This is a genomic window from Thalassobacillus devorans (assembly GCF_011761345.1).
GTDB classification, from domain to species: domain Bacteria; phylum Bacillota; class Bacilli; order Bacillales; family Halobacillaceae; genus Thalassobacillus; species Thalassobacillus devorans.
On the sequence record NZ_JAASRY010000001.1, the window covers coordinates 1 to 56666 of the forward strand.

Annotated in this window: 57 protein-coding genes and 1 pseudogene (1 of these 58 running past the window's edge); 33 read left to right on the top strand and 25 right to left on the bottom strand. The window is 43.0% G+C overall.

The features are described from left to right. Positions 1-108: 108 nt before the first annotated feature. Together FHS45_RS00005 and FHS45_RS00010 are read right to left on the bottom strand one after the other, a co-directional pair. Positions 109-249 (bottom strand): hypothetical protein, encoded by a 141-nt coding sequence (locus FHS45_RS00005; RefSeq protein WP_157620176.1) that lies wholly within the window; start codon positions 247-249, stop codon positions 109-111. Position 250: 1 nt separating this feature from the next. Further along, positions 251-1528 carry a helix-turn-helix domain-containing protein gene (locus FHS45_RS00010; protein ID WP_062444032.1) on the bottom strand — a complete coding sequence of 426 codons (1278 nt, stop codon included), beginning with the start codon at positions 1526-1528 and terminating at the stop codon, positions 251-253. Positions 1529-1994: 466 nt separating this feature from the next. Between FHS45_RS00010 and pyrH the strand changes: the two are divergent. The 3 genes and pseudogenes from pyrH (at position 1995) to FHS45_RS00025 (ending at position 4343) form a co-directional block, all read left to right on the top strand. Beyond that, positions 1995-2735, top strand: a pseudogene (gene pyrH / locus FHS45_RS00015) (UMP kinase). A 75-nt stretch (positions 2736-2810) separates the two neighbouring features. Then, on the top strand, positions 2811-3704 hold the full coding sequence (gene dat / locus FHS45_RS00020) for a D-amino-acid transaminase (RefSeq protein WP_062444034.1): 894 nt from the start codon (positions 2811-2813) through the stop codon (positions 3702-3704). 198 nt (positions 3705-3902) lie between these two features. Continuing rightward, a complete protein-coding gene (locus FHS45_RS00025) occupies positions 3903-4343 on the top strand; it encodes a hypothetical protein (RefSeq protein ID WP_062444036.1) in 441 nt (146 codons plus the stop codon). A 21-nt stretch (positions 4344-4364) separates the two neighbouring features. Here the strand turns inward: FHS45_RS00025 and FHS45_RS00030 are convergent, their stop codons facing one another. The 5 genes from FHS45_RS00030 to FHS45_RS00050 are packed head-to-tail and all read right to left on the bottom strand — an operon-like array spanning position 4365 to position 9614. Then, positions 4365-5465, bottom strand: coding sequence for a GerAB/ArcD/ProY family transporter (locus FHS45_RS00030; protein WP_062444038.1), 1101 nt, complete (start codon positions 5463-5465; stop codon positions 4365-4367). Next, positions 5452-6588, bottom strand: a complete 1137-nt coding sequence (locus FHS45_RS00035; protein ID WP_062444040.1) for a GerAB/ArcD/ProY family transporter — start codon at positions 6586-6588, stop codon at positions 5452-5454. The genes FHS45_RS00030 and FHS45_RS00035 overlap by 14 nt, the downstream gene beginning before the upstream one ends. A gap of 30 nt (positions 6589-6618) precedes the next feature. Further along, complete coding sequence (locus tag FHS45_RS00040; RefSeq protein ID WP_062444047.1) at positions 6619-6852, bottom strand: hypothetical protein; 234 nt, start codon at positions 6850-6852, stop codon at positions 6619-6621. A gap of 6 nt (positions 6853-6858) precedes the next feature. Beyond that, a complete protein-coding gene (locus FHS45_RS00045) occupies positions 6859-8076 on the bottom strand; it encodes a Ger(x)C family spore germination protein (protein ID WP_062444051.1) in 1218 nt (405 codons plus the stop codon). After that, positions 8073-9614, bottom strand: a complete 1542-nt coding sequence (locus tag FHS45_RS00050) for a spore germination protein (RefSeq protein ID WP_062444055.1) — start codon at positions 9612-9614, stop codon at positions 8073-8075. The genes FHS45_RS00045 and FHS45_RS00050 overlap by 4 nt, the downstream gene beginning before the upstream one ends. A 311-nt stretch (positions 9615-9925) precedes the next feature. On the opposite strand from FHS45_RS00050, the gene FHS45_RS00055 reads away from it, so the two are divergent. From FHS45_RS00055 to FHS45_RS00065, 3 genes are all read left to right on the top strand, one after another. Further along, positions 9926-10933 carry a TAXI family TRAP transporter solute-binding subunit gene (locus tag FHS45_RS00055; RefSeq protein WP_062444058.1) on the top strand — a complete coding sequence of 336 codons (1008 nt, stop codon included), beginning with the start codon at positions 9926-9928 and terminating at the stop codon, positions 10931-10933. A gap of 83 nt (positions 10934-11016) precedes the next feature. Further along, on the top strand, positions 11017-11556 hold the full coding sequence (locus FHS45_RS00060; protein ID WP_062444061.1) for a DUF1850 domain-containing protein: 540 nt from the start codon (positions 11017-11019) through the stop codon (positions 11554-11556). Then, complete coding sequence (locus FHS45_RS00065) at positions 11540-13648, top strand: TRAP transporter permease (RefSeq protein ID WP_062444063.1); 2109 nt, start codon at positions 11540-11542, stop codon at positions 13646-13648. The genes FHS45_RS00060 and FHS45_RS00065 overlap by 17 nt, the downstream gene beginning before the upstream one ends. 207 nt (positions 13649-13855) lie before the next feature. On the opposite strand, the gene FHS45_RS00070 is transcribed toward FHS45_RS00065, so the two are convergent. Then, positions 13856-14482 carry a YczE/YyaS/YitT family protein gene (locus FHS45_RS00070; RefSeq protein WP_062444066.1) on the bottom strand — a complete coding sequence of 209 codons (627 nt, stop codon included), beginning with the start codon at positions 14480-14482 and terminating at the stop codon, positions 13856-13858. A gap of 146 nt (positions 14483-14628) precedes the next feature. Here FHS45_RS00070 and FHS45_RS00075 point away from each other — a divergent pair, with 146 nt between their 5' ends. Further along, positions 14629-15393 (top strand): (S)-benzoin forming benzil reductase, encoded by a 765-nt coding sequence (locus FHS45_RS00075; RefSeq protein ID WP_062444068.1) that lies wholly within the window; start codon positions 14629-14631, stop codon positions 15391-15393. A 391-nt stretch (positions 15394-15784) separates the two neighbouring features. Here FHS45_RS00075 and FHS45_RS00080 read toward each other — a convergent pair whose 3' ends face one another. Continuing rightward, on the bottom strand, positions 15785-17257 hold the full coding sequence (locus FHS45_RS00080; protein ID WP_062444071.1) for a SulP family inorganic anion transporter: 1473 nt from the start codon (positions 17255-17257) through the stop codon (positions 15785-15787). A 282-nt stretch (positions 17258-17539) separates the two neighbouring features. Between FHS45_RS00080 and FHS45_RS00085 the strand changes: the two genes are divergently transcribed. After that, complete coding sequence (locus FHS45_RS00085) at positions 17540-17959, top strand: universal stress protein (RefSeq protein WP_062444074.1); 420 nt, start codon at positions 17540-17542, stop codon at positions 17957-17959. 49 nt (positions 17960-18008) lie between these two features. Here FHS45_RS00085 and FHS45_RS00090 read toward each other — a convergent pair whose 3' ends face one another. The 3 genes from FHS45_RS00090 to FHS45_RS00100 all read right to left on the bottom strand — a co-directional run bounded on the left by FHS45_RS00090 (position 18009) and on the right by FHS45_RS00100 (position 20972). Further along, a complete protein-coding gene (locus FHS45_RS00090) occupies positions 18009-19661 on the bottom strand; it encodes a putative ABC transporter permease subunit (RefSeq protein ID WP_062444077.1) in 1653 nt (550 codons plus the stop codon). Continuing rightward, positions 19654-20376 (bottom strand): ABC transporter ATP-binding protein, encoded by a 723-nt coding sequence (locus FHS45_RS00095; protein WP_062444081.1) that lies wholly within the window; start codon positions 20374-20376, stop codon positions 19654-19656. The genes FHS45_RS00090 and FHS45_RS00095 overlap by 8 nt, the downstream gene beginning before the upstream one ends. Positions 20377-20468: 92 nt before the next feature. Continuing rightward, positions 20469-20972 (bottom strand): GNAT family N-acetyltransferase, encoded by a 504-nt coding sequence (locus tag FHS45_RS00100; protein ID WP_062444084.1) that lies wholly within the window; start codon positions 20970-20972, stop codon positions 20469-20471. 237 nt (positions 20973-21209) lie between these two features. Between FHS45_RS00100 and map the strand changes: the two genes are divergently transcribed. Beyond that, positions 21210-21962 carry a type I methionyl aminopeptidase gene (map, locus tag FHS45_RS00105; RefSeq protein ID WP_062444088.1) on the top strand — a complete coding sequence of 251 codons (753 nt, stop codon included), beginning with the start codon at positions 21210-21212 and terminating at the stop codon, positions 21960-21962. 52 nt (positions 21963-22014) lie between these two features. Here the strand turns inward: map and FHS45_RS00110 are convergent, their stop codons facing one another. Next, a complete protein-coding gene (locus FHS45_RS00110) occupies positions 22015-22881 on the bottom strand; it encodes an alpha/beta fold hydrolase (RefSeq protein ID WP_062444092.1) in 867 nt (288 codons plus the stop codon). A 96-nt stretch (positions 22882-22977) separates the two neighbouring features. Between FHS45_RS00110 and FHS45_RS00115 the strand changes: the two genes are divergently transcribed. Then, positions 22978-23760, top strand: a complete 783-nt coding sequence (locus FHS45_RS00115) for a cobalamin-binding protein (RefSeq protein ID WP_062444095.1) — start codon at positions 22978-22980, stop codon at positions 23758-23760. Here FHS45_RS00115 and FHS45_RS00120 read toward each other — a convergent pair. Continuing rightward, positions 23757-24584, bottom strand: a complete 828-nt coding sequence (locus FHS45_RS00120; protein ID WP_062444099.1) for an MBL fold metallo-hydrolase — start codon at positions 24582-24584, stop codon at positions 23757-23759. The genes FHS45_RS00115 and FHS45_RS00120 overlap by 4 nt on opposite strands. A 216-nt stretch (positions 24585-24800) precedes the next feature. After that, entirely contained in the window at positions 24801-26177 is a 1377-nt protein-coding gene (nhaC, locus tag FHS45_RS00125; protein ID WP_062444102.1) for a Na+/H+ antiporter NhaC, read from the bottom strand. A 613-nt stretch (positions 26178-26790) separates the two neighbouring features. On the opposite strand from nhaC, the gene FHS45_RS00130 reads away from it, so the two are divergent. From FHS45_RS00130 to FHS45_RS00145, 4 genes are all read left to right on the top strand, one after another. Next, positions 26791-27477: an AzlC family ABC transporter permease gene (locus FHS45_RS00130; RefSeq protein WP_062447676.1), complete on the top strand. Its 687-nt coding sequence runs from the start codon at positions 26791-26793 to the stop codon at positions 27475-27477. Further along, positions 27474-27764: an AzlD domain-containing protein gene (locus FHS45_RS00135; protein WP_062444105.1), complete on the top strand. Its 291-nt coding sequence runs from the start codon at positions 27474-27476 to the stop codon at positions 27762-27764. The genes FHS45_RS00130 and FHS45_RS00135 overlap by 4 nt, the downstream gene beginning before the upstream one ends. Before the next feature lie 63 nt (positions 27765-27827). Continuing rightward, positions 27828-28304, top strand: a complete 477-nt coding sequence (locus tag FHS45_RS00140) for a hypothetical protein (RefSeq protein ID WP_062444107.1) — start codon at positions 27828-27830, stop codon at positions 28302-28304. A 70-nt stretch (positions 28305-28374) separates the two neighbouring features. Then, the gene (locus tag FHS45_RS00145) at positions 28375-28929 is read left to right on the top strand and encodes a GNAT family N-acetyltransferase (protein ID WP_062444109.1); all 555 of its coding nucleotides are present in this window, start codon (positions 28375-28377) and stop codon (positions 28927-28929) included. Between the two features lie 92 nt (positions 28930-29021). Here FHS45_RS00145 and FHS45_RS00150 read toward each other — a convergent pair whose 3' ends face one another. Further along, complete coding sequence (locus FHS45_RS00150) at positions 29022-29894, bottom strand: cation diffusion facilitator family transporter (RefSeq protein WP_062444112.1); 873 nt, start codon at positions 29892-29894, stop codon at positions 29022-29024. 240 nt (positions 29895-30134) lie between these two features. Here FHS45_RS00150 and FHS45_RS00155 point away from each other — a divergent pair, with 240 nt between their 5' ends. The 4 genes from FHS45_RS00155 (at position 30135) to FHS45_RS00170 (ending at position 32725) form a co-directional block, all read left to right on the top strand. Continuing rightward, positions 30135-30353, top strand: a complete 219-nt coding sequence (locus FHS45_RS00155; RefSeq protein ID WP_062444115.1) for a hypothetical protein — start codon at positions 30135-30137, stop codon at positions 30351-30353. A 203-nt stretch (positions 30354-30556) separates the two neighbouring features. Continuing rightward, the gene (gene wrbA, locus FHS45_RS00160; protein ID WP_062444118.1) at positions 30557-31168 is read left to right on the top strand and encodes an NAD(P)H:quinone oxidoreductase; all 612 of its coding nucleotides are present in this window, start codon (positions 30557-30559) and stop codon (positions 31166-31168) included. Positions 31169-31464: 296 nt separating this feature from the next. Beyond that, the gene (locus FHS45_RS00165) at positions 31465-31707 is read left to right on the top strand and encodes an IDEAL domain-containing protein (protein WP_062444120.1); all 243 of its coding nucleotides are present in this window, start codon (positions 31465-31467) and stop codon (positions 31705-31707) included. A gap of 151 nt (positions 31708-31858) precedes the next feature. Further along, entirely contained in the window at positions 31859-32725 is an 867-nt protein-coding gene (locus FHS45_RS00170) for a M15 family metallopeptidase (RefSeq protein WP_062444121.1), read from the top strand. Positions 32726-32961: 236 nt separating this feature from the next. On the opposite strand, the gene FHS45_RS00175 is transcribed toward FHS45_RS00170, so the two are convergent. After that, the gene (locus FHS45_RS00175; protein ID WP_062444122.1) at positions 32962-33582 is read right to left on the bottom strand and encodes an NAD(P)-dependent oxidoreductase; all 621 of its coding nucleotides are present in this window, start codon (positions 33580-33582) and stop codon (positions 32962-32964) included. A 100-nt stretch (positions 33583-33682) separates the two neighbouring features. On the opposite strand from FHS45_RS00175, the gene FHS45_RS00180 reads away from it, so the two are divergent. Further along, positions 33683-34978 (top strand): MFS transporter, encoded by a 1296-nt coding sequence (locus FHS45_RS00180; RefSeq protein WP_062444125.1) that lies wholly within the window; start codon positions 33683-33685, stop codon positions 34976-34978. Between the two features lie 40 nt (positions 34979-35018). Here the strand turns inward: FHS45_RS00180 and FHS45_RS00185 are convergent, their stop codons facing one another. Continuing rightward, positions 35019-35936, bottom strand: coding sequence for a zinc dependent phospholipase C family protein (locus FHS45_RS00185; protein ID WP_062444129.1), 918 nt, complete (start codon positions 35934-35936; stop codon positions 35019-35021). A 492-nt stretch (positions 35937-36428) separates the two neighbouring features. On the opposite strand from FHS45_RS00185, the gene fumC reads away from it, so the two are divergent. The 3 genes from fumC (at position 36429) to FHS45_RS00200 (ending at position 39097) form a co-directional block, all read left to right on the top strand. Continuing rightward, the gene (fumC, locus tag FHS45_RS00190; protein ID WP_062444139.1) at positions 36429-37820 is read left to right on the top strand and encodes a class II fumarate hydratase; all 1392 of its coding nucleotides are present in this window, start codon (positions 36429-36431) and stop codon (positions 37818-37820) included. Between the two features lie 87 nt (positions 37821-37907). Then, entirely contained in the window at positions 37908-38111 is a 204-nt protein-coding gene (locus FHS45_RS00195; RefSeq protein ID WP_062444142.1) for an alpha/beta-type small acid-soluble spore protein, read from the top strand. A gap of 728 nt (positions 38112-38839) precedes the next feature. Beyond that, positions 38840-39097, top strand: a complete 258-nt coding sequence (locus FHS45_RS00200) for a hypothetical protein (RefSeq protein ID WP_166761334.1) — start codon at positions 38840-38842, stop codon at positions 39095-39097. Between the two features lie 47 nt (positions 39098-39144). On the opposite strand, the gene FHS45_RS00205 is transcribed toward FHS45_RS00200, so the two are convergent. Both FHS45_RS00205 and FHS45_RS00210 read right to left on the bottom strand, forming a co-directional pair. Further along, the gene (locus tag FHS45_RS00205; RefSeq protein WP_062444146.1) at positions 39145-40242 is read right to left on the bottom strand and encodes an ABC transporter ATP-binding protein; all 1098 of its coding nucleotides are present in this window, start codon (positions 40240-40242) and stop codon (positions 39145-39147) included. Between the two features lie 143 nt (positions 40243-40385). Beyond that, positions 40386-41303, bottom strand: a complete 918-nt coding sequence (locus FHS45_RS00210; protein ID WP_062444148.1) for a PucR family transcriptional regulator — start codon at positions 41301-41303, stop codon at positions 40386-40388. 170 nt (positions 41304-41473) lie between these two features. On the opposite strand from FHS45_RS00210, the gene FHS45_RS00215 reads away from it, so the two are divergent. Further along, the gene (locus FHS45_RS00215) at positions 41474-41752 is read left to right on the top strand and encodes a metal-sensitive transcriptional regulator (RefSeq protein WP_062444151.1); all 279 of its coding nucleotides are present in this window, start codon (positions 41474-41476) and stop codon (positions 41750-41752) included. Positions 41753-41822: 70 nt separating this feature from the next. Here the strand turns inward: FHS45_RS00215 and FHS45_RS00220 are convergent, their stop codons facing one another. Both FHS45_RS00220 and FHS45_RS00225 read right to left on the bottom strand, forming a co-directional pair. Further along, complete coding sequence (locus FHS45_RS00220; protein WP_166761335.1) at positions 41823-41990, bottom strand: hypothetical protein; 168 nt, start codon at positions 41988-41990, stop codon at positions 41823-41825. 72 nt (positions 41991-42062) lie between these two features. After that, on the bottom strand, positions 42063-43361 hold the full coding sequence (locus FHS45_RS00225) for a YheC/YheD family endospore coat-associated protein (protein WP_062444154.1): 1299 nt from the start codon (positions 43359-43361) through the stop codon (positions 42063-42065). A 117-nt stretch (positions 43362-43478) separates the two neighbouring features. Between FHS45_RS00225 and FHS45_RS00230 the strand changes: the two genes are divergently transcribed. The 3 genes from FHS45_RS00230 (at position 43479) to FHS45_RS00240 (ending at position 46500) form a co-directional block, all read left to right on the top strand. Then, positions 43479-44615 carry a DUF445 domain-containing protein gene (locus FHS45_RS00230; RefSeq protein ID WP_062444157.1) on the top strand — a complete coding sequence of 379 codons (1137 nt, stop codon included), beginning with the start codon at positions 43479-43481 and terminating at the stop codon, positions 44613-44615. Between the two features lie 89 nt (positions 44616-44704). Beyond that, on the top strand, positions 44705-45058 hold the full coding sequence (locus tag FHS45_RS00235) for a YlbF/YmcA family competence regulator (RefSeq protein WP_062444160.1): 354 nt from the start codon (positions 44705-44707) through the stop codon (positions 45056-45058). A gap of 671 nt (positions 45059-45729) precedes the next feature. Beyond that, on the top strand, positions 45730-46500 hold the full coding sequence (locus FHS45_RS00240; RefSeq protein ID WP_062444163.1) for an enoyl-CoA hydratase: 771 nt from the start codon (positions 45730-45732) through the stop codon (positions 46498-46500). Between the two features lie 44 nt (positions 46501-46544). Here the strand turns inward: FHS45_RS00240 and FHS45_RS00245 are convergent, their stop codons facing one another. Then, positions 46545-46730, bottom strand: coding sequence for a YhzD family protein (locus tag FHS45_RS00245; RefSeq protein ID WP_062444166.1), 186 nt, complete (start codon positions 46728-46730; stop codon positions 46545-46547). A gap of 174 nt (positions 46731-46904) precedes the next feature. On the opposite strand from FHS45_RS00245, the gene FHS45_RS00250 reads away from it, so the two are divergent. Both FHS45_RS00250 and FHS45_RS00255 read left to right on the top strand, forming a co-directional pair. Next, positions 46905-47804 carry an ABC transporter ATP-binding protein gene (locus FHS45_RS00250; RefSeq protein ID WP_062444170.1) on the top strand — a complete coding sequence of 300 codons (900 nt, stop codon included), beginning with the start codon at positions 46905-46907 and terminating at the stop codon, positions 47802-47804. Further along, positions 47797-49053, top strand: coding sequence for an ABC transporter permease (locus FHS45_RS00255; protein WP_062444173.1), 1257 nt, complete (start codon positions 47797-47799; stop codon positions 49051-49053). Before FHS45_RS00250 ends, FHS45_RS00255 begins: the two co-directional genes overlap by 8 nt. Before the next feature lie 195 nt (positions 49054-49248). Here the strand turns inward: FHS45_RS00255 and FHS45_RS00260 are convergent, their stop codons facing one another. After that, positions 49249-49401: a YuzL family protein gene (locus tag FHS45_RS00260; protein WP_148350077.1), complete on the bottom strand. Its 153-nt coding sequence runs from the start codon at positions 49399-49401 to the stop codon at positions 49249-49251. A gap of 120 nt (positions 49402-49521) precedes the next feature. Here FHS45_RS00260 and FHS45_RS00265 point away from each other — a divergent pair, with 120 nt between their 5' ends. From FHS45_RS00265 to FHS45_RS00285, 5 genes are all read left to right on the top strand, one after another. Next, the gene (locus FHS45_RS00265; protein ID WP_062444177.1) at positions 49522-50751 is read left to right on the top strand and encodes a metallophosphoesterase family protein; all 1230 of its coding nucleotides are present in this window, start codon (positions 49522-49524) and stop codon (positions 50749-50751) included. A gap of 16 nt (positions 50752-50767) precedes the next feature. Next, the gene (locus FHS45_RS00270) at positions 50768-53695 is read left to right on the top strand and encodes an ATP-binding protein (protein WP_062444180.1); all 2928 of its coding nucleotides are present in this window, start codon (positions 50768-50770) and stop codon (positions 53693-53695) included. Between the two features lie 60 nt (positions 53696-53755). Further along, positions 53756-54319, top strand: coding sequence for a GbsR/MarR family transcriptional regulator (locus FHS45_RS00275; protein ID WP_229717791.1), 564 nt, complete (start codon positions 53756-53758; stop codon positions 54317-54319). Positions 54320-54456: 137 nt separating this feature from the next. After that, positions 54457-55404, top strand: a complete 948-nt coding sequence (gene yhaM, locus FHS45_RS00280; protein WP_062444187.1) for a 3'-5' exoribonuclease YhaM — start codon at positions 54457-54459, stop codon at positions 55402-55404. Between the two features lie 61 nt (positions 55405-55465). Next, entirely contained in the window at positions 55466-55663 is a 198-nt protein-coding gene (locus FHS45_RS00285) for a sporulation YhaL family protein (RefSeq protein WP_062444191.1), read from the top strand. 133 nt (positions 55664-55796) lie between these two features. Here the strand turns inward: FHS45_RS00285 and FHS45_RS00290 are convergent, their stop codons facing one another. Further along, on the bottom strand, positions 55797-56666 hold the 3' portion of the coding sequence (locus FHS45_RS00290) for a peptidylprolyl isomerase (RefSeq protein ID WP_062444195.1). It continues 15 nt past the right edge of the window; the window shows 870 of its 885 coding nt (coding positions 16-885); its start codon lies off the right edge, out of view — the gene reads right to left on this strand; it ends in the stop codon at positions 55797-55799.

Below are 56666 nucleotides of genomic sequence, written 5' to 3' on the forward strand. Positions count from 1 at the left end.
GGGGAGGAAATAAGCTCACAATGAAAAAACCACGAAGAAAAACAATTTCTTCGTGGTTTTTTCATTTTAAAGAGGACTTTTGGGACAGCCTCTTTTTCTTAATTAATATTATTCAGTGACTTCAATCGAGTTAAGTCCACCTACGCGTGGTTTCTCAGCTGCCTGATCTTGTACATTACTTTCAGCCAGACCAAGACCGAAAACTGCAGCCAATCCCAACACTAGAATCAATTTTGTCGCTTTTTTCACGTTAAAAACCTCCTTCAAAATTAATTTTTTTTGTAGCTTGTATCGTCTTTTGATAGTACAAACTTGATTGTTTATAATTACCCTCCTGGAAGTGATGATCTCCAAGAGTTTTGTAAACTTCAATTAATTCATCATGCTGGTTTGAATTCTCATAGATATCAATTGCTGAGAATAATTTATCAATGTATTCTTCATCCTTGTTGAATTGTAAAATAAATTCAACAAAATAAATTATATAATAAGAATCAAATCCATCCTTCTTAGATATCATTGCAAATAAATTTTCAGCGTGAGCATCCTGCTTTGTTGTTAGGTATATTTGCATTAAAGAGTAATAAGTTTCCCATATCGAGGTTCTGCATTCCTCAATATCAATACTGCTAGATTTCTCTAAGTAGAAAACGGCATTATCATAGTCTTCGAGGTATTTATAAATGAGCCCTTTATTATAAAAAATATCCGCAAGAAGGTGATTATATTCATATTTTTGGGCTGTCAATTCAGCTTGTTTCAGGTATTGTAATGCTTCCTCATATTGTTCAACGTATAAATGTTGAGCACCTAGTAAATTATTAGTTTTACAAAGAAGGCTTTCATATTTCTTTGTATATTCGAACATGAACTTAGCTTTTAAGCCGAACTGGATTGCTTTACTATGTAAGTTCAATTCGCCGTATAATAAAGCAATATTATAGATGACTGCAGCTTTCATAGCTCCCTGCTCTACAGAATCAACAAACATTTCCATATAATAAGTGCTTTCCTTGATCATGTTCTCTGAAAATGTCTTGAGTGCCATCATATAATTGAAGCTTTCTCTCACAAGCTTTGGATAAGAGCGCAACTCGGTTTCATCAATATAGTTGATGATGTATTCTTCATACAGGTCAATGGCATTTTTCGTATCATTGATCTTGTAGTAATAAGCACATTTCAAGCAAAGATAAGTGGCTTCGAGACTGATCGGTGACAGGTATTCGAAGTAGTTCTCTTCAATGACTTCAATAACTTCTTTCGCCTTATCCGGGTGAAGCACTATGTTGGAGAGCAGGAGACGCAGAATATATTCCGCATCCTCATCCCGTTGTTCGTAATTTGTAAGAAACCCCGGGTGTACTTCGAATTTTCGTTCTAATGCTTGCAACACATGCGGCCTGGGAGGGTAGTTGCCTTCCTCAATTTTAGCCAGATAGCTGGAAGAAGTAATAGTGTCTGCTGTTTGCTTTAAGGTTAGCTTCCGATTGTTTCTCATGATTTGAATGCGATTACCAATGTGCATAATCAGACCCCATCGTGTTTTTTTATTCAAAAGACTCAGATTAGCGAATCTTAATTATTTTCATATTATACCAAAACAGGAAAAAAGGAAATATTCCTTACTGTTTTTGTGAGAAAACTATCATAAAAAACAGGTGAAAAGACCTACTTGTTAAATCTTTTTTCTTATAACCCGCCAATTATTTACATCTTTTAGAAGGTGTATTTATCTATTAACCGTTAAAAAGAAAGATGGGTAAAAAGTTATCCTTTTCAAAAATTCTGAATATGCTATAATGGTTGAACAAATCTGAAGAAGTAAGGAGCGATCTTGATGAAACAGCCTTGGGGAATACAACATGCAGGTCAACTTAATCATTATCGTTCCTTTATTTACAGGAGAGCATAGGCATACCCAGCCTTGCTCTTTTTTTGTATGTTAGGAAGTCCTGCTGCATGTTTGGCTCAGGGGAATAGGAGGAAATGGTATGAGGTACCAGCGCGTTTTAGTTAAGATCAGTGGCGGTGCGTTAGGTGGAAATAATAATGAAAACTTTGACCATGATCGTTTAAACCATATAGCCAATGAGATATTATCACTTATAGATGCAGGTGTGGAGGTAGCAATAGTAATCGGCGGAGGAAACATTTTCAGAGGTCGGACGGCGGAAACCTAGGGGATCGATCGGGTGGAAGCGGATAATATCGGGACGATGGGAACGGTCATCAACAGTTTGATGCTCCGGGGTGTCTTGAAAAGTAAAACCAATCAGGAAGTCAGGGTAATGACGTCCTTCCCGATTGCTGCAGTGGCTGAACCTTATATACGTCTTAAAGCCATGCATCACCTGGCAAAAGGTTATTTAATCATTTGTGCGGGAGGTAATGGCCAGCCGTTTGTGACGACAGACTATCCAGCTGTCCAGCGTGCTGTTGAACTGAATTGTGATGCCATCCTTGTAGCAAAACAAGGGGTAGACGGAGTCTTTACAGCTGACCCTAATAAAAATTGCAAAGCGAAAATGTATACGAACTTGAATTATGATGATATATTACTTAAAAACATTCAGGTGATGGACCAAACCGCATTGCTGTTAGCAAGGGACCATCAGTTACCCGTGCATATATTCAATTTTGACCACCCGGGTATCATGAAGGAATTATGTTCAGGGAAGGATGTCGGTACCATCGTATCTAATCATCCTTCCACGCTGAAAGAGGATGCATAGGAATTTCTATAAAATCCGTGCGAATTGGGAGACTATAATATAAGATACGCTTTAAATGTAAAGGAGAGAGAGTACATGGCAATCAAGCCTATCATTTTGTCAGGGAAAGAATTTGTGAATCACGATGAACTGAGCTATCCCTTTGAGGAAAGAGGATTGCAGTTTGGCGATGGCGTTTATGAGGTAATCCGCGTTTATAGTGGCAGCTACTACCTGCTGAATGAACACGTTGACCGTTTATTCCGCTCAGCAGCGGCAATTAAAATCGCTCTTCCATTTTCAAAAAACGAACTGAGAGAACTGCTGGATCAACTGTTAGAAAAAAACATGGTAGATATGGATGCGAAAGTGTATCTGCAAGTTACTCGCGGTTCAGCTGCCAGGGACCACGCTTTTCCGGCAGATGTGGCAGCTAACTTTTATGCGTATGCTCAAGAGCTGCCGAGAAACCTAGTAGCAATGAAGAGCGGCGGATCTGTTATCTCACATAAAGATCTTCGCTGGGACTGGTGCTATATCAAGAGTTTGAATCTTCTTCCAAATGTACTTGCCAAACAGGAAGCAAAAGAGAGTGGCTGTGTGGAAGCAATTTTGCATAAGGATGGTTTGGTGACAGAAGGTAGCTCTTCGAATGCCTATCTCGTCCGTGATGGGAAAGTTTTTACCCATCCGGCAAAAGAAAATATTCTCCATGGTTGTGTGCGGATGCGCGTAGAACAATTTTGTCGTGATTTAGATATTCCGTTCGTTGAAGATGCATTCCGTGTGGAAGATATCCAATATGCTGACGAGATGTTCATCTCCAGCAGTACAGCAGAAATCACACCTGTCATTGAGTTTGACGGGAAGAAAATAGGTAACGGCGTACCGGGTGAGGTTACGCAAAAGCTGCAGCATGCCTATGAGCAAGACGCAGGAATTCCCATGGCGAATTCACTATTTGAAAGTATGGAAAGACAAAACGCCTAGTATTAGTATCAAAAGTCATGAATTAAGCAGAAGCGGCCAAACTATCATTGGCTGCTTTTTTTGCATTTTAAGAAAGTTTAATCATGTGAAAGGATTAAAGTATAAGAAACACTTAGGCTTTCGCCGTATGGACTTGGCGACAGGCTATGGTTTCTCATGTACAATGAAAGAGCAAGACATTTAAAGGAGGAAATGATGATGAAGAACCTTCAGTTGGATTTAACTCCATTGCAGTACCAAAAGCTTGTAGAAGCCTTGTTTTTAAGTGGCTGGATGATCAACACTACAAGAGAAGAATTAGATGAAGAATTTGAAGCGCTTCGTGATCATGTGTTCCAGTATTATAAGGAAGCTGGGATGGAAGGATTGATTGAAGAGAATGAGGAAATCGATTGTAAAGACTTGAACGTAGATTATGAATCCAGACTGCTCTCCCGTTACATTGAAAATTATGATGAGCAAGTATTTTGGGAAAAGCTCGCGGAAAAGCTGGCTGACTGCGAACTAGTCAAAACAGAAGGGCCGGTTGCTGTTCCCCTGAATGAAGGGCAGATATTAAAGAAGCTATCATTAGAAGAAGAGATAGAAGAGGATCTGAAAATGAATGGGCTTCAACATGTAAAATGGGAGCGCGAATAAATTTATTAAATAATTGGATGTCTATTTCTTAGACTTCCTTTTTCTTTTTATAAGCGCTCCTGCTAACACCAATAATGGAATAAACAAGCCATGGGTCAAGGCGTATGGAAACCAGGCAGTGCCTACAAAATTTTCGAAGTAAGCGACATCTGGATAGGCGACAATCGCTAAAACGACCATTCCCATCCCTAATGGCAACAATAAGGTGCGATAGTCGTCAATCATAAGAAATTGAGCGATTCCTTTTGTGGAGGCGTAATAAAGGATGAGTAATTTGAAAAAAATAGTCACCATCCATACGATAGCCACAATAATCTCGATCCCTTCCCAAAAACCTGCAATATTAATTTTGCTCGCCAACTCATAACTTGGATAAGCATTCAAGGCTGTAAGATCGCTTCCGAGAACGAGAATACTTATGAGGGTGATCATTGTCAAAAACCCCCCGCCAATCAACAATCCAAAAAACCAGGCGTGTTTTGCTTTATTCTTTTCTTTAACCTCGGGATAGATCATTAATAAAACGACCATCTCAAGAATAGGAGTACCAAGCATGGTGAAAGAGGTACTGATGATCGGTTTCAGGCCACTTCCAAAGATTGGCTGAAAGTTATCTGTTTCTATTTGTGGTGTTACAAACAAGAATAAGAAAAATAGAAGCAGGACGATGAAGGTGATGAACATTTCAGAAGAACGCCCGATTGTCTCTATGCCTAAACGAGCTCCCATAATGACAACTAATAGAAAAAGGATAAGGGTAAATTGCAAAGGTGTTTCAGGCATGATTTGAGTGGTCATGAAATCTCCAATATTCCTTAATACCAGTGCGGCAAGGATATAGATGAATAAAATGTAAAACAAACTGATACCTCTTCCAATCCAGGGACCAAAAATATCGATAGTGACTTCTATAAATGTTTTGTTTTCATACAGGATACCGATTTTATGATATAAGAATATCAATAACATGCCGACAGCTAAGCTAAGCAATGCAGCAATCCATCCGTCTTGCTGTGCTCCAGCTGCTAATGGGCCAGGAACAATAAGGATAGAACTTCCAATAATAAAAAGGGTGACTAAGTACATGAATTGACGCGGGCTGATTGTGTTATTCCTGTACATTTCTTTCTACCTTTCCTTTTGGGGCAGGCTTCCCTTTAGTATTAGTTTTCTTTTTTATTAAGGCTCCAATTAAAAGCAGGAGTGGCAGTAATAACCCATGCATTATTTTATATGGAAAGACATTTCGGACAAATGTTTCAAAATAAGCTACATCCGGATACACAATGATAGACAGGACGACCAGTCCCATGCCCAAAGGTAACAATAATACCCGGTAATCATCTATATTCAAGAATTGAGCTATCCCTAAAGCCGCTCCATAATAAAGTATTATCAGCTTGAAAAATATGGTGAGCATCCATACAATTGCAACGATGATTTCTATTCCCTCTAAAAATCCCGCAATGTTGATTTTGCTTGCCAGTTCATAAACCGGATATTCATTCAACGCCGTCAAATCACTGCCAAGTACAAGGATGCTGAAAAGGGTGATCAGCGACAAAAATCCTCCTCCAATAAGTAACCCTAAAAGCCAAGCCTGCCTTGCCTTTGTTTTTTCCTTTACTTTTGGATAAATCATCAATAAAACTACCATTTCAAGAACTGGGGTATTCATAACCGTAAACGAACCTTGAATCATAGACTTTATCCCACTGCCGAATATAGGCTGTATATTATCCATCTCCAATTGTGGGGTAAGAAATAGAAATAGGAAAAGTAGCAGCAGGGAAATCCAGGTAATGAACATCTCTGCTGATCTTCCAATCACTTCAATTCCTAAACGGGCACCCAGAATCACCACAAGCATGAACAGTATATGGGTGAATTGAAGCGGTGTTTCTTCAAGGATTTGTGTGGTCATGAAATCCCCGATATTTCTCAACACCAGAGATGCCAGGATATAAATGAACGCAAGATGAAAAAAACAGATGACTCTCCCAAACCATTTTCCAAAAACATCAATGGTAGCCTCAATAAAGGTTCTATCTCCAATAGTGACTGCTATTTTATGGTAAAGAAGGATGAATAACACACCCACGCTCATCCCCAGAAAAGAGGCGATCCATCCATCTTGATCTGCATTTTTTGCTAAAGGGGTAGGAACGATGAGGATGGAGCTTCCGATCAGGAACAGACTGACAAGGTACATGAATTGACGTGGGCTAATTACATTATTGTCCATTACTCTCCTTCCTCACTTTCCATTTAAAGATCAAGTGAATATATTTTGCAGCCACGCATTGAAAGGTGCATAGAAAGCCTGGATCAAATCTAGAGGGTTCCACAGGTTTTTACCCATACTTTCCAAAATGCTGATAATTGTGGCTGCTGTTAAAAATATACAAAAATATGCTAAATCTTTCTTTTTATTCTTCTTTCTTAGTTTAGGAACTTCAATGAAAAAAACGGCAGTTGAAACAGATAGAATACCCAAAATCGGCCACATTACACACTATCCTTTCTTTTGAACTGGCTGTACAATTGTTCCTTTTCTTCTGATTTCCAATTTCACTTCCACTTTTACATCCATATCTACGAAATGTTCATCCCAGTCTTTTTCGACTCGTTTCCAATAGACAGGTTCCTTCCTGCTTAGGGCATTGCCGAAGCCGAATATATCGGTTTGGTACTGTTCCTTGGCAGCTGTTATGGCAGCTGTTAATTTTTGTTTGATATCAGTTTCAGCTTTATCAGCAATCTTTTTAAGGGTGTCCGGTTTTGTCAAATCCAAGTCGCATTGGATTTCACCTACGTTCCCTTCTGCTTCCACTGTCACAGTGATACTGGGTTTGCTGCCTGTCTTTGTTGCATCAATAGCGGCGTTAGTCCGTAATATTTCTACCCCTATCTTTCCACTCTCTTTCTCTTCACAGGGAAAATTGATCAAGGTGCTTTTGACATTCCCGACGATATAATTATAGCCTTTGCTTTCATCTTCGTTCAGCCATCCAAGCATCCGGTCACCTTTGAAAACACTGAGGTGGTCGACATGGATACGAGCAGGAGAATCGACGTTCTCAACATTGGAAACATTATTCCCGGCCTCTTCACTTCCCTCTAAAAGTATACCTGTCAGGACCGGACTTTTTCCTGGACTCCTTATATCGGAGACAATTTGGTCGATATAAATCCCATGAGTTGCAGCCCAATGGGATTCTGCTGCTATAATACTATCCATAATTTTATTGGCTGGGATTTTCTCATATGCCGTTATTACACTAAGGAGATCTTCTACCTCTACATCCTTAGCTACAGTCACTAAAAAGCTGGTTCGGAATTCAGGATCCCGGTAAAGCAAGTCCAGTGTAGGTAAGATTCCCTCTTCTGCAAGCCCAGGCCCGATTACTAACAACCGTAATTGTGACATGTAAATTTTTCTTGGTGCATTCAAAGTCATTTTTCGCAATGCTTCAAAAATGGTTTCTCCCTCGGATTGATAAAGAGATACCGGTGGGCGTGTTGAAGGAGCTTCTGTAGCAATTTCAGAAGGATTGATCATTTGTACCACAAGTAAGTAGTTTCCTTCCTCTGTCTTATCAATGCCCAAAGCTACCGCAATACCAAGTTCGTCCAGTTCCCGGCTGTTCCAGCACCCCGTGAGAAATAACAGACAAGCTAGAGTTATGGACAGCCGTTTGCTAATAGGAAGAAAAGAGAAATTATTGGTCATTTTCCTTTCTCCTTTCGACCGCTGGTCCGTTTTTCATTTTGATGAGAGCTGGAGGAAGGTCTTGATAACAATCCCCAATGAGGAAAGCGAACCAGCACATCCTTTTGATCTTTAGGTACCAAAGGAGCAAGCGGAGACATATAAGGAACTCCGAATGACTGTAAACTGCAGAGGTGGAGAACTAGTGCAATTAATCCAAGGATGATACCATACAACCCAAAAGTCGCTGCTAAAATCATTAAAGAAAATCGCAGCATCCGAACAGGGATAGCCATATTATAGGAAGGGAAGACGAAACTGCTTATTGCAGTAATTGCTACTACAATGACCATAGCAGGTGATACAAGACCTGCCTGGACAGCTGACTCTCCCAATACAAGTGCTCCAACAATCGATACGGCGGAACCGACAGCTTTCGGCAACCGGACCCCTGCTTCGCGGAGAATTTCAAACGTAGCTTCCATGAGGACAGCTTCCACAAAAGCAGGAAAAGGAACACCTTCCCGCTGGGCAGCCAAATTGATTAATAGAGGAGCAGGAATCATTTCCTGATGAAACGTCGTGATAGCAATATACAAAGATGGCATGAACAAAGCGATACAAAAAGCGAACAAACGCAACAGACGGATGAATGTACCGATATCGTAGCGCTGATAGTAATCTTCACTTGACTGCATGAAATTGACGAACAAGGCAGGTACGAGCAATACATTAGGTGTGCCATCTGTAATGATTGCTACTTTACCTTCCAAAAGCCCGGCAGCAATCGCATCGGGACGCTCCGTATAATAAACTTTTGGAAAAGGAGAATAGGGAGGGTCCTCAATGAATTCCTCCAGATAGCCACTTTCGAGTACACCATCGATATCGATGTTATCTAATCGGGCATGTACTTCTTTCACAACGCTTTCATCAGCTGTATCTTGTATATAAATGACACTGACATCCGTCACTGTCATTTTTCCTACTTTCTTGGCGTCTATTCGCAGCTTTGGATCTTTGATCTTTCTTCGAACCATGGCGGTATTCGTTCTTAAAGTCTCTGTAAAAGCCTCTTTAGGACCACGGATGACACTTTCTGAGGTGGTTTCCTGTACACCACGGTCTTTCCAGCCTTTTGTGCTTGCTGCAATCGCCCTGGTTTCATTGTCTAGCATTACAATTGTTTCTCCGGAAAGAAGTCGGAGTATCAATTCATCCATTTTTTTCAGCTCATATATTTCCCCAATAGGGAGGGTGGAATCTTTTATTGCTTCATAAATAGGCGAGATAGATAAATCCTCAGGCGGTACTTCTACCATGACAACTTCGAGGATAAAATCTTGTACAGTATTTTTATCCACCAGTCCATCTATGAAAATGACAGCCCCGCTGATTTTGGCTTTTTTGTTTAGAATCATACGTCTTGTAACCAAATCGGAGCCGTTTCCTAAAGTATCTTTTATGAAGGCCAGGTTACCATCAAGATCGCTGCTGATTGCTCTTGTGTCTAGTTGAACATCTTCTTTTGGTGTCTGGTTCTTTTTGCGCCGTTTCATGGAACTTGCTCCTTCTCTCGGTACTTTACCTCTTAGTTTATACATCTATGGTTAATTTATTTATAAGGTGGGAATGCAGGAGCTTTTCGTTAGCTGTAGAAATTTTTGAAGGCGAGGGAAAAAAATTACAAGTAAGCGATTGCTCTGTTTTTGTTTGAATTTCTTGATTTTTATAGTAAAATATATTTGCTGCATAAGTATTACTTTCTATGCAAGAAACCTATATAGAAAGCCGATGAAATGTTTGAATATTTCATCTATTTTTGCTAACATTATTTTACTAAGCAACTATTTGAAAGAGGGGGCTAATTATGAAAAGAAGAAACTGGTTTTTAACTATGGCTATGTTGTTAACGCTTTCCTTGTTCCTTGCTGCCTGCGGCGGTGGGGAAGCTGGCGGCGGTGAAGAAGGCGGAGGAGACGAAGGTGGCGGCGATGAAGGCGGCACATCCTTCATGAACATTTTGACTGGCGGGTCTCAAGGTACATATTACCCGCTTGGAGGAAGCTTTGCTACGATCATCAATTCGAACGTAGATGGAGCAGAGGCTAACGCAGTTTCCACTGGCGCGTCTGTAGAAAATATGAAAAAATTGCGTGATGGCGATGGAGAATTGGCATTTACACAGACAGATATTGCTTCCTATGCAGCAGACGGCGAAGTAATGTTTGAGGAGCCGATCGAAGGAATTCAGGCTATCGGAACCCTATATCCGGAAACAATTCAAATTGTAACCACAAAAGATACTGGCATTGAGACAGTGGAAGACTTGAAAGGAAAAGTCGTCTCTGTCGGTGCACCAGGCTCAGGTACGTACGCGAACGCCGAGAACATTCTGGAAATCCATGATATGACGATGGATGACATCGAAAAGCGCGATTTGGAATTTGGTGATTCAACTTCAGGAATCCAGGACGGATCTATTGATGCTGCATTTATCACTGCTGGTACCCCAACAGGTGCGGTAGAAAGTCTTGCAGCAACAACGGATGTTAACATCGTGAAATTCGGCGATGGAAAGATCCAGGAGTTGATGGATAAGGTACCTTTCTATTCTGAAGACGAAATACCTGAAGGCACTTACGGATTAGATGAAGCGATCCAGACCGTTGCTGTACAAGCAATGCTTGTTACAACTTCTGACATGGATGAAGATACTGTTTATGAAATCACGAAAGCTATTTTTGAAAACACAGATCAGATCACACATAGTAAAGGTGAAGTGATTACAGCTGATTCTGCCCTTCAGGGTGTTGGTATCGATGTACATCCCGGTGCACAAAAATACTTTGATGAAGCGGGCGTTTCTGCCGAATAATAAAAAGCCTTAAAGAAGATTATGGCTTGTGATAGACCGATATGATATCGGTCTATCTTTTCTTGTGAGAAAGGATTTTCGGAATGCGAAGAGCAGATAGGAAGAGGGGAACTGCTGCTGGTTTACTAGTATTATTTGTTTTTGCCGGTCTTGCTGTTTGGTTATTTTATCCTTACCAATATGTCCTTTCCTTCCAGAATAAAGAGACAGAGGAATTTGCGGTTTTTGTTCCCTTAAAGGAAAGTGAGCATTTTCAAATCAAATTTACGCATTCGATTCATCTAAGTGATGTTATAGAGGAATACAAAGTGAAAGACGATAAACTGGTACCCGTCCAGCTGATTTACGAAGATACAGCAGTGGGGATGCCTGGGAATGCATCTGAGGGAGAAGCTTTTGAATCAAAAGATGGAAAGTATTATATAACGGGGTTAAAGGGAGAACACGATTACATCGATCTTTCCGTCGGACAGGTTAAAGCGAACCATAGGATCATCTACAATGACTTGCAGTTTGCACTGAAGGACTATGTAGATGGCGGGACAATCGTTCGTATTCAGCCCCTCTATATCAACAACTGGGAACTTTTGAGAGGAGTGAACGTGCATGAGCAAGAAAGATGAGACACTATCTACAGAAAAACAACAAGAAATCATGCAGAAGTACGATCCAGAGTCTTCCGTGCGTGAATTGACCGGTCTCTTGGCAAAGATCGTATTTTTTATCTTATTAGCATTTTCCATCTATCAATTATATACCACCACGCTCAATCCACTGCCTGCCCAGATTCATCGATCCATACACGTAGGGTTTGGCTTGGTATTAATATTTCTTTTATTTCCTGCAACAAAGAAAAACCGTATCAAAGGGAAAATAGCATGGTATGATTTAGTCCTTGCTATACTTGGCTTTGGGGTAGGTGCTTACTGGCCATTATTTTATGAAGATATTATTACTCGTGCCGGTGATATGACTACACTCGACTTTTATGTAGGGCTTTTAGCAGTCTTGCTCGTTTTGGAAGCGACAAGAAGAGCGGTTGGTTTGCCGATCACAATCATTGCCGCGCTTTTCCTTGTCTATGCCTATTGGGGAAGACAAATGCCAGGCTTTTTAATTCATCGTGGTGTTAACCTGGACAGCCTGGTGCAGTCCATGTTCTTCACGACAGAAGGAATCCTGGGTACACCAATCGCGGTATCATCCACCTTCATATTCCTGTTCTTATTATTCGGTGCTTTTTTAGTGAAGACAGGGGTCGGACAGTACTTCAATGATTTGGCTGTAACACTTGCCGGGAAACGGACAGGGGGTCCTGCAAAGGTCGCCATCTTTTCCAGTGCCTTGCAAGGGACAATCAGTGGTAGTTCTGTTGCCAATGTTGTTACTTCCGGTTCCTTCACAATTCCAATGATGAAACGGCTGGGATACCGTCGTGAATTTGCCGGCGGGGTTGAAGCTGCTGCCTCTACAGGTGGTCAGTTAATGCCTCCAATCATGGGCGCTGCTGCGTTCCTTATGATTGAGTTCATCGGAATGGATTATTGGAGTATCGCTAAAGCTGCTACAATACCGGCTTTGCTATATTTTACTGGTGTCTGGATCATGACCCACTTTGAAGCGAAGCGTACTGGCCTAAGAGGGTTGTCTGATGATCAAATGCCGAATAGAAAAGAAGTTTTTAAGAAAATTTATCTGCTCCTGCCAATTGTGGCAATCGTTTTCTATTTGAGCAGTGGTCTTAGTGTTATGCGTGCCGCTATTTATGGGATTCTTACAACCATTCTGGTCGGTATGATGCGAGAAGAGAAGTTTCGTAAAATTTACCCAATTGTATTTGGAATTGTAGCAGTTGGTATGGGTATTTATGGCTCACTTACAGGGGCATTTTCTGCTACGAGTTCACTGGTTACAGCAACGATCATCACCATCCTGGTCAGTTACCTGTTTGATGGAAACTTTAAGGAATCAATTGAAGCATTGGTTGATGGTGCTCGCACAGCACTTGGCGTAGTGGCTGCTACAGCAGCTGCTGGTATTATTGTCGGCGTCGTTACTAAAACCGGACTTGGCTTGAAGCTTGCAAACAGCTTAGTATCATTAGCCAATGGGGAAATTCTGTTGACGCTATTCTTTACCATGCTTGCGGCTATTATATTAGGGATGGGTTCACCAACGACGGCGAACTACATTATTACATCTACGATTGCCGCACCAGCTCTTATCCTGCTCGGAATAGCTGACCTGCCGGCGCATATGTTTGTTTTCTACTTCGGTATTGTAGCCGATATTACGCCTCCGGTAGCGCTTGCTGCATTCGCTGCATCCGGGGTAGCGAGCTCAGAGCCGATTCGAACCGGGGTGAATGCCGCAAAGCTTGCCATTGCTGCCTTCATTATTCCATACATGTTTGTATTGGAACCGAAACTATTGATGATCGATACAACCACTATGGAATTGTTATGGATCATCTTTACCGCTATTTGTGGAATGCTTGCTATTGGTGCCGGATTAATCGGTTACTGGTTCCGTGAACTGATGTGGTTTGAGCGGATCATATCTTTGGCAGGCGGACTGACATTAATTTATCCTGGCGGTTATTCTGATGTTATTGGTCTATCCGTATTTGCTCTAATCCTTGGCTTGCAGTTCCTGCTTAAACGGGACAAGCTTGGTGTTCCAGTAGAAAGAAGAGGAAGAAAGGCAAGAGCATAAGAAAGCGGCCTGCGCGTGCAGGCCGCTTTTGTGCTTTACTAGGAAATCATAAAATTTTCTTTTAACTTTACGTGGTTGGTCCCATCCAGCTCCAGCGCCTACCCCCTCGAGGTCTTAAGTCAATCCTCTCTGTGACAAAAAACGTCACGGCGAGTCTTGCCTTAAGCTTGTCGGGGGTGAGCAAGGCGCCTGCGCTTTTGTTCTTTCCTATAACATTTTTTCCCGTTCGTGGATGCCCCAGAGTTTGATAAGCGGTCGAAATAGGACGAAAAACATTTGAATCACCGGTCCAGTTGATAAGGCAACGATAAGTGTTCCGATACCAACAGGCGCACCAAGTAAATACCCGACCAGGGCAAGGCCTGATTCGGCAAATATACGAACAGAACTTTTGGATTGGTTTGTTCGTTTGTTGACAATCATCATAAAGTGATCCAATGGAATTCGTGGAAACGGTGTGCGCAGATATAGCGCGATTCCTGCCCCCATTGCCAGCAATCCGAGTGTGAAAACAAGCCATTGAGACCACCAGAGGTCATAACCCTCAGGTAATACGTTGTAAAGAAAAATATCTAATGTCCATCCCCGGACCACGATAGGAAGAATCGATTCATAAACGGGACGTTTTCTTTCAATCCTGGCGTTGATTAATAATAAAATGATAAAGCTTATGATTAATACAGTACCGACCGAGACTGGGAGATGCATGGAGATTCCGACTGCCACACTGTCGCCTGGACCTACGCCTAACCCTGACTTAATAATCATAGCTAAACCAAGGCTGGAAATTACGATTCCTGCCAGGTAAATGATAAAAAGAATCAAGTGTTTCATTGTGCTGGCTCCTTAAGCTAATAACAATAACTGATGCTTTCCTAAGCATATACTTACCCTATTGGGATGTAAAGTTCGACGATAGGTTCTATTTATTTTATGGTAAAAGGGAAGCAATTATTTAACTGAAAAACGGAGGAGATAAGATGCAGTTTGCAATAGTAACCGGTGAATCAAGAGGACTAGGGGAAGCCATCGCTAAAGATTTTATGGAATATGGAATAGATGTCATTGGCGTTTCCCGTTCAGGAAGTGAAGAATTAAAGAAGTTTTCAAAGAATGAGAAAGCGGATTACCACCATTATTCCTGTGATTTGAGTGACAGTGCGCAAGCGAAAGAATGCTTTGAGAAAATAGCTGAGCAGCACTTTAACAAAGAGACCTATCATATTTATCTGATTAATAATGCTGGCATGATTGAGCCGATCGAGACGGTTGGGAATTTGGATACGGAGCAGGTGACGAAGCATGTCCAGGTTAATCTGGTGGCGCCAATTGTATGGACGAACAGTCTCCTATCTTATGCCGAGACTCATGATGTAAAGCTGACAATGGTCAACATAACTTCTGGTGCGGCTGAGAAATCAACACCTGGATGGAGTACGTATAACAGCACTAAAGCGGCAATCAATCAATTTACAGCCACTGTTGCAGCGGAACTTGAAACGAAAGACAGCGATCATCAAATCCTGGCCTACAGTCCAGGGGTGATGGACACAGACATGCAGGATGTCATTCGTTCCGCCCCTAAAGAGGCTTTCCATGATGTCGAGAAATTCAGACAGCTGAAAGAAGAAGGGCAGCTTCGTGACCCGGATACGGTATCTGCTGTGTTAATGGATCTTTTGAATAAACCAAATGACATAGAAAACGGAAAGGTTTATAAACTTTATGATTTAATTAAAGAATAGACCGACTTACAAAAATTATAATTGCGTTAGTATATAGGAAATGTGAGAGAGGATATGCCGAGACTTTTGCGTGAATGGTCAGGCTGGCAAGACCCTATAGAAGACAAGTACGAATAAGCCGCCCATTAAAAGGAAGTGATTTTTCCTGTTAATGGGCGGCTTATGTAGCGAGTATATAGCCGGGAAGTGAGAGTTATTTCCTAACCATTTATTTTTATGAAAAGTAATAGATTTAATCCCAGAAAGGTGGAAGGTTTTCTTTTTGCAAAGTAAATAAGAGGCCGGTAATCGCCAGATAATAATGGGTATACGTCAAAAACTCATAGAAAAAGTGCTGGCACCTGAAGGCCAGCACTTTTATAATAAACAGCTTTTTTAGGCTGATAGTTTTTTAATGATTGGATAAAGATGCATCGGCTTTATGATAAACCCCGAGACGTTTAACAAGTTTTGAACTATCTTCGTTTAATCCGGTGATTTCCACATCTTTATCATGTTCACGAAACTTGAGGACGAGCTTATCAATTGCTGCGACTGCGGAATCATCCCAGATATGGGAGTGGCTGAAGTCGATTTTAACGTAATCAGCATCCGCATTGAAATCGAAATGCTTGATTAAATTATCGACAGAAGCAAAGAATACTTGTCCTTTTACGGTATACGTCAACGTACGTGTTTGTTCTTCGAATTTCTTAGCTACATGGACGGAAGAAATTTTTGCAACGAAGAAGATGGCACTTAAGATGACACCAGCAAGGACACCTTTGGATAAATCATGTGTTTTAACTACTGTTACAACGGTAACAATCATAACGGCGGCATCTGTTTTTGGCATGACATGAAGCTTTGTCAACGAACTCCAGTCGAATGTGCCGATGGATACCATGATCATGACTCCGACGAGCACGGCCATTGGAATTTGTACTAATACATTTTGGAACACGATAATCAACAACATCAGGAACACACCGGCGACAAGGGTGGATAACCGGCCTCGTCCTCCTGATTTTACATTGATGACCGATTGTCCGATCATGGCACAGCCTGCCATTCCCCCGAAGAAACCAGAAACGACGTTGGCAACCCCTTGTCCACGTGCTTCTTTATTCTTATCACTTGGTGTATCCGTCATATCGTCGACGATTTGAGCCGTCAATAAAGATTCCAACAAACCGACAAAGGCTAAAGCTAAGGCGGTTGGGAAAATGATCTGCAAGGTTTCGAATGTCAATGGAATGTCAGGGATCAAGAAGATTGGCAAGGTACTTGTCAATTCTCCCATATCTCCTACAGTCTTAACATTGATGCCTGTTGTTGTGACGAGAATCGTCATAGCGATGATAGCTACTAACGGAGCTGGTACTGCTTTAGTGATGCGAGGGAATAAGTATATGATTCCTAAAGACCCTATTACTAAAGCATACATAGGCCAGCTCTCACCGACAAAGTGAGGAAGTTGGGAAGTGAAAATCAGAATTCCGAGTGCGTTTACGAAACCGATCATAACGGAACGCGGAATGAATTTCATAAATTGTCCGATTTTTAGAGCGCCTAATGCGAATTGGATAATACCTGTCAATATAGTGGCGGCCAGCAGGTATTGCAATCCATGCTCCGCAACTAAGGTTACCATCAATAAAGCCATGGCTCCTGTCGCGGCGGAAATCATTCCTGGACGTCCGCCCATAAACGCGATAACGACAGCGATACTAAAGGAAGCATAAAGACCCACCATCGGATCTACCCCTGCGATGATCGAAAAAGCGATCGCTTCTGGAATCAATGCCATGGCTACGACCAGACCTGCCAGTACATCGTTCTTTACGTTTCCAAACCATTGATTTTTTATTGTTTCTACGTTCAATGCTGCACCCCTTTTCTACTATTTAAAAACTGACGCACTGTCCGTAACAGTGCTATTTCCGGCAAGAACGAAACTGATTATATCACTCAAGTACAATTAGTGGTAATTGCATGTAAGCGCATAAATTCGACACATACTTACACATACTTTTATTTGCTTCTGTATAGTAGAGGAAATCAAGTTTCTGCTATTTTTATAGTAAAAATTTCATGAGAAAAAATCTTTTGTCTGTATCAAAACGTGATAAAATGAAAGGACGAATTTAAAGAGAAGGAGAAAGCTATGTACAAGAATATTTTAATTGCTGCTGATGGATCCGATCACTCTATCCGTACAGCCGAACAAGCAGCAGAGCTTTCAAGACTCCAGGGAAATGCTCATATTACTGTCATTTATGTAGTCGATGGAGATACTTCCAAGCACGATGTGCTCGCGGGAGGAAACCAGGCAACAATCGATATGAAACGACTGGAACGATTGAAGCCGATAGAGGAGCGCCTGCAAAAAGCAGACGTCAACTATGAAGTAGTATTAAAGCGGGGAGAACCAGGACCAACAATCGTCAAATATGCCAATGAAGAGGATATTGACATCGTTATTATCGGAAGCCGAGGTCTTAACACGCTTCAGGAAATGGTATTAGGAAGTGTCAGCCATAAAGTGGCGAAACGCGCGGAATGTCCAGTCATGATTGTAAAATGAATCATACAAAAACGCTTGAACCTCTACAGGGATCAAGCGTTTTTTAAATTTATCGAGTTTTAAGAAACTTAGTACCGATTAATTTCCGGAGAGCTACGTGGCTGATGCCAATAGCAATTGTCAATAACAAGGCAAGTAAGAGCGATGTCATCCACAGACTTTGAAGAGAGTCAATATTCCATAACAGCAGGACGATAAATCCAAACGTCCCCATTTCAATTAATAATGCTATCAGGCTGATAAAGCGTGACTTGAATACTTCCTGTTCATCTGTCCAATTTAGCTTAGGGTCGTTCAAATCGAGTGACGTACCTACCAGACTGGTGAACCAGCTTGCTAGAAACGTCAAGATAATCCAGGCAATAAACAATGCAGGAGGCATCTGAATGACAGCAAGGCCTACTGCCGCTAATAAAATGATTGAAAGCAAATTTATCAGCCAGGCTGTCATCACTTTGCTGAAAATCACAGTTTTTGCCGGGACAGGCAAATACAAATTAGCGGGCCAGCTTCGACCATCTCTTGATATGGAGGAGTAGGAGGCTGGATTGACCCCCAAAATGAACAACGTCAAGATAAATAATAACAACAGGGGAGCTTTACCATCGAACTGTTCTAGCATAGAGCCAAGTGCTCCAATTGATCCCGAGGAACTTTCAAAAACCAGGATAACGACCAAAAAGACTGGCCCAAACAAGCTTTGCACCACAATCTGCATAAAGAATGTCGGTGTTCTGAAAATGATACGTAACTCTTTCAAAAGTAATGCCAAAAACACGGGCTGAGTTTTAATTTTTTTAGATACCTTACCAGAATTAAATTTTTTCGTACTTCCTGCTGTAAGGCCAAGCACTCCTTTGAAATAAAGCTTTTGACCGGCGGTCAGGAATAAGAAGATAGTTCCTACAGATAAAGCGAGCAACAGCAACAGAAAAAATAATCCATTCAGAGCTTTTGCATTTTGTAATGCCATGGTGCTGAAATAAGCGGTAGGGATCATGCCAGTTATTATATTTAATAATCCATTTTGCTGTTGAATGAGCTGTGCGGCTCCTTCAGCGGTCTGTTCGGGATTTTGATTAAGACGGATGATAACGTTGAAGCCGATTATAAAAACAAAAGTAAGCAGACCGGCGAACACTTTTGTGCGATCTTTATTTTTTGCGATATTGGCAAAGCGCATGAAAAACATCAATAGGATGGCCATCATCGTAAAAGGGATGACTGGAAAAATAAGGAACAGCAACAGTGCATATATGTAGTAGATGAATCCTGCACCACTATGAATGCCGTACAACGTCAAGATAGGGACCATCAGAACACCGCTTGTTACATAAAGGTTGATGAATGGTGCCGCGGCTTTCCCGGCTAGCAGCTGGTAGGGATGGAAAGGGTAGGGAATAAAACCCTCAATGTCTTCAGCAAAATAAAAGGAGCTTAAAACCGAGCTCAAGCTGACAAACAACAGAACAATAGTCATACCTACGAACAATAGACCAAGCAGTGCGTTTTCATTTCCTGACGGTGCCAGCTGGTCGTATAGTGTTTCTACGATGGAATTCAGCACACTGATGATAATACCTGAAAAAGGAATCAAAAATATCGCTAATAAAACATATCCGATTTTTTCTCCGCTGCTTTTGCCTGCCAAAGAATACTGCATTTTTAACATCGTTCGGATTAAACGGAACGTTTTATTCATTACTGGTCAGCTCCAGAAAAACTTTTTCCAATGTTTCATCTGCTTCAAATTGTTCTTTCATTTCCTTCATGTTACCTCTGAATTGGAGTTTACCTTTATTAATGATGGCTACTTCATCGCATAATTGTTCCACTACTTCGAGGACATGGGTGGAAAAAAAGACAGTATTACCTTTCGCGGCATGTTCTCTCATCATTTCTTTTAACGTATAGGACGATTTTGGATCCAGACCGGACAACGGTTCATCGAGTATCCACACGTCAGGATCGTGTAATAATACGCCACTGACGACTATTTTTTGCCTCATCCCGTGAGAATAGGTTTGGATATGGTTGTCAAGCGCTTCATATATTCCGAAACTTTTCGTCAAATTCTCGATTTTTTCCTTGCGGATATCTTTGGGAATATCAAATATGTCTCCGATGAAGTTCAAATATTCGATCCCTTTTAAGCGGAGGAAAATGTCCGGGCTATCTGGTACGTACCCAAAAAGCTTCTTCGCTTCAATCGACTGGCTGGCAATATCATAACCGTTCACGGTAATTGTCCCTTCGTCGATTGGGAGTATACCGGTAATCATTTTAATTGTCGTTGATTTTCCTGCCCCATTTGGACCAAGGAACCCGAAAATCTTTCCGTCGGGGACGACTAAGTCCAGGTTTTTGACTGCTGTTTTCCCAGCATATTCTTTCGTTACATTTTTAATGGTAATCAATTGAATCCCACCTTCTTTGTGTTCCTGTATATATACGATTTCCCTGGAAATAAGTTTCATTGTGAAGGTTATTAATGGTTAGGAAGTAGCAATTAAGTCAAAAATAGAACCATCATATATTCATCGAAATAGATATTGCCATCTTTAATGGCGTTTTTTTCAGTTCCAAACACAGTAAAGCCGAGGGATTGATATAAACGGACAGCTGGTTCATTAGTAGACACAACGCCTAAAAGTAACTGTTCTATATCTATTTGTCTTGCATCTTCGATAGCTTGCTGCAACAGCCACTTCCCTATATTCTTTCCGCGTGAGCGAGGAGAGACATACATGGCTAGGATATCAGCTTTATGAGAGAATTTTTTGTGGGATTGACGAAGCATGGTAACTGTACCGACCAGACCGGAATCTATAAAAGCTCCGTATGTAAAATTATTATCACTAGTCATTCGGTCGGCTGCCTCCGAGACGGGGTTTTCCCTGGCTACAGCATCTTCATAGGTAGTGATAAACGCATCGGGAGAAGTTTTCAGGGCTTCTAAGCGTAGGGTCCAGTACGCGGAAGCATCTTCTGATTTTAAACGACGTATTTCCATTGTTATCCACCTCTTTTAATTTTATTGAATACAGTAGCCTATCTTTTTGTTATTGTAAATAGAGGAAATGAAAAAAATTGAGTAAGATAGTGCGTTCCCAGGTATGTCAGCTGGCCGTATTATGGCGTTTCTCACTCAATCTGATACAATAGCGTATGGTTAGCCTATCACATTATATTTCGTTATTATCTATAATAGTTGAAGGATATTGATATATAGGAAAGAGGGGAACAGAATATGATAAAAAGAAAAAGCAAACGGGAAATCGAATTAATGCATGAAGCTGGTAAGCTGCTGGCACAGGTGCATAAGGAATTGCGGAATTTTATCAAGCCTGGCATCACGACGATGGATATAGAAAATTTCGTCGAGAAGTATTTAGAGAAGCACGGAGCTACAGCTGAACAGAAAGGCTACCAGGGCTATGAATTTGCTACTTGTGCTTCGATCAATGATGAAATCTGCCACGGTTTCCCGAGAAAAGATGAATTGAGAGATGGAGACATTGTGACGGTCGATATGGTCATTCGTTTAAACGGCGGATTGGCGGATTCCGCCTGGACCCATCCAGTCGGTACCATCAGTGAAGAAGCCGGGAAATTGATGGACGTAACCAAAACATCTTTATATAAAGGGATTGAGCAGGCTCGTGTCGGCAACCGTATTGGTGATATCGGTCATGCGATCCAAAGTTATGTGGAAGGCGAAGGATATTCGGTGGTCCGCGATTTCACCGGTCATGGTATCGGGGAAACGATTCATGAGGACCCGTATATCCCTCACTTTGGAGAAGCTGGAAAAGGCGCTCGCTTGAAAGAGGGTATGGTAATAACCATTGAACCGATGGTGAATATCGGAGGCTGGGAAAGCAAGATGGACACCAACAATTGGACGGCACGGACGGTTGATGGTTCTTTGTCTGCCCAGTATGAACATACAGTTGCCATCACCGCCGATGGCCCCGTAATTTTGACTGAACAGGAAGATTAAATAAAAAAGCTGTTTCCAAAAGGCTGGTCGAAGCCAGTGGAAACAGCTTTTTTTAGCGGTTCTCAACCGTTTGTTTTTCAGCTGCGGCCTTGGTGTGCTCCTGCAAAAAGTCCAGACGTTTTCGCCAGACAGCATTTGCGTGTTCTCCAATCCAAATTAGGTGGCTGTCTGCCGGGACTTCATAAACTTCACTATGAGGGATAAGTGATTGCAGTAGAATAGCATTCGAATAATGAACACTGCCATCTTTCTTGGCGTACATTCCTAATACAGGGACAGTTAGTTTAGATAAATCAATCGGCTGGTGATCCAAATCAGTGGAAAACCCCTTTCCGGAATGGGAAGTGGCTAACATCTCATAGACGAACTTACGATCTTGATTGGATAACTGTTTTAATAATTTTTCAGGATCTTCCGTCGTCAGTTCTTTGAGCATCATTTTCATTACGAAGTCCGGGTGCACTTTCAACAATCCTCTGAGTCCTTTCCAGACGAGTGTCCCCGCCGTGCCAAATAACAGCTTTCCTTTGCGTTTAAACCTTACCTCCCAAGGGGTTACAAGGGCAGCTTCTAATATAAGCGAAGTAACACGCTCAGGGTAATAAAAAGCAAGGGCAAGTCCTGATGGACCGGCAGCGGATACAGCGATAACCTGGACAGAGGGGATTGCCAGGTGATCTAGGATTTCTATCAGTGTATCTGCAAAATCTTCCGGCGTCTTTCCGGTTTTAATATCGGTTTTATCATAACCTGGACGGGAAACGGTCAGCAGTTTATAACCTTCGTGGATCAGGCTTTGGTGGGAAAGGTCCGTATCACGGCTGCAATGGCCGCCTTTCAGTAACAAAATCACTGGTCCTTGTCCTTCATACCTGAATTCAACCAGTCCTTTTGAAGTTTCCAATAATACCGGCTTCATTCTTTCACCCTTTCCTTTCGTTTATTGATACTTTAAATATAAGCTATAATGGAAGAAAATGAAATACCTGACAATTCAGAAATGGGAGGAGATTTTTTGCGTATTGTATCGATTTGTCCCAGTAATACAGAATTACTTGAATATCTAGGGAAAACAGAGTGGCTGGTCGGAGTAGATGACTATTCGGATTGGCCGGAAAGCGTTAATCAGCATCCGCGCGTCGGTCCTGACTTATCAATTGATATCGATAAAGTCGCAGCGTTGAAACCTGACCTTGTACTGGCATCATTGAGTGTGCCAGGGATGGAAAGAAACATCGAAGGCTTAAAAGAGAAGGGGCTGCCGTTCATTATTCTCAATCCTAATACATTAGAAGAGATCGCAGAGGATCTTGTCACTGTTGGGAAGGCGATTGGAATAGAAGCTGAGGCAAGATATAGGAAAGAAGAGTTTTTACAAACGATTACTATCTACCGTAACAAGGCAGAGGAGTTAAAAGATCGTCATTCTTTGTATTGGGAGTGGTGGCCGAAACCAATTTTCACTCCTGGCAAAGCGAACTGGCTGACAGAGATCAGTGAACTTGCCGGAGGGTATAATATTTTCCGTACAGAAACGGAAGCGAATGTTAAAACAGATTGGGATGATGTATTAGAACGTAACCCGGATCATATTTGTATGGTTTGGGTGGGTGTGAAAGAAGAAAAAATGAACCCGGCGCTTGTGAAAAAACGACCGGGTTGGATGGAGATGGCTGCAATAAAGGAAGGTAGAATTCATGTCCTTGAAGAATCTCTTTACTGCAGGCCCTCTCCACGGCTATTGGAAGGCTTAAAAAAGCTTGCCGAACTGCTTCACCCTGAAACAAAATGGAACTAATGGATGTTCCGCTTGTGTTTAGGAATCGCAAGCTCGCGAAAATTATCTGCTAGTTCATTCAGTTGCTTGGTAAGGATTTCGCCTTCCATTGGAAGACCATGTCCGGTAATGGCGACAGAAGGATCGAGTTCCGCCAGACGTTTGACGGATGCTTCTGCTTCCCTCCAGTTATGCGTATAATACGCGGGTGGTCCGTGGACATGCTGGGCCTGGGTGAAAACAGATAAACTGGATTCCGTTTTTTCGGTGGTGAATGCATCACCTGCGATCAAGGCTCGGTCCTTTTCCCGGAATAATGAAATGTGCCCTGGTGTATGCCCAGGGGTATGGATATAACGCCAATCCGGTAAAAATGGTAATGTCCCGTCTTCTGGCAATTTTTCCGCAAACTTGGCAAGGTTTTTTCCACGTGATGGGAAGAACGGAGAGAGTAAAGCGATCGTCCCGCCTCCTACAGTTGAATCCCCGACCGGATAATCCCGTCTTCCAATGACATAATCCCATTCCATTGGATGGACAAACAAAGGGACATTCCAATGTTTGCATAGGTATTTGGCCGATCCGACATGATCAAAGTGACCATGGGTCAGAATGATTGCTTTAGGAGGACGGTTTCCGAACCGCTTTTCACACGCTGCCTGTATCCGCTCACCGTAGCGGGCAATACCGGTATCAATCAACACCCAATCGTTTGATCCTTCAGCACCAATCATACAAACATTGGCAACCAGCGTCTGGTAAATCGCCAGATCCTCTTTGATGATATCGGGTTCCGCATGGTCCATTTTCCAGCCTTCTTGTAAATGTTCCTCATGCTTATCCATGTCTCATACTCCTTGTTTTCTTTTAGTCTTCATAGAAAACAAAGATGTTATACATAAGAAAAGCGCAAGCGCCCTGAAAGACACGGCACGCATAAGCAAAACGACTGGAGGAAGGAGTCCTTCCCTTCCGCAAGACGGGTTGCTTATGTCGCGAGTGTCTGGGCGCTGAAGCTAGCCAACTAAGATTTTATACTTTCTTATCTTTTAAAATAAACGCTATGCTTGTTTTGTAATTGTTTTGCCGGTCAGTCCATAGATGATTGTCAGTATTGGACTTAACAGACAGAAAAACGCAAATGGAAGATAATCAATGACAGCTACTCCCAGGACATCAGCAAGGAATACACCACAGACGCTCCAAGGGACAAGCGGATTGATTACTGTTCCAGCATCCTCCAGTGTACGTGACAGATTTTTTCTGGCAAGCTTTGCGCGATCATAGACGTCCTGATAGGCTTCACCCGTCAACAAAATGGACAAGTACTGTTCACCAATAAACACATTGATGCCGATTGCAGTAAAAGCAGTCGATAAAGTAATTGTCCGTACGGATTGAAGCAGGCGCTGAACATGGAATAAAACAGCTGGAATGACGCCGGTCACAAAGAGTAATCCTCCAAGTGCCAGAGCAATAATGACAAGTGATATCGTAAATAGCATGCTCTCGATTCCACCACGGGAAAGCATTTCGTTTACCATTTCATTATTTGTACTGGCACTGTATCCGGCGAACCACGTGCTCCATAATTCTCCCCATGGCAACACGCCGCGAACTCCCGCGATGAGTGTCGCTGTTATACTGCTTACAGCTAAGGCAACGAATGCCGGTTGTTTGGTAACAGTCATGGCAAGTAAAACAAGTACCGGTATCCATGAACTCCAATGGATCAGGCCAGAATCATTCAATGCCTGGTGGATCGTATTTAAATTTTCTGATTCTACCTGTTTTTGAGGAGACAAGGCAGCAAATAAAATAAAGCTAATAATGAAGGCCGGGACTGTCGTCCAGGTCATATTTTTGATATGTTCAAATAAATCTACTTTGACCACTGTAGAAGCAAGGTTGGTCGTATCGGATAGAGGAGACATTTTATCTCCGAAAAATGCTCCAGAAACGATCGCTCCGGCAGTCATGGCAAGAGAAGCATCCATAGACTGGGCTACACCAAGGAAAGCGACGCCTAAAGTTGCACTTGTTGTGAATGAACTGCCGAGAGCAACGCCGGTGATGGCTGTAATCGTAAATACGATTGCTAAAAACCAGGAGCCGCCTGCAAGAGCAAACGATACATCCATAAGCGCTGGGATTGTCCCGCTTGCCATCCAGCTGCTGATCAGAATACCAATCAGGAAAAAAATCAGCACAGCTCCCATCCCGGATTGAGCCCCCTGCACCATACCTTCCTGGAGGTGCTTAAAGGAAAACTTTCTTACAAAACCATACGTAATCATAATAAGCACCGCCAGTAAAATCGGTACATGGGGCACACTTTGCAGTTCGATAATGAAATAACTGATCAGGATAACAATGACGGCCAGCATGCTGACAGATTCCATTAACCGAGGTAAGTTCTTAGGCTGTAAATGTAACATGACAATTCCTCCCACTAATAAATATGTTTATAAAGCGAATGTACCAGGAGGGTATTTGGCACGCAGACATAAAAAAAGCTCCATCCCTCTGTAGGGACGAAGCTTACTCCGCGGTACCACCCTGATTGATGACAAATGATCATCCACTATCGAAAAAGAAAAACACGCTTAATGAATGCTGTATTTCGTAATAGAAAGAAACCTGGATTTTCAGCGGACACCCAGTCTCTTACTGCTGTTCCTAACCATACTACTGTGGCATTCCTGTGCAAATCTTTTATACTTAAACGCTTTTATGCTGTAAAGTAAATATAAAGGAAAGCAATGATTGTTGTCAATGCAAATTCTGATGTCAAATTTTTCTTATTGAGCGTAATTACTATAAATTCTTTCAAGTTCCGTTATAATTGTGTATAATAGTGGAAATTTTCTATCGACAATAAGAAAACCAATTTATACACAAAGAAGGCATATATCATAAATGTTTACTTTAAAAAGTTTAACTTTTGCTTTCACTAAAATCAAAGGCGATATGCCAAGTTTTTTCAAATGATTGCGGGGGAATGTCGTGGAACCTAATGCTGTTGCTGTAACCAATCAATCTGCACGCTTGATGATGATCAAACGGGGAATTGCTGCAGGATTTCCTATCATGCTCGGCTATTTGCCGATTGCGATTACATATGGAGTGCTGGCAAGACAATCAGGGCTTACTAATCTGGAACTGACATTGATGAGTATTCTGGTTTTTGCTGGTGCAGCCCAATTCATGGGGGCGAATATGATTGCGCATGGAACTGGCATGGCCGAAATTGTTATCGCTACTTTTGTATTGAATTTCCGTCATTTTGTTATGAGTTTGTCCTTTATGAACCGCCTTCGTGACATTAGCTTGAAGTGGAAGGTGCCCTTGTCACTTGGCCTTACCGATGAGACGTTCACCGTTTCTTCCTTGCATAATAAAGAAGCGAAGGAACCTTATGGTACCTGGTTCTACGGAGCTTTAATCTTGACTGCTTATATATCCTGGGTAGGCGGATCATTCTTAGGCGGGGTACTGGGAGATGTTATACCAGACAGACTCAGTCAAAGTATGGGAATTGCCTTATATGCTATGTTTGTCGGTTTGTTGATCCCTTCCGTTAAAAAAGAGACGAGGGTAGCACTCATAGCCATACTCGCCATGCTTATCAATTTTCTATTTTCCTTATTTATGAGTGATGGCTGGGCGATTGTGCTTGGTACCATCATCGGTGGAAGCTGTGGGATTTTCCTGCTGAAAGGGGAGGAAAAACAATGATCTGGGTGATCATAGGTATGGCAGTTGTAACCGCAGTGCCTCGTCTTTTGCCGGCCTTCATTGTAGATAAACTGAATTTCCCTGCCTGGGTAGACAGGTGGTTGAATGCTATTCCATATGCAGCCCTTGGTGCCCTCATTTTTCCAGGTATAATGACGGTAAAGCCCGATGCTCCTCATGTGGGACTGATCGGTGGAGCAGTAGCCATTGCGTTGTCCTGGTTTGGATTGAACATTATCCTTGTGGTAGTTGGAGCGATTGCTACTGTCTTTTTAGTAACGCTCTAGTCACACGCCTTGTTGAGATGCATATAGTGTAGAGATTATTCCTATAAAGGAGTTTGATCGTATATGGATCGACAACAAGGAGGATTTTTTTCTAATCTGCCAGGATTTGGCGGTCAAGGTCAGGGACCTGGTGGATTTCCTGGTTTAGGCCCAGGAGGAGGCGGATTTCCCGGTCAGGGCCCTGGCGGTTTTCCAGGGGGGCCAGGTGGCTTTCCCGGTCAAGGACCAGGCGGATTTCCGGGGCCGGGAGGCGGAGGACCAGGTCAGACAGTGCAATTGCCACCACCGCCATCCGATGTCCCTCAATTTGGTCCGCAGACATTTCAGGGAGGACCTGGAGTTTATGCAGTGGACCCAGGAGCGTTTTATGGGTGCCTGTTCCGACTGACACGAGTGAGATTACGTAACGGGCAACGGTTCTGGTTCTTTCCGGTTTTCATTGGACGGCAGTCTGTTGCAGGATATCGTTGGCGTCCGCGCCGGAGGCAATGGGTTTATTTTGGTATCGACACTGACCGTATTGTCAGCTTTCAGTGTTAACATGAATAATCGCTGGCAGCGTTTTTCAAATGCTGCCGGCATTTCTATTTCCATATAAGGAGGACATTCCATGTTTCATGTAAGAAAGGCTGTATTTGAAGATGCAGAAAAAATAGCTCATGTACACGTGAGCAGCTGGAAATCTACATATAAAGATTTGATAGATGAAAAAGATGTAAGTAATATTACCGTTGAAAACCGAATTGCCTTGTGGGAAGCTGTGTTGAAGGTGCCGGTGAACGGCCAGGTCGCCCTTGTCGTTGAGAACGACCAGGGAGAAGTGGTTGGGTTTGTTTCCGGCGGGAAAGAACGGACCAAGCATTACGGTTATGATGGGGAAATCTATGCAATATATTTGCTCGATTCCTATCAAAGAAAGGGACTTGGCGGAATGCTATTAGAAGCATTTGGGAAAGAGATGAAAGGAGCTGGTTATCTCTCCCTGCTCGTTTGGGTGCTCACGAATAACCCATCCAGCAACTTTTACCGCAAGTACGGAGCGAAGCAGGTTGAAGCCGAAATGGTGACAATTGGAGAAGGTACTTATGAGGAGACCGCTTTTGGCTGGAAGAATATCGATGAGCTTGTAGACCGTTTTACCAGCGAAAGAAACCACCAAATCTGACACCCCCCGTTTGTCTTTAAAGGGCAAGTAACATATAGTGCTGTCTAGAAAAAGCCATGTCCCTGGGGAAATGACCTTCCTGGCACATGGCTTTAATTTTCTTCATATGGTTCGATATGGATCTGAGCATATCGGATATTCAACTCGTTCTCCAGCATATCCTCGATTTCATCCGTGATATTATGGCCTTGCTGAACACTGATGTGTGGATCGACAAGAATGGTCACATCAATCAGGATGATGTTGCCCTGCAGCCGTCCTTTAACATCTTTTACTTCCCAGACACCTTGATTTCTGGAAATATGATACCGGATATCCTGCAGCAGGTCTTCATCAAATCCATCGGTCAATGTATGTGTAGAATCGTAAAAGATATCCCATGCTGTTTTACAAATGATGACACCGACAATGAATCCGGCTAGTGGATCGAGCCAAAACAGGCCGAATTGTGCTCCAATGATACCTGTGAATGCTCCAAGACTGACAAGGGCATCGGAGCGGTTATCCTGAGCTGCGGCATAAAGGGAAGAACTGTCGATCTTCTTTGATAAAGATAGATTGAAGCGATAGACGCCGATCATGACAATAGCCCCGCCTAAAGCTGTCCAGGCGGTCAGCATGCTTGGCTGAGTATATTCATTTAACCACATCGCCTGGAAGGTACCGAAAAGTACTTCGAGCCCCACGGTCATCATAATAAAAGCCGCGATCAGTGAGGCGATTGTTTCTGCGCGGAAGTGGCCGTAATGATGGTCTTCATCCGGGGGTTTTCGTGAGATTCTCAACCCAATCAGGACGGCAAGTGACGCGATGATATCGGTCGTATTATTTAATCCATCGGCACGCAGAGCTGAAGAGCCCCCGATATAAGCGATGGTCAATTTTACTGCTGCCAGAACAAGGTAGGCAATGATACTAAGCCATGCCCCTTTTTCTCCTCGTTTCAGGTTTTCATATTCATTCATCGTAATGCCTCCGCAATTTAGGCTGTCGAGCATAAATAGCTTACCAAAGCCTTCGTGGATAAGTCTAGAGAAACAATAATAGCCTCTGTCACAGTATTTGCAGCATTGCAATATTCTTTGTATGAACCAAACAAATCATCCATTAATTTAAAAGATGATTACTTTTTTGTTACAAGGGTATATACAAATCAACAGAGCAATAATTATAATATTTAAAATTTTCTGGAAAGAGGTGGGTGTGTGATTATTAAAGAAACCATTATTATAGAAGGCGCAGTGGATGGAATGAAATTTTCTAAACCAGTCCTATTATCTTATAACCCCGATTTAGAAACACCGGAACAAGCATTGATTGATTTTTATGGCAGCCAGGCAAGAAGTTTTGAAGAATTATCCATTCAACGAGGCTGGACGGATGCTTATTGGACATATCCGGCCTATTACGAGTTGGCGATTTAAGGGAGTCCTCCTGTTAATAGAGCTGTTCCACAAGTCTAGTAGAGACTTATTGGGGCAGTCTTTTTTTGTTTGCAGCCAAGGTATATCTTTAATTGAAGATTCTTTAGTTTGAAAGGTGTAACATACGGGAATGTAGTTAAAATGTGGAAAGGGTAGTTTATACTGCCTGTGAAATAAAGAATGAAAGTGAGGAGAGATCAGTTATGGCAAATGTAAAGGTAGCAGTAATCTATTATAGTTCAACCGGAACCAATTATAAGATGGCCAAGTGGGCCGAAGATGCGGTGAAGCAGGCAGGGGCAGAAGTCAAATTAGTAAAGGCACCTGAGCTTGCACCAATGGAGGCGATCGAGCAAAACCCCGCTTGGAAAGAACATTACGAAGCGACCAAAGATGTTCAAGAAGCAAAAGTGGATGATCTGGAATGGGCGGACGCCTATATTTTCAGTGTACCGACCCGTTTCGGTAACGTTCCGGCACAGTTCAAGCAGTTGATGGATCAGGCTGGCGGTCTTTGGTTCCAAGGAAAATTGGTGAATAAAGTAGCCAGTGCAATGTCTTCAGCGCAAAACCCCCATGGCGGCCAGGAAGCTACTATTTTGAATCTATATACGAGTCTCTTCCACTGGGGAGTGTTGATTGCGGCACCTGGATACACAAACGATGCAGCATTCTCATCAGGTGGGAATCCATATGGAACAAGTGTAACCGTAGATGCTGAAGGCAATATGCAGGAAGACGTAGAAGAAGCCGTCCGTAACCAGGCGCTGCGTACGCTTCAAGTAGCTGAAATGGTAGTAAAAGGTCAGCAATAAGGATAAAAAATAGTTAGTAAATTTCCTGCTCAGAGTAAAAAAAACGCTCTTTTTAAATGAATAAACAGAGGTACGAGTGAAAATTGAGCTAAGAGACTCAAATAACTTGTCCCATCTGGCTGCATCCGGGTGGGACTTTTTGATTTATCTACTTCCAATATTTACATAATAATAATCGTTAAGTTGAGGTTTAAATAGATCATTAGCGGGGAATTGTATAGTAAATATTCAGAAAATTGTTGCAAAACGCGGCGATTTCCTGCATAATAGAAAAAAGTCATTAGGGGGTAAGCCACATGAAAAAGCAAAAAATCAATTACGTGTTGCGAAGAAGCCCTGTTTATGGAAATAAGACAATCACAGCTAAACGAGAATTATCCTTTGGTTTACAGCTAGCCTCCAGATTGATTCTTGATGAATTAAGTTACGAGTTCAATAAACATAGATTGGATGAAAAGATCAATGAGGCAATCGCGAATGAAGACCGAGATAGTTTCGATCGTTTAAGCAAGCAGTACCAGCCTTATACTTGGGAATAATGATGAGATATCAGACCGGTTCACCATAAAGGTGAGCCGGTCTTTTTGAATTAAAGGCTGTAAAAATATTCTTTTTCCATGTTATAGTTGTCTAGTAGATTTTTATACTATATTGACGACCAGCTAAGTTTTTGAAGAAAGGATATTGACCATGAAACGATTTTACAGTCTGATGTTTGTATCTTTATTGCTGCTAGCGGCCGGATGCAGCGGGCTCAGTAATGAAACCGGCAATGAGTCGACGCCTGCAGATAACGATTCCCAACAAGAATCACCCGAGAAACATGAGCAAGAAGGCGAATCCAATGAAGCTGGTGAAAAAGGTAAGAAAAAACAGAACGAGAGTAAAGGCTCGAACAATAAAAAGGATGACAATGATAATAAAGAGAAGGATACTGCAGATAAACCTGCTTCAGGAAAGGGAGATGAAGTAGTGACTGTAGATGAGCCACATGCTCTTACAGTAGTGGTCAATAAAAGCAGGAAGCTTCCGGAAGATTTTGAACCGAATGATCTTGTTGTGCCGGATGTCCCTTTCCCATTTGATGAATTTCATGAGAAAAAACAAATGCGCCTGGAAGCTGCCGAGGCATTGGAAGAATTATTCAAGGGAGCGAAGCAGGACGGAGTGGAACTCGTTGCAGCATCTGGATATCGCTCTTATGAACGTCAGAAACTGATCTATGAAGATAATGTGAAAAAAAACGGGGAAGAACATGCTAACCAGTTTTCTGCCAAGCCAGGTACAAGTGAACACCAGACCGGCCTTGCGATGGATGTAACATCAGCTGCAGCAGCCTTTAAGCTGGATCAAGACTTCATCGAAACGAAAGAAGGTCAGTGGCTGGCAGATCATGGCCATGAATATGGTTTCATCATCCGTTACCCAGAAGGAAAGTCAGATATCACTGGCTATGCCTATGAACCATGGCATTTGCGTTATGTAGGCAAAGAGCCAGCCGCAGAAATCCATCAACAGGAAGAGACATTAGAAGAATTTTTCGGCCTGTATCCATAAATAAAAACCACCACCTGAGGCTAAGGCATTGCTGTTAGCTGATGTGGTGGTTTTTATTAGCATTGTCTCTAATAATAGGGCGGTTGTCTCAATTATTTTTAAAAGCTTCTCTCTTTTTCCAATTATTGTCTCTCTTATTTCCTGAATGATCTCTCATACCGTCTTCAATTTCTCTCATCCGTTAGTATTTGTCTCCTATCCATTTAGATTGTCTCTCAAAAACCCACCATTAATATTCAATAGCAAATACCAATCCGTTGACGGACAAACTGGTTGTCGTGAAGTACCCGAAAGGCGAATCGGGCTGTATCGCCTACGGTTATTTTTGTACCATCTTCTGGCAGCAGGTCCGCTTCGTAGCGAACCTCACCCGTTGGCTCACCATCAGGCAGGTAAGTGGGACAGACATACGTCCATTCCAGACCGCTTGCTTTCCATATTTGATAGGCCTTCAAATGTTCCTCAGCAGCCGTGGTGGTTTTTCGTTTGCTTTCTGGTGTTTCAAACCGGTATTTCCCTGGTTGGTGGCGGCTGTCTAAAATGCCTGCGGTGCCTATGATCACTGCTTTCATGACTCCGTGTTTTTTCATTGCTGCAACAATGTGAGGAGCAGAGGTAGAAAGTGTATTTGTTTTATCAGTGCCAAGGCCGACAAAGACGGCGTCACAGCCTGCAATTGTTTTTTCTACTAAATGCTTATCGAAAATGTCTCCTTTGATTACTTCAGGTTCAGGTGTTTTTTGAGTGGTTTTTTCGGGAGTTCTTACGAGAGCCTTAACTTGCCAGCCTGCTTCTAAGGCAATTGTCGTCACATAAGATCCGACTCTCCCGGTAGCTCCGAATACAGCAATTTTCATTCGCTTCCTCCTAAGAAAATATTCAGAAAAAATTTTGCATCACAGCAGTACAATTTTGCTATGCTTAGTATAACAAGTCGTATTCAGATGGGGGAAGCATATGAAAAAGAAGCCGGTCTTTAGCTGGGTGTTTTATGATTTCGGTAACTCTGCTTTTGCCACAACCATGATGGCGGCCGTACTGCCTGTCTTTTATTATGATGTAGCAGCGGCAGGGCTGAAAGAGTCGCTTGCCGCCAGCTATTGGGGATATACCCAATCCATTGCCGTATTGATCGTTGCTGTACTTGCGCCTGTCCTTGGGGCTATCAGCGACTACTCTGCCGCTAAAAAGAAGTTCCTCATGTTCTTTGCATTTATGGGGATGGTTGCCAGTATGCTGATGGCTTTTGTAGGGGAAGGGGATTATCTGCTGGCTTCTGTGCTGATGGTATTCGGCACGATTGGCTATTCAGGAGGCAATGTCTTCTATGATGCTTTCCTGCCGGAAGTGGCCGAGGAGGATACGATGGATAAAGTATCAGCCTGGGGTTTCGCTTTCGGTTATATTGGCGGAGGTGTGCTTCTCGCTATCAACCTGTTAATGATTATGCAGCCTGGGCTATTCGGCATCGCAGATACATTGATGGCAACCAGACTCGCTTTTGTATCTGTTGGTATCTGGTGGCTGTTTTTTTCCATCCCCTTATTTAAAAATATTTTTGAAGAAAAGAAGGTCAAACCGAAGCGGACGAAATCTTTCGCGAAGATAGGCTTCCAGCGGGTCGGTACCACTTTCAAGGAAATCAGGCAATATAAGCAGCTGTTACTGTTCTTAGTGGCATTCTGGCTGTTCAATGATGGTATTTCTACTATCATCAAAATGGCGACGGTGTACGGCAGGGACATCGGTATAGGTAGTAACGACCTGATTCTTGCTCTGTTAATCACCCAGTTTGTCGGTATTCCTTTCACTTTCTTTTTTGGATGGATTGCAGGGAAAATAACTGCAAAAAATGCGCTGTCGCTCAGTTTAGTCGTATATATTATTATCGTCATCATTGGCTTTTTTATGACATCAGCACTTCACTTTTACCTTTTGGCCACCTGTGTCGGTATGGTGCAAGGCGGAGCTCAATCATTAAGCCGGTCCATCTTTGGCCGTATGGTACCTGGTGATCGTCATGCCGAGTTCTTCGGCTTCTATGGGATTTCTTCCAAATTTGCTGCTATATTTGGACCGTTCCTGTTCGCTTTAGTTGGTCAATTGACTGGTTCAAGCCGCCTGGGCATCCTGGCGCTTGTCGTCTTTTTTGTAGCAGGATTGATATTATTGCAGAAAGTTGATATCGAGCAAGGGGCAAAAGATGCAAAAGATCAGACAAAGTTACAGGATAAAGTGGAAATTCATACTTAAAAAAAGCAAGTGGACGTTTGGAACTGTCCACTTGCTTTTTTTATACAATCGGTTCACTATACTGGTTTGTCAGTTTTCTATGCAGTGGTTCTCCAGTGTCATAAGATATATCTGCAAGCTTCTCTTTCAATAGCTCAAGGATTTCTGCCGCCCCGGTTCTCCAATACTCTGACAAAAGGGAGAGAATATCTTTCCCTTCTTCAAACGCATTAGTGTAAAGGGTGTCAAAAGAATCCTGTCTTGTTTCTCCAGTAGCCGGATGCCGCCATATTTGTTCCTTCGTATTGAGATAATCTTCCGTTTCCTCAACCGGCTGGTGAGAGAAGGAGGAAACGAGCGAACCGAGCAGCTTGTTTTTCCAGCCTGCCGGGTCATATAAGACGCGCATGGCAGTCTTCATATCATGATAAGATGCCTGGATATAATCATTAGGAAGTTCAACTGTCAAATCGGGGAAATATTGCTCGATGGTGTTGTCTAGCAGATGGATCAATCCTTTATCCAGCTGTTTGCCCACATTGATTTCTTTATGGACCGGATTGCACCATGTCTTCAAATTTCTCTCACGATCCAGGAGAAGGGTATCGATGATCACTTCCAGCTTCTGGTGCTTGTTCCCCTCATACCCGGCACGATAATGTATGTAAGGATGGGTATTTCGGTCTAAGATATGGTGGGTGACATATCCGAAAATATAAGCCTGTACAGGGGCGGCAGCATTTTTCCCTTGATCAATAAGCTCCAGGAGAAAATCCCCGCAGTTTTCCGTATGGAGTCGCATACCGACTTCCTCGACTCCTTCACTTTTCAGAAATGGCCAGAACCGATGATAGAAAAAAGGATCGGGTCCCTGGGATCCTAAATTGATAAATGGGGAAAGAACCTTGAAACGTTCCGTATTCTCAAGTGTATCCAACAAGGATTGTGCGAAGTGAATATGTGTCCATATATTTGGCATGGTCGACCCTCCAAACGATAATATGCTTTAAGTATACAGGAGAAAAACCGGTATTGTCGCCAAGTCTTTATGAAGTCAGCCTTTTTACATTAATAAAAAAGAAGCCCTCCCACAGGGCTTCTTTCACCACTAATCCATTATTTAACCCATTGAAAAATCGAGCAAGAAAATCAGCTACTAAACGTGTTTCGGTAACCATCCCTCCTTCACGTTGTATGTAGTGCCTTCCTGCCTCCTTTCCGAGTTGATACTTATACTATACATTTGTTTCTGAATAATGTAAATAGTCGGAAAGTTGCTTATTCTCATAAAACCTTTTGTACTATATGATGCCGTAAGAAGATTTTTGTTATAATTGGACGTGTACTTTAATAAAGTTAAACTTTTTAAAGGATGAAAGGAAAAGAAATACTATGGCTATCCCCATCCAGTACTTGGTGGCAAGCAAAGTGTTTCTAAAGATTATTTTCAAAAGGCGAGGGAGGATATTACATGGACTATCGTATTGAGAAAGACACATTAGGTGAAATGAAAGTACCAAAAGACAAATACTGGGCTGCCCAAACCCAGCGCAGTAAAGAAAACTTCCCAATCGGAAAAGAAAAAATGCCCGTGGAAGTGGTTCATGGGTTTGCTGTTTTGAAAAAGAGCGCTGCACGCGCGAATAGTGAATTAGGCCTATTGGAGCAGGAAAAAGCGGAAGCTATCGCTCATGCTGCCGATCGTATCACTGGAGGAGAATTGGTTGATCATTTTCCGTTAGTCGTTTGGCAGACCGGAAGTGGGACACAATCCAATATGAATGTCAACGAAGTCATTGCCTATGTGGGGAATGAATGGTTGAAAGAGCAGGGTTCGGAAACAAGATTGCATCCAAACGATGATGTTAACAAATCCCAGAGCTCTAATGATACTTATCCAACGGCCATGCATATTGCCGCTGTCTTGAAAGTAGAAGAATACGTATTGCCTTCTTTGAAACAATTGAAGAACACGTTAAAAGAAAAAATGGAAGCGTTTCAGGATATTGTTAAGATCGGTCGTACCCATTTACAGGATGCGACACCGTTGACGCTTGGCCAGGAAATCAGCGGCTGGCACCGTATGCTCGAGAAGACGGAAAGCATGCTGGAAGACAGCCTGCAGTATGTGAAAGAACTCGCTATTGGTGGTACAGCAGTCGGGACAGGTCTAAATGCTCATCCTGATTTTGCCGAAACTGTAGTGAAGAAAATCAACGAGGAAACAGGGAAGACATTCATTTCCGCTCCTAACAAGTTCCATGCGTTGACTTCTCACGATGAACTCGTCCATGCCCATGGTGCTTTGAAAGCATTGGCTGCGGATGTTATGAAAATCGCCAACGATGTCAGATGGTTGGCAAGTGGACCACGCTGTGGCATTGGTGAAATCACCATTCCTGCCAATGAACCAGGAAGCTCGATTATGCCAGGTAAAGTCAATCCGACACAGAGTGAAGCAGTTACTATGGTGGCAGCTCAAGTGATGGGAAATGATGCAACGATCGGCTTTGCGGCGAGTCAAGGAAACTTCGAATTGAACGTATTCAAACCGGTAATCGCTTATAACTTCCTTCAATCTGCACAGCTGCTCGCTGACAGTATGGTGTCATTCGATGAACGTTGCGTCAGCGGATTGGAGCCTGATCACGGTAAGATCGAACAATATTTAAAAGATTCCTTGATGCTGGTAACCGCATTGAACCCGCACATTGGTTATGAAAATGCTGCTAAGATCGCGAAGACTGCTTTTGAAAAAGACCAGACATTAAAGGAAACAGCAGTAGAATTAGGAATTCTATCTGAAGAAGAATTTGAAAAATATGTAGATCCAAAGGCCATGACAAAACCGACTGCCAAGTAACTGGTTTTTGTACAAATTTACCAAAAAATTTTTGTGATACTTCCTGAATTGTGGGTCAAACTACAATTACACAGGAGGTGAGACAAAATGGCTCAAAATAACTCTAACAACTTAGTAGTACCTGGTGTACAACAAGCTCTTGATCAAATGAAAATGGAAATTGCCCAAGAATTCGGAGTACAACTTGGACCAGACACTACTTCTCGCGCTAACGGTTCTGTTGGTGGAGAAATCACTAAGCGTCTAGTTCAAATGGCTGAATCTCAATTCGGCGGTCAACAACAACGATAAACGAATGGTAAACAGGAGAAGCGGCCTACGCTTCTCCTTCCTTTTATTTAAAAGCTCCCTTTAATGGAAGACTCAGTTTCAAGATAGTTGGGTCCGTTACCGTAAGGGAAAAGGGATGGGCTGGGAAACGACTCGCTTTCCTGCGGGGGACCTGGCAAGCTTCCTCGGGCTAAAGCCCTGTGGGATCTCGCCTAGCCCCTTCTCCCGCGGGAGTCTCCCCGTTTCCCTGCCCATCCAACCATTGTTAAAGTAAACGGACCCTTCATAAAAGAAAGAGTGTACAGCTCAAACCTTCATCTAAATGCATTTACAAAGGATGTATAGGCAAAAACATCTTCATTCTATAATCGTGGAGGAGGTTCCACAAGTGTGATTTCGAGAACTTCTTATGGCAAGGGGAGTGGGGGAACGACGAGACTCCTCGAAAATGCTACGCATTTCCTTCGTGCGTGGGTTAATTCAGGACGATAATTCATAGTCCTGTGGGATACGCGTGTTAGATGAGAGCCCGCAGAGCGTCAGCTCGAGGAGGCTCATCACTCGCCCACGGAAAGCGAGTTGTTCCCCAACGACCCTTCCCCTCACACAATATCTCGAAATCAAGTCTTCGACTTTTAGGCCCTTTTATGGAATAAGTATCTTATTAATAATAAAGAAACAGAGTTTTTTAGAATGTTGTTAAATGGGAATGGAAGCGGGAAGAATTAAAGATTTTTATGATGAGAGGGATGGGTATGGTCATTTGTCCGATTTGTAATGGGATAGAAGAGATCGAGGACCGCTGTCCAGATTGTTCGAACCAAATGGTCGACCAAGGAAAAATTGTGGATTACTTAGACGATTACAGTCCGTATTTAGAAGTAATGATGACGAAGATGGTAGACGGAGATCCAGATTCAGCTACCGTACAGCAGTGCATTCATGTCATTCAATGTGTGGAATGCGGGAAAATAATGACGAAAGAAATACAAGAAGCTTCCTATTAAAAAGGATTGTCACCTTTTAACAGATGACAATCCTTTTTATAATTTTATTATTTGATGCGTTCTTCTGTTTCTGCATCGAAGAAGTGGGCTTTATTCATATCCATCGCAAGTACAATGTCTTCGCCGCCTTTGATATCGGTACGGGAGTCGACACGAGCGATAAAATCCTGGTTGTTCACTTTCGAGTAAAGGTAGGATTCAGAACCCATCAGTTCTGCTACTTCGATATGGGCAGTGATTTTGCTTTCCGGATTAGCGTCAATGAACAATGGCTCATCGTGAATATCTTCTGGACGTACGCCTAAGATTACTTCTTTATTCAAGTAATTTTGTGCACGTAACGGTTTCATCTTTCCTTCTGGAACTTTGATATTAACATCACCGACTTCAATGTAGCCTTCTTTTAGTGTGCCAGTCAGGAAGTTCATTGCTGGCGATCCAATGAAGCCGCCAACAAAAACATTGTTCGGTTTGTCATACACTTCTTTCGGGGCACCAACTTGCTGGATATAGCCATCCTTCATGACAACCAGACGTGTTGCCATTGTCATCGCTTCTGTCTGGTCATGTGTCACGTAAATGGTAGTTGTCTGCAGACGTTGGTGAAGCTTTTGGATTTCCGCACGCATCTGTACACGTAGCTTGGCATCGAGGTTGGATAATGGTTCATCCATCAAGAATACTTTCGCGTCACGAACAATAGCACGTCCCAAAGCGACACGCTGACGCTGACCACCCGAAAGCGCTTTAGGTTTACGGTCAAGCAATGCTTCGAGGCCAAGAATTTTGGCTGCTTCCTGGACACGGCGGTCGATTTCTTTTTTGTCCATTTTACGTAACTTCAGTCCGAATGCCATGTTATCGTACACGTTCATATGAGGATACAAGGCATAGTTCTGGAAAACCATCGCAATATCCCTGTCTTTTGGCGCGACATCGTTCATACGCTTTTCATCAATGTAGAAATCACCACCCGTAATTTCTTCAAGACCTGCGATCATACGAAGGGTTGTTGATTTCCCGCAGCCGGATGGTCCTACGAAAACAACGAATTCTTTATCCTTGATGTGCAAGTTGAAATCTTCAACCGCTTTGACGTTTTTGTCATAAACTTTATCAATATGTTCCAAATTAAGTACTGCCATATTAAATTCCTCCCCGAGTTAATGTAAGCGTTTTACAAGCTATGTATATAGTCTATCTAAGTCGACAAAAACCGTAAATGGACAACATGCACAAAGATACACACACGCTTTGTGCACGTTGTACAGCAGAGGTGATTCGGTTGCTATTCTTTATCGGCAGCTTTCAGCTGTAGTAATGCCATGTAGGTCGGCAGGGCATCGTGAAATTGCCGGACATCGATTCCCGTCTTTTCAATAAACTTATCAATTCGGTATTGAAGGCTGTTTCGATGCATGTACAACTTTTTGGCAGTCATGGTAGCATTTGAATTACACTCCAGGAAGACTCTGACGGTTTCCAGCAGTTCAGGTTCGTCAACGACTGCCTGCAGTGTTCCGGTTATGATTCTTTCTCCTTTTTTCCCAGGCATATGATTTAAATATAGGTAAGGTAAGACATCCAAAAAACTAGTGACGTCTTTATTCAGGTGTCGGTTAGCGGTTTGGAAGCAGTGTTTGCTCCAAGTGAAATGGGCAGGAGCGTCATCTATCTGGTAAATGTATTCACTGACATAAAAGGAAAGCCTCATATAAAAGTCACTCATCAATACGTCAATAATCGGTTCATAAGAGAGGTCTTCTTCCTGGTTTGCAACTACCATTTCTTCGATGATGAAACCAGACTGGGCATTTTCCCAAATAATCGGCATTTCGGAAGAAAACAACCCCTGGATAGCTTCACGGAAAGTTTCCTGGTCCGTGTCACGCTCTGACAACTGAAAGAAGACGAATCGGAAACTCTCAGGTGGGTTATTTTTTTGTAAGCTGTCTATCTGGTTGTGATAAATCGCATCGAGCCATAGCTGCTCCCGCTCTGTGATATAGGGAGTATCATAACGGTATGGTTTGAGGAATAGATCAAGCATGTGCATCTCCCTGTCAGTGAGATCACTTTTTTTAATTCCGACTATTTCATCGGTATTAGTCTGATACCACTTGTATTCTTTGACTTTCAGCGGCTGGTCGCTTGGAAGACAGACGAGAGAAGGGTATATCGCTTGCAGCTGATTCACAGTTATCATTTGTATCTTCCTTTTTTATAGGTTATTCTTTATTATATCAATAGGAATACTTATACCAAGCAAAAGGGTTTATTTTTTCCGGAAAAATAATTATAATATACCTATGAGGGTACATTGATAATAGGGATGTATGTTTCACGATATAACCCTGAGGAAAGGGAGGTACAAGCATGGAAGAGATTAAAACGGGCCAATATAACCAGGAAACAAAAAACCGTTTAAAGCGTATAGAAGGTCAAATCCGCGGAGTGTTGAAGATGATGGAAGAAGAAAAAGAATGTAAAGACGTCATCACACAACTATCAGCCGCTCGTTCTGCGATGGACCGTGCAATTGGCTACATCGTTGCTAAAAACCTGGAATCTTGCATTCGCACCAGCAATGAGAATGGTGACTCAGCAGAGCAGCTAATCAACGACGCAGTACAAATGATTGTCAAAAGCCGATAATGACCAAAAGATTTTTATAAAAAAAGTACGCCCGCAGCAATTGCTGCGGGCGTACTTTTTAGTTTGACTGTCAGTCATCCTTTTGTTCAGGTATCTCATGGACTTGTCCTAACTGTTCTCTCCCGTAAACGGATCGTTCCATGCCGCCGGCCATCCCTTCATTGATCATCCGGTCGACATCGAGTTCTAATTTCCCTTTTCCTTCTGTTGCATGATGCCTTTCCTTCTTTTCCCTCATTGTTTCACCTCCAGGCTTGGTAGTTTTATTTTTTGCCAGGAGATTTTTTTCATGCAACAGGAATTGTCAGTCCTAGTTCATTAAATATTGACCATATCTGTAAAGGTAGGAAAAGTAATCTGGCATCTGCTCTCTTAAAACAGGATGATCGAACAGGTGGAATCCGGGCTTGGCATTCACTTCAAATATCCACAATCCTTCCTCCTGATCGATAGCCATATCAATCCCTAATTCACCTAACAGGTAGTCATGTTCCTTATCTAATTCTTCACTGATCAATAGCGACGTCTTTTCGAGTCGTTGTCTGATTTGACGACATTTTGATTCTGAAAAAATTTCCTCCAATACGTATATATTACCTCCATAAACATGGTGGGTGGTTGGGTTAAGACCATTTCCTGTTTTAACGGCAATAAGTGTCAATTTCCATTTGCCGGTTTCATCTTTATTCGTATGAACGCGGAAATCTAATGGTTTTCCTCCGGTCTCCAGTAAATTGATTTGCGGCTGGATTAAATACCCGGCACTCCCTTTTGGAAAGAAAGCCTGAAAAAAGGAATCCGTAGAAGGGAAGCGATGCGGATGGCGAGCGTCAGCTTCTAGTACATCAAGAGTACCATCATGATTTCGCTTCACTCGGCACAAGCCTTCACCTCGGCTGCCGTGGGTGGGTTTAATATAGACAGCATTCTGTTTTAGCATTTCGCTGACCATCTGTTTGGAAGGGTTGAAAATAGTTTTAGGCAGAAAATGGTCAAGCTGGCTGCTTTCCAGCAAATATTTAAGGATGGTCGCTTTATTAAAGAATCCGGGATTAAATATACGTGATTTCTCTTTCAGTGTTCTCAGGGCCTGGACAACATGCGGGTGGTGTTCCGTTTTTCTATTGGTGATGCGGTTATAGATTACTTCTGGAAGGGGAGATTCCACCTTACGCCATATATCGCGATCATAAATGTAGCCAGTCATATAAGCAGGGAGGGTGGCGAGGTGCTGGTGTCCAAAGAACAGAGCCTGATAGCCAAGTTCCCGGCCAGCATCACTGAAAGCTTCGAAATATTTGGTGCGGGGGCCAAGAAGTGGTCCTTCCTTTTCAAAACCCGCGGTAAAAACACCGAAAGGTACGGATAGGCGCGCTTCATCGCCTTTAATGTGACACATAGCCATCCGGTGATCCGGCAAGTTCAGCTGTTTTTTAGCCTTGGTCGATATCATGATGAAATTATCATGTTCCCGGTGTGTCAGACAGCGAATGGCACAGGAGTGTTTTCCGAAGGTAATGGACCGGATCGATTGGAATTCTTTTTCGTAAGCTTTTGGAACAATAATTCTGGCATGCGCACCGGTATAATATCGAATGGCAAAATACATAGTACAGCCCTCCCCATCTTTGTATTTATATATGCAAGTCTTATTCGTGGCATGACCTTTTCTCTATTCGGGAAAATGATATATACTGATGACGGATAAGGAAATGAGGTTGATGTTATGGACGTAGTGTTATTAGTACTGATGATGATGGCGATTGGAGCACTGATCGGCGGGCTGACCAACTCCTTGGCAATAAGAATGTTATTCCGCCCTTATGATGCAAAATATATCGGAAAGTACCGGCTTCCGTTTACACCTGGTCTCATTCCCAAGCGGCAGCAGGAACTTGCCCGTCAGTTGGGCCGGATGGTCGTGCAGCACCTTTTGACAGCGGAGGGTATCCGCAAGAAGCTGGAGGAAAGTGAATTCCAGCACCAGATGACCGTTTGGGCACAGGAGGAAGTCAAACAGCTTTTGAGGCAGGATAAAAAAATCAGCGAACTGCTGGCTGCCTTTGAGGTAGAGACAAATGAAGCGAAGATAAGGCGGAAGGTTTCCTACTGGGTTGAAACCCAATATGAGGAAGTGATGGAGCAATATCGTCCGATTCCTCTCCGTGATGTACTTTCGGAGGACATGATCAAAAAGACGGATAAGGCCACAGATAAACTGGCTGGCAATATCCAGCTGAAGATTGGCAGCTATATCGACAGCCCAGAAGGGAAACGAAAAATTGCTGACTTGATTGAACACTACCTGACAGGTCAGGGGTTTTTCGGGAATATGATTTCTTCCTTTATTACCCCACAAGGGCTGACAGATAAAGCCCATCCCGCAGTACTCCAATATGTACGAGCTCCTGAAACGAAAGCGTGGCTGGTGGAGCTGATCGGAAAGGAAAAAGAGTATTGGCTCCATCAGCCCGTTGGTACCATTGAGGGAAGAATCGGAAAAAATGCTATCAAGCGTGCATTGGGAACCGCAGTTTCCAATGCTCTTCCACTTGAAAACTGGCTGAACCGAACCGTCGCAGAGTGGATGCGGCCGATCCGCTCGAAAATTATCCAGGATGCTGTCCCCGTAGTTGTGTCACAACTGGGAACTTTACTTGCCGAACGGATTGAACCAATGATGAAAAAATTGCATCTGGCAGAAATTGTTCAGGAACAAGTAGAGGCTTTTTCAGTGGGAAGACTGGAAGCGATGGTACTAGATATTTCCAGGCGAGAACTTAAAATGATTACCTATTTAGGCGCATTACTCGGCGGTTTAATTGGTATTATACAGGGAATGATCGTGATCTTTTTAGGATAATGACTCTATTCCTATACACAACCGTCCACGTTTGTTATAGTGGGGAAGGAATCAAAGTAAGTGAAACAAACAGGAGGTAATTTTTTACAATGGCAAATATTTATGATAACGCGTATGACTTGGAGAAAGCGATTCGTAATAGTGATGAATTCCAAGGATTAAAAGAAGCATATGAAGCAGTAATGGCTGATGAAGCAGCAAAGAAAATGTTCGATAACTTCCGTGAAACTCAAATTAACTTGCAGCAAAAGCAAATGCAAGGACAGGAAATCACAGAAGAAGAAGTACAGCAGGCTCAACAAGTAGTTCAGCTTGTTCAGCAGCATGAAGTGATTTCTAAGCTTATGGAAAAAGAACAGCAATTGAATACGGTCATCAATGATGTCAGCCGTATTATCACTAAGCCGTTGGAAGAACTATACGGCACTCCAGAAGAACAGTAAATGTAACGAAAAGTCAGGCCCCGGGTCTGACTTTTTTTTTGCCTTCTACACACTTGTTTTAATTTTACGATTAACTTCCCAATTGCTGAAGATAGGTTTCAATATAGTTGGGTCCGTTACCATAAAAGTAAAAGATGGGCTGTGAAACGACTCGCTTTCCTGCGGGGGACCTGGCGAGCTTCCTCGGGCTTGCGCCCTGTGGGATCTCGCCTAGACCCTTCTCCCGCGGGAGTCTCCCCGTTTCCCTGCCCATCCAGCCAATTTTGTTACAAACGGACCCTTCGAGAAGTGTATAAGTAAAACCTTCATCCTAATGCGCTTATAAGACTTTTTCTAGCAATACAAGTGGCCATATAAGACGGTGTCCACAAGTGTGATTTCGAGAACTTCCTATGGCAAGGTCCGGTGGGGAACGGCGAGACTCCTGCGGGATAAGCATGACAGGTGAGACCCCGCAGAGCGTCAGCTCGAGGAGGCTCAGCGCATGTCCGCGGAAAGGGAGTCGTTTTCCACCGGACCCTTATGCAGGAAATATCTCGAAATCAAGTCTTCGACTTTTCGACATTATAAGATATTTTTGTGGTTTTGGTGTTATTGCATCGAAACTGGCAGGATTTTGCAGGCAGATTAGCGAATGAAATTAAGAGGTTTTATACAAAGAGGGGGATACCATGAATTACTTTGAATTAGCGAAAAATGATAACGTAATCGAGCTGAAGATGGCCCGGGGAGAACGATATAATGCCTTAAATGTGGCGATGCTGGAAGAATTCGTAGCCGCTCTCGAGGAAGTGGAAGCAAGTGATGCACAAATCGTTGTCCTTTCCGGGAAAGGTGACGGGTTCTGTGCCGGCGGAGATGTCACCATGATGACCGAAGTCAGTGATAAAGAAAAGTTTAATGACGTGATGAGCAATATCGAGGCAGTAGTGACAAAGCTCTATACGATGCCTAAGGCTGTCGTTGCTTCCATCCATGGTCCTGCTGTCGGGTTAGGTCTCAGCATCGCACTTGCTGCCGATTATATTATTGCCGACCCTGATTCACGTTTTTCGATGAATTTCATCGGTATCGGACTGCTCCCGGACGGAGGGGGACACTTCTGGCTGCAGGAGCGTCTTGGTACCCATCGTGCCAAGCAGTTTGCCTGGAATGGCGAAGAATTGTATGCCAAGAAAGCATACGATTACCATCTCGTTGACCAGGTTGCCGGAGAAGACCTTCAGGCAGAAACACAAGCTCTGGTCGCTCATTGGAGTAAGCGCCCGCTGCAGTCCATGATTGCTACGAAGCAATTATACCATCAGCACGGTGTGGAAAAGTTGAAACAGTACCTCGAGGAAGAACGAAAAGCCCAGTGGAAACTGCGACAGACCAAGGATCATCAGGAAGGCGTTCAGGCTTTCATGGAAAAACGAAAGCCAGAGTTCACTGGAAGATAAAAACAGGCTCCTATCAATGATTTCTGATAGGAGCCTTTCTCTTTTTACCTATGGAATAAGACAAGATGGCCTTCTGGTGCTACACAACGATGCGTGTGCTCTTCATAGCCGTGGTCTTGCAATTTATTCTGGCCGATCTGCTTTGCATCGTGATCATCAGCAGCTTCGAAGTTTTCATCCAATAGTTTTTCCCCATCTTTTGCGAAGACAGTCAATGCGTATGCTTTCATTTTAAACCTCCTCTTCATTTCCCACTTTCTACTATTTGATATGGCAGATACAAATTCCTGCTTGTTTCTTATTTCTTTTTCCCTATCAATCATGCGGTTAAAAATACTTCCAAGAAATGAAACTATTTTCCTAATTCAATCGTATAATTGGAGTAGTGAAAAGGGGGAGAGGAAATGACGCTTCAATTGGGAGAAGTGACCAAGCGTTTTGGCAGCACAGTAGCTGTAGATGACTTGTCGCTTACGATACCAGAAAAAGAAATGTTTGGATTTTTAGGAGGTAATGGAGCAGGAAAGACGACAACTTTCCGGATGATTCTTGGATTAATGACTCCCACGAAAGGATCGATTGTCTGGAACGGGGAAACGATTAGTTACGAGAAGAGCCATATTATCGGCTATCTGCCAGAGGAGCGGGGGCTTTATCCTAAGTTGAAAGTGAAAGACCAGCTTGTCTATCTGGCACGGCTAAGAGGAATGGATAAGCAGGCGGCACTTCTTGAACTCGATAGCTGGCTGGAACGCTTTCATATACCGGAGTATAAAGAGAAAAAGGTAGAGGAATTATCCAAAGGGAATCAACAGAAAATTCAATTCATTTCCGCAGTTATACATAAACCGGAACTGTTGATTTTAGATGAACCATTTTCAGGATTGGATCCTGTCAATGTCGAGCAATTGAAAAAGGCTGTTATCGACTTGAAAAAAGCAGGTACTACTATCGTATTTTCTTCTCACCGCATGGAACACGTCGAAGAACTATGTGAACACTTGTGCATACTTCAAAAAGGACGGCCAGTTGTACAGGGGCAGCTAAAGGAAATCAAACGGTCATTTGGAAAGAAAAACTTGCGCATCCATGCTGATTTTGACTTAACCTACTTAAAAGAATTGCCGGGTGTAGTGACATGCAAATCGGTGAGTGAAGGCTGTGAACTGCAGATAGAAAATGAAGCAGCAGCTTCCCTTGTTTTTGAAGCCTTACAGGGGAGAGGTTTTGTCCGTCTTTTTGATTTAGAAGAGCCTTCCTTGAACGACATATTCATTGAAAAGGTGGGTGCTTCTTATGAATAAGTTTTTTATCATGCTGGCCCATACGTATTTGAATCGGTTAAAATCGAAATCGTTTCTTATTACGACAGGTGTCACGCTGTTACTTATTATAGGTCTTGCTAACTTTGAAACGATAACCGAACGGTTCACCGGAAAAGAATCAGATGGTAACCAGCAAGTGGCCGTTATCGGGGAGCGGGAGGGGTTGCAGCAACCATTGCAGAGTTATTTGGATCAGCAGGATAGTTCGATTGAACTTGCTGCCTTTGAAGGGACGAAAGAGGAAGCCGAGCAGGCAGTGAAAGATGGACAATATACGGCTTTCATCGACATCGCTGAAACGGATGGAATCCCTCACGCCAACTATTATGCCAACCAAATCGCCAACACAAGTGTAAGCAATCAGATCCGCGAAGCGCTTCAGCAGGTGAAGGTCACGATTGCTGCAGAACAGGCTGAGATAGACCCGCAAGTATACCAGCAGATTTCAGCACCTGTTGAATTTGAGACCGTAGCTTTGGAAGAAAGCGCGAAAACAGAGGAGGAACTGAGTGAAGCGCGCGGCCTTGTCTATGTCATGCTGTTTATCATGTATTTTGCTGTAATTATGTACGGCAATATGATAGCCATGGAAGTAGCAACAGAGAAATCAAGCCGTGTGATGGAAATATTGATTTCCAGTGCTTCTCCAGTCGCCCAGATGTTTGCTAAGATTTTCGGTATTGCTTTACTCGGACTATCGCAAATCACGTTATTCATGGTTGTGGGTTATCAGGCAGTTAAAATGAATCAGGACACGATGAGGGACGGTGTTTTTGACTATTTTGGATTGAATAATTTGGAGATAAGTCTGTTCGTCTACTTGGTCGTTTTCTTTATTCTTGGGTATCTTCTTTATGCTACGCTCGCTGCTATGCTCGGTTCACTTGTGAGCCGGCTCGAGGATGCTCAGCAATTGATTGCACCAATGACACTGGTCATTGTCGCAGCCTTCATGATTGCGATGTTCGGCCTTAATGCGCCGGATTCAGGGTTTGTTACGGTTACTTCGTACATCCCGTTCTTTACACCGATGCTGATGTTCTTGCGGGTCGGCATGCTGGATGTGCCAATTTGGGAAGTGGGACTATCCATTGGTATTCTAATCGCCACGATTGTGCTGCTTGCTGTAATTGGTGCAAGAATCTATAGCGGAGGAGTACTATTGTATGGGAAGTCTTCTTCGCTGAAGGACATTAAAGCTGCCTTGCAGCTGTCAAAAAAAGAATAATTGGTTAACCGCCGGGGTAAGTCCTGGCGGTTTTTCTTGTAAAAAAGATTCATTTTCCCGTTAGGTAAGAAGTTTATTGAGATAGGGTAGAACATTTATGAGACAGGTCGGAACATCCCTCACTTAAGTCAGAAGTTCTTCCCGTTAAGTAAGAAAATTAGCAGCCAAGGCAATATACACCCTGGCTGCTATAAGTTACTCTCCCATATTCTTTTTGCCATACTGCATATTCGTTGTCTGATGTTCGGGTTCATTTACAAATGGATCGACGGGACCCTGGTTTTTCCTTCCCTTGACACTAGCCGCACTTTTAGCGCGCTCGGATGGGTTTTTCTTTTGTTTTGGCATCGGAAAAGCACCTCCTTGTACTTAGCATTTCCTAACTTCCTGAAAAATTGCTATCGAACGTGCATTCGTTTTTTTGCTTTGCTACAATGAAAGGAAACAGGGAGAAGGAGAGGTACACGCATGAAAACTAAACCTTATCTTAAGTTCATTCATTGTGCTGATTTACATATAGATAGTCCATTCAAAGGGGTGGGGGAGCTGCCACCTCCATTGAACAAACACGTAAGGGAAAGTACATTCTTTGCTTTGGATAGGCTGGTCGATCAGGCGGTAACCCATAAGGTTGATTTTATTTTGATGGCCGGAGACTTATTTGACGAGGAAATAAGGAGTTTACGGGCGCAAATCAAGCTGCGGGACGCTTTTCGTAAGTTAAAAGACAACGGGATCAAGGTGTATACCAGTCATGGGAACCATGATTATTTGTCAGCCGATTTCCACCCGGTCACTTACCCGGACAATGTTCATGTCTTCCAGGAAGAACAGGTAACCCACGAAGCTTTTAGCAAAAATGGAGAAACACAGGCCATCATTTATGGATTCAGCTATCATAACCGGGCGGTCACGGAAAGAAAAGCAGCGGAATACATACGTACAGACGATCATGCCTATCATATTGCAATGCTGCATGGCAGTATTGAAACCAACACGGAACATGACGTCTATGCTCCCTTTCGTCTGAGGGAATTGCAGGAAAAAATGATGGATTATTGGGCACTTGGTCATATTCATAAACGGACTGTTTTAACTGAAAATCCACCGATTATTTATCCTGGCAACATCCAGGGAAGGTCTATCAGGGAACCAGGTGAAAAAGGCTGTTACCTCGTAGAAATGGGGGAGACCGGAACGAATTGTAGCTTTCTGCCACTTCAGGCATTCCAGTTTGAAACGTTCCACTTATCTACGAAAGCAGAAAATTTTGATGAACTTGAACAAATGATAACAACAAAGAAGGAAGAATGGAGAAATACGGGGCCGGCAATCATCCATTTACATATTACCGGAGGGGAAGGGCTTGCCACTCTCCGGCATCATAATCAAGAGATGGAAGAGCTGTTGGATGTTATCAATGAACAGGAACAATCGGAAGAGCAGTGGTTGTGGGTTAGAAAAATTGATATAGAAGCTGTTTCTCCATGGGATGAAGGGCAGTTGATACAGGAGAAGCACTTCGTGGGGGAAATGCTCCGCCAATTTCAGCAGTCTGAAAGGATGGACTACTGGCTGAAACCACTGTACCGTCACCGTAAGGCCCGTAAACATTTAGAAGTTTTGAGGGAGGAGGAAAAAGAGAAAGTGCTCCAGGAGGCCAAGGATTTACTGCTTACGGAATTATTAAAGCGTTGAGAGGAGGGACAAGTGTATGAAAATCACCTATATCCATATTTATGGCTTCGGAAAATGGCAGAATTTCACGTTGCATCTGGAAAAAACGAATTTTCCAATTATGATTGGGAAAAACGAAGCCGGTAAGTCGACAATCCAGAAGTTTATCTTATTCGTACTTTTTGGATTGCCCCCGAAGCAACGGGAATTTTATCAGCCGAAAACAGGGGGAACGGTAGGAGGCAGAATGGAACTTCTCTTAGACCATGGAGAGAAAATGATGGTTGAGCGTCTCCATGATCGGAATAATGGAGCTGCTGTCTGTTTGTTTCCGGATGGGACAGTGAAAGATGAAAGCCACTTGCAGGCATTGTTAGGAATGGGACGCAATACGTATGAGGCGATTTTTTCCTTTGAGGCTGCTGATCTCACTGACCTTCATAAAATAGACCAGAATGATCTTGGAGAAACATTACTTAATATCGGTTTGACAGGATCGACTCGAATCAATGAAACTGAAAAAACGTTGGTGCAGCAACTCTCCGAACGATTCCGTCCACAAGGAAAGAAACCGCCAATCAACCAGCGGCTGCAGGAACTCGACAAGATAAATGAGCAGCTGAAAGAAATGGAACGGGAAGAAGCGTCTTATCAGCAGCTGAACAATGAACAGCAGGAAACAAAGGGTCACCTGGAATTGTTGCGGCATCAAAAAGAAACAATACAGGAAGACTTATTTCGTCTGCAACGATTGCTGCAAGTGAAAGATGTAGTGTTAGCCTACCATCAGTATGCGAATTCCAGCACAGACAATCCGATAGAATTCCCTGTTGATGGAAAAGAAAGACTCCACGCACTTAAGGATCAGCTTCTGCCATTAGAAAGTGAGCAGCAGCTACTCCTACAGCGTATACAAGAAAATGAGCAGAAATTGAAAAAACTCCATAGTGCCAGTCTTTCTCAAGAACTGATAGAAGACATGGAGCAGTTATCGGCTGCTCTTCCTGGCATTCAAGACTCGATAAGGAAAGAAGAGCATCTGAACGATCGCATCCGGGAATATGAATATAACGTTGGTCGCGAGCTGACAGAGTTGGATATCGAGCTCACCCAGGAAGCGTTAGCGAACTATGATTTTCCATTCTATTTAGAAGAGGAATGGGTACAGGCTGCCAGACAGAAAGAACGCCTGGAAGGTGATGAAGAGCGGCTGAAGGAACAGGAGCGTCATCTGTCAGCTGAGGAAAAGCATATAGAAGACAGAAGAGCCGTATGGGAAGGTCAACTCCTTGAGGAACGCTCTTATCATCACTGTATAGCTGACTTGGAAGCTTTTGAGCAGAAGCAGCGTCGTGGAGGGGAAAATGAAGGTCCATCGTCGGATAAACGGCAGCGACAGGCAAAGCAGACATTTGGCCTGACTGTTGGCCTGGCAGTGATTGGACTTATAGCTGCATGGCTGCTGTCCTCTCTGCCTGTTGCTATGTTTGCTCTTCTGATGCTTATTGGCGGCTATTATATTTATAGACAGTCAACTTCGTTGGGAGCTGAGTTGTCCCAGGACTCGGGTGTTTCTAATCTTTCTGAAGAAGAATACCATTTAAATCGTCAGAAATTAGACCAGCATGAAAAAGCCTCCTATGAACTGGAGCACCTTCAGGAGCAATGGCAGCGTTCTTCTGTAGAACGAATGAAGCTGGAAGAACAAAAGCAATCCCTTCGTAGCCGGCGTGAGCGACTGAACCAGCTGATAGAAGAGCAGCGCAAGCAATATCCTTTTCTTTTAGAAATATCACCAGTTCATTGGGTACGACTCTACCATGCAGTAAAACCGTTACAGGAACAGTACCGCCAGGCCCTGGAACTGAAGCAGGAAGTTGCTTCCCTTGAAAATGAACAGAAAAAGTATACGGTGCAATTGGAGACGTTTTTAACGAACGCTGGATGGGAATGGAACGATAATCAGCTTTCTGCGTTGATTGGTTATTTTCATGAGGGAGAAAAGGTAATTCAAGAAATAGACCGGGATCGTGTACGCTTAGAGACTGATATAGAAGACCTGCGGGAGAAGAAAAAACAGCTGGAGATAAGGATGCTTCCGTTCAAAAGGGAAAAGAACTCCTTATTGGAGGCAGCGGGATCAGATAAAGAGCAGGCCTTTTTACAGATTGCTGAAGCAGCCGAAGCAGAAAGGAAGCGTCGGGATAAGCGGGAAGACTTAAGGAGGCAGCTGACAACGATACTGAAAAAAGACGATATCGAGGATTATCAAGTTTTGGAGAAAGTACCGGACTATCAGCTGCTGGAACAACAACTAACAGAGCTCCAAGAAAAAATACAACAAGTAGAGGTAGAGCGGGATAGCAGAAGACAAGAGCTTGCTGACCTCCATAATAAATTATCTAAGCTGGAACATGCGGCTACTTTTTCTGAGCAACGTCACCAGCTGCAGGCAAAGCGCGATGAACTGCAGGCAGAAGCAAGAGAATGGGCTGTTCTGCAAACGGCATACAAAATGTTGCTTCAAACGAAAGAAGTATATCAGCACACGTACTTACCTGATGTATTAGACCGGGCGAGCGACTGGTTTTCCCGGCTGACCGGAGACGCCCATCACCGAGTGTATTTTCACCCCGAGCGTGGGGATCTGCAAATAGAATCGTCTGACGGTTTCAGATTCAGTGCTTCTGAACTTTCCAGAGGTACGGCAGACCAGCTTTATGTCGCTTTACGTCTGTCGTTGAGTGCAGTCCTATCCAGGGAAGATCGACTGCCATTTCTTATTGATGATGCATTTGTTCATTTTGATCCTACAAGAACCGGAGTCATGATGGATATCATCGAGGAGCTCACCGTTTCCCATCAGGTATTTTTGTTCACGACAAGAGGGGACTTGGCTGATAAAATGTCAGGGGCTGTAACGATCAAACTCTCGGACCGGATTGCTGGAGGGTTAGCTAATTGAAATTATTAATGGTAAAATGTTTTCAGATTAGATAGGGATGGATGAATGGAGGGTTTTCCTGTGGCGAAAAAAGGACAACAGACAGAGTGGGGCAAATATGAAGAAACAGTGGAAAAGTTCATCCAGGTGATTGCGAAAAATATGAGCCTGTATGGGGTTACTCCTTCCATCGGCCGTTTGTATGGAGTTTTGTATTTTGCAGACGAACCTATGACGTTGGATGAAATGCGAGATGCCCTGGCGATGAGCAAGACGAGCATGTCGACAGGTGTCCGTGCATTATCCGATATGAAAATGGTCGAGCCAGCGTTCAAACGCGGGGTACGGAAAGACCTGTATAAGTCAGAAGAAGATTGGTATAAATCATTCACCACATTATTCGGGAGCCGTTGGCGGCATCATACCGAAACGAACATCGAAGAAGCGGAGGAAACGATTGCCAAGCTCGAAAAGATAGCAGAAGAATCCGAAGATGAAGAGTTGCAAGAAAGAGTCTTAGCGGACATTGAGCGACTGCGTTACGCCAAAAATTATTATCGATGGCTGATGGAGTTTATCCGCGTTGTGGAATCCGGTGAAATTTTTCAGTATGTACCAAAAATCGATCAGCATGAAGATGATTGAATGATGAACATAACTGGGCACGGGAAACCCTGGTTGGGTGAATTTATATTAACCGATTCCTGGTATATTCAGAGAAAAATAAAACTGGAAACAGGTGGCTTTGTTCTTTTTTTGTTGGTAAGCGGGGAGGAGATTCGATGAAGAAAGGGATAGCTAATTATAATGTTGGGGATGGTTTTGACGGATTTATGATGATTAAATCCGCTTCTAAAGGAGTGGCGAGCAATGGGAAGCCTTTCCTGACGTTAATATTGAAGGATGCATCAGGAGAAATTGAATCCAAGCTTTGGGAAGCTACATCCGAAGATGAAGCTGTATTTCAAGCCGAAGAACTCGTGAAATTAAGTGGAGAGGTAACCAGCTTTCGGGGACGTCCCCAGTTGAAAATCCAGTCGATCCGACCCGTTCAGGCGACAGATGGGGTAGCGCCGGAAGACTTTGTGGAGAAGGCTCCTATTAAAAAGGAAGCATTGATGGAGCGGATCACCGAAGCGGTTTTTGAGATGAAAAACCCGAATATTCAGCGCCTGGTGAGATACTTCGTGCAAAAGTATCAAGAGGCATTGTTGACGTTTCCAGCCGCCACTAAAAACCACCATGCTTATGTTTCAGGACTCGCTCACCATATCGTATCAATGCTTAACTTAGCGCGGGAATTGAAAGAGCTGTACCCTTCGCTGAATAAAGATTTGTTGTATGCCGGCGTGATACTTCACGATTTAGGCAAGCTAAAGGAATTATCTGGAGCGGCCGCTCCTAACTATACAATGGAAGGAAAGCTGATTGGGCATATTCCGATGATGGTACAGGAGATCGGTCAGGCTGCGGAAGAATTGAAAATCACTGGTGAAGAAGTGACCATCCTGCAACACCTGGTCCTCTCGCATCATGGCAAGAGTGAATGGGGAAGCCCGAAGCCGCCACTCGTACGGGAAGCAGAAGTCCTTCATCTAATTGATATGCTCGATGCCAAAATGAATATGCTGGATCGCGCTCTTGGTAAAGTACAGCCAGGGGAATTTACCGAGCGGTTATTTTCTATGGAGCAGCGCTCCTTCTATAAACCTTTGTTCGAGGATAAATAAGGCATATCCGTCCGCTTGTCCGCATAAATATTAGTACAAAGCGGACAGGGAGGATCATGCCATGTTATTCGGAATTCCAATTTGGGTTTACTTTTGCATCCTGTTCATCTTCCTGAGTGGTTATATGGCTTATAAAGCAATGCGAGCCGAGAAGAAGCTGGAACACCAGTTTATCGAACGCGAAGGCCAGGTATATATCCAGCGTATGGAAGAGGAGCGCGAGCAAAGAAAACATAATAAGTCTGTGGCTTCAGGTTAATTATTGTTTTTTCCTCCTTTATGATGAAGCTGTCTGAACTTACATGTCAGGCAGCTTCTTTTTGTTTGAAAACAAAGCGCCAACGAAATATAAAAACAGCCAGGCATAGTTGCCTGGCTGTTTACTTCTGTCATCAACCTTCCGCGGGTTGTTCTGGCTTATCGAATAGTCCCTCGAATTCATCAAGTTTCACGTCGATTTCAGCATCTTCCATCATTTTATCCATTTTGGCCTGAAGTTCCTGCTGGTCAATTTTTTCTGAAGCCAGCTGACGTTTGATGGTATCTTTTTCTTCTTCAAAAGAACCAACATCTTCTGCTTCTCGTTCATCGGTTTTCTTTATGATGTGAAAACCAAATTCCGTTTCGATTGGCTCACTGATTTCTCCGACTTCCAGATCGTAAGCAGCGTCTTCGAATTTAGCAGTCATCTCACCTGTTGAGAAGAAGCCGAGTTCGCCACCCTTTTCTCCTGAGCCGGGATCAGTAGAATGCTCTTTGGCCAGTTCAGCAAAATCTGCTCCTTCATCCAGTTGCTTTTTAATATCTTTTGCTGTCTCTTCATCTTCGACAAGAATGTGGCTCGCTTCTACTTCTGTTTTCATTTTATCGTAATAAGCCTGCATTTCGTCTTCCGCTACTTCGACATCTTCCATTGCTGCTTTTTCTTGGAGCAGGCTTAGTCTAAGTGTATCTTTGAAATCTTCTTCATCTTTGAAATTATTTTGCTGAAGGATCATTTCGAACTGGTCACCGTATTGCTCCTTCATTTTCTCAAGTTCTTTATCTACTTCTTCTTCAGAGACTTCATAGTTGGCAGATAGAACTTCAGACATGACCAGCTGCTGAAGCACTGCTTCACCGTTCTGATCTTTTAATGCTTCGTAAAATTGTTCCTTTGTAATATCTCCGCCACTTGTTTCAACAACGACTTCACTATTGTCTTCCGCATCTGAACTGCAGGCAGATAAGGTTAATACTCCTGCTGCAAGTGTGGCAGCGAC

What these genes read in the sequence shown, in the direction of transcription:
- FHS45_RS00010 (WP_062444032.1), bottom strand. Translation starts at nt 1,528, where the DNA reads ATGCACATTGGTAATCGCATTCAAATCATGAGAAACAATCGGAAGCTA.
- dat (WP_062444034.1), top strand. Translation starts at nt 2,811, where the DNA reads ATGGCAATCAAGCCTATCATTTTGTCAGGGAAAGAATTTGTGAATCAC.
- FHS45_RS00025 (WP_062444036.1), top strand. Translation starts at nt 3,903, where the DNA reads ATGAAGAACCTTCAGTTGGATTTAACTCCATTGCAGTACCAAAAGCTT.
- FHS45_RS00030 (WP_062444038.1), bottom strand. Translation starts at nt 5,465, where the DNA reads ATGTACAGGAATAACACAATCAGCCCGCGTCAATTCATGTACTTAGTC.
- FHS45_RS00035 (WP_062444040.1), bottom strand. Translation starts at nt 6,588, where the DNA reads ATGGACAATAATGTAATTAGCCCACGTCAATTCATGTACCTTGTCAGT.
- FHS45_RS00040 (WP_062444047.1), bottom strand. Translation starts at nt 6,852, where the DNA reads ATGTGGCCGATTTTGGGTATTCTATCTGTTTCAACTGCCGTTTTTTTC.
- FHS45_RS00045 (WP_062444051.1), bottom strand. Translation starts at nt 8,076, where the DNA reads ATGACCAATAATTTCTCTTTTCTTCCTATTAGCAAACGGCTGTCCATA.
- FHS45_RS00050 (WP_062444055.1), bottom strand. Translation starts at nt 9,614, where the DNA reads ATGAAACGGCGCAAAAAGAACCAGACACCAAAAGAAGATGTTCAACTA.
- FHS45_RS00055 (WP_062444058.1), top strand. Translation starts at nt 9,926, where the DNA reads ATGAAAAGAAGAAACTGGTTTTTAACTATGGCTATGTTGTTAACGCTT.
- FHS45_RS00060 (WP_062444061.1), top strand. Translation starts at nt 11,017, where the DNA reads ATGCGAAGAGCAGATAGGAAGAGGGGAACTGCTGCTGGTTTACTAGTA.
- FHS45_RS00065 (WP_062444063.1), top strand. Translation starts at nt 11,540, where the DNA reads ATGAGCAAGAAAGATGAGACACTATCTACAGAAAAACAACAAGAAATC.
- FHS45_RS00070 (WP_062444066.1), bottom strand. Translation starts at nt 14,482, where the DNA reads ATGAAACACTTGATTCTTTTTATCATTTACCTGGCAGGAATCGTAATT.
- FHS45_RS00075 (WP_062444068.1), top strand. Translation starts at nt 14,629, where the DNA reads ATGCAGTTTGCAATAGTAACCGGTGAATCAAGAGGACTAGGGGAAGCC.
- FHS45_RS00085 (WP_062444074.1), top strand. Translation starts at nt 17,540, where the DNA reads ATGTACAAGAATATTTTAATTGCTGCTGATGGATCCGATCACTCTATC.
- FHS45_RS00090 (WP_062444077.1), bottom strand. Translation starts at nt 19,661, where the DNA reads ATGAATAAAACGTTCCGTTTAATCCGAACGATGTTAAAAATGCAGTAT.
- FHS45_RS00100 (WP_062444084.1), bottom strand. Translation starts at nt 20,972, where the DNA reads ATGGAAATACGTCGTTTAAAATCAGAAGATGCTTCCGCGTACTGGACC.
- map (WP_062444088.1), top strand. Translation starts at nt 21,210, where the DNA reads ATGATAAAAAGAAAAAGCAAACGGGAAATCGAATTAATGCATGAAGCT.
- FHS45_RS00110 (WP_062444092.1), bottom strand. Translation starts at nt 22,881, where the DNA reads ATGAAGCCGGTATTATTGGAAACTTCAAAAGGACTGGTTGAATTCAGG.
- FHS45_RS00120 (WP_062444099.1), bottom strand. Translation starts at nt 24,584, where the DNA reads ATGGATAAGCATGAGGAACATTTACAAGAAGGCTGGAAAATGGACCAT.
- nhaC (WP_062444102.1), bottom strand. Translation starts at nt 26,177, where the DNA reads ATGTTACATTTACAGCCTAAGAACTTACCTCGGTTAATGGAATCTGTC.
- FHS45_RS00130 (WP_062447676.1), top strand. Translation starts at nt 26,791, where the DNA reads ATGATGATCAAACGGGGAATTGCTGCAGGATTTCCTATCATGCTCGGC.
- FHS45_RS00135 (WP_062444105.1), top strand. Translation starts at nt 27,474, where the DNA reads ATGATCTGGGTGATCATAGGTATGGCAGTTGTAACCGCAGTGCCTCGT.
- FHS45_RS00140 (WP_062444107.1), top strand. Translation starts at nt 27,828, where the DNA reads ATGGATCGACAACAAGGAGGATTTTTTTCTAATCTGCCAGGATTTGGC.
- FHS45_RS00145 (WP_062444109.1), top strand. Translation starts at nt 28,375, where the DNA reads ATGTTTCATGTAAGAAAGGCTGTATTTGAAGATGCAGAAAAAATAGCT.
- FHS45_RS00150 (WP_062444112.1), bottom strand. Translation starts at nt 29,894, where the DNA reads ATGAATGAATATGAAAACCTGAAACGAGGAGAAAAAGGGGCATGGCTT.
- wrbA (WP_062444118.1), top strand. Translation starts at nt 30,557, where the DNA reads ATGGCAAATGTAAAGGTAGCAGTAATCTATTATAGTTCAACCGGAACC.
- FHS45_RS00165 (WP_062444120.1), top strand. Translation starts at nt 31,465, where the DNA reads ATGAAAAAGCAAAAAATCAATTACGTGTTGCGAAGAAGCCCTGTTTAT.
- FHS45_RS00170 (WP_062444121.1), top strand. Translation starts at nt 31,859, where the DNA reads ATGAAACGATTTTACAGTCTGATGTTTGTATCTTTATTGCTGCTAGCG.
- FHS45_RS00175 (WP_062444122.1), bottom strand. Translation starts at nt 33,582, where the DNA reads ATGAAAATTGCTGTATTCGGAGCTACCGGGAGAGTCGGATCTTATGTG.
- FHS45_RS00180 (WP_062444125.1), top strand. Translation starts at nt 33,683, where the DNA reads ATGAAAAAGAAGCCGGTCTTTAGCTGGGTGTTTTATGATTTCGGTAAC.
- FHS45_RS00185 (WP_062444129.1), bottom strand. Translation starts at nt 35,936, where the DNA reads ATGCCAAATATATGGACACATATTCACTTCGCACAATCCTTGTTGGAT.
- fumC (WP_062444139.1), top strand. Translation starts at nt 36,429, where the DNA reads ATGGACTATCGTATTGAGAAAGACACATTAGGTGAAATGAAAGTACCA.
- FHS45_RS00195 (WP_062444142.1), top strand. Translation starts at nt 37,908, where the DNA reads ATGGCTCAAAATAACTCTAACAACTTAGTAGTACCTGGTGTACAACAA.
- FHS45_RS00200 (WP_166761334.1), top strand. Translation starts at nt 38,840, where the DNA reads ATGGGTATGGTCATTTGTCCGATTTGTAATGGGATAGAAGAGATCGAG.
- FHS45_RS00205 (WP_062444146.1), bottom strand. Translation starts at nt 40,242, where the DNA reads ATGGCAGTACTTAATTTGGAACATATTGATAAAGTTTATGACAAAAAC.
- FHS45_RS00210 (WP_062444148.1), bottom strand. Translation starts at nt 41,303, where the DNA reads ATGATAACTGTGAATCAGCTGCAAGCGATATACCCTTCTCTCGTCTGT.
- FHS45_RS00215 (WP_062444151.1), top strand. Translation starts at nt 41,474, where the DNA reads ATGGAAGAGATTAAAACGGGCCAATATAACCAGGAAACAAAAAACCGT.
- FHS45_RS00220 (WP_166761335.1), bottom strand. Translation starts at nt 41,990, where the DNA reads ATGAGGGAAAAGAAGGAAAGGCATCATGCAACAGAAGGAAAAGGGAAA.
- FHS45_RS00225 (WP_062444154.1), bottom strand. Translation starts at nt 43,361, where the DNA reads ATGTATTTTGCCATTCGATATTATACCGGTGCGCATGCCAGAATTATT.
- FHS45_RS00230 (WP_062444157.1), top strand. Translation starts at nt 43,479, where the DNA reads ATGGACGTAGTGTTATTAGTACTGATGATGATGGCGATTGGAGCACTG.
- FHS45_RS00235 (WP_062444160.1), top strand. Translation starts at nt 44,705, where the DNA reads ATGGCAAATATTTATGATAACGCGTATGACTTGGAGAAAGCGATTCGT.
- FHS45_RS00240 (WP_062444163.1), top strand. Translation starts at nt 45,730, where the DNA reads ATGAATTACTTTGAATTAGCGAAAAATGATAACGTAATCGAGCTGAAG.
- FHS45_RS00245 (WP_062444166.1), bottom strand. Translation starts at nt 46,730, where the DNA reads ATGAAAGCATACGCATTGACTGTCTTCGCAAAAGATGGGGAAAAACTA.
- FHS45_RS00250 (WP_062444170.1), top strand. Translation starts at nt 46,905, where the DNA reads ATGACGCTTCAATTGGGAGAAGTGACCAAGCGTTTTGGCAGCACAGTA.
- FHS45_RS00255 (WP_062444173.1), top strand. Translation starts at nt 47,797, where the DNA reads ATGAATAAGTTTTTTATCATGCTGGCCCATACGTATTTGAATCGGTTA.
- FHS45_RS00260 (WP_148350077.1), bottom strand. Translation starts at nt 49,401, where the DNA reads ATGCCAAAACAAAAGAAAAACCCATCCGAGCGCGCTAAAAGTGCGGCT.
- FHS45_RS00265 (WP_062444177.1), top strand. Translation starts at nt 49,522, where the DNA reads ATGAAAACTAAACCTTATCTTAAGTTCATTCATTGTGCTGATTTACAT.
- FHS45_RS00270 (WP_062444180.1), top strand. Translation starts at nt 50,768, where the DNA reads ATGAAAATCACCTATATCCATATTTATGGCTTCGGAAAATGGCAGAAT.
- yhaM (WP_062444187.1), top strand. Translation starts at nt 54,457, where the DNA reads ATGAAGAAAGGGATAGCTAATTATAATGTTGGGGATGGTTTTGACGGA.
- FHS45_RS00285 (WP_062444191.1), top strand. Translation starts at nt 55,466, where the DNA reads ATGTTATTCGGAATTCCAATTTGGGTTTACTTTTGCATCCTGTTCATC.